This is a genomic window from Collinsella sp. Sow4_E3 (assembly GCF_052116285.1).
Taxonomy (GTDB): domain Bacteria; phylum Actinomycetota; class Coriobacteriia; order Coriobacteriales; family Coriobacteriaceae; genus Collinsella.
Genome location: NZ_JBQKLJ010000005.1, coordinates 1 through 56,424, shown reverse-complemented (window position 1 = coordinate 56,424; position 56,424 = coordinate 1). Strand labels below are relative to the sequence as shown.

Sequence of the window (56,424 nt, the reverse complement as noted above, 5' to 3'; positions counted from 1 at the left end):
CGAGCAGACGGTCATCTTTGTAATCCTCTTTTGCGAAGGCAACGTATAAGGAGAACGGGTCGACACATTGCAAACCTGTCGTGTCAAAACTAACATCGGACGGCTCGTCCACGGGATACGACCAGACCTCAATCTCGACAGCAGCCGGTTCGTACCACTGGGCCTCCAGCCATCTGTCACCCATGTGCTCTTTTAGGTCCTCTAGCTGATTCTTTTCGAGAGCAATGGTTGGAGCAGAGCCTTCATGAGCAAGGTCAGACATATAGCTAAGGGCAGACATACCGGAAAGCAGCGCGTCAACGGCACGTAGCTCTGTTCTCTCGATAACCTTCTTGAGCCGGATTCGCTCTAAAACTGGCGTGCGAAGATAGTCCTCAAACCCATCCAGCAGCGTCTCGGTCGACAACCCGGCATCGCACAATATACGCTTTTTGCCGTCCCGCATAATCAACCCAGGAGCAATAGCGGCGATTTCCGAAAGATAGCCGCTGACGCTTGCCGCGCTTTTGCCACACAGACGCGCTAGGTCGCCGGCGGAGCAGTCAACCCATCGTCCCGCGATGAGATTTAGGACGATTCGTTGAGATTGGGGCGAAAGCGGAGCAGCGGGAGAAGCACCCAGCACCTCACCGGAAATAACGGCTCCGATAAACGGCAAAAACGCATTTCGCTCATCTCGGATATATGCGATCCCCTCCGAAGAAAGCGCGTGCATAAAGCCTAAATCCATAGCATCCCAGCAAATTGCCACCGGGCGAGCATCTATCTTGCGCACTGCATTGACGAGATTTCGCGCCGAAATGACACTGGGCGGTTCTTTTGGTTCCGCAACAATAAAACGGCCCTGCTCAGACATGCCAAGCCGTGCCAAGCGAAGCGAATACCGCTCAAGATACATGCGAGGAATCTGCATCTCAACTGGCTCCGGGTCGATGGCGAGCTCTAAAGAGAAGAGCCTTTTTGGGAGACAATTTAGCAGCATGTCCACTCACCATTTTCATTTCAGTTACATTTTAGTATCTATCTAAAATTATACTGAATCGTATAAAACGCTCAATCCCCAAAGTCATAAGAAACAATCCGAAACGTAATAAGGGGCTCTCCCGACCATGTACGGAAGAGCCCCTACTCGTATCTATCTATCAGCCCACCCGGTTCTCCAGATCAAAAAACGAACGAGCAGAGCAACGTTCGCAAGCTACAAGCTAAAACGCCACAAGGAAGAGGGCGCGCCGGGGGCTTTGGTCGATCGCGAGTTCCGCACGAGCCGGAGAGCACTTAATGTGCTCTCCGTGCGAGCAGGACTGTCCGAGCAGGCGACCAAAGCCCCCGGCGCGCCCGGTCAACCTCGCAGTTAGGCATTTAGCTTGACGATTGGAGCAAAGCCCTTCATAAGCTTTTTGGTCTGGCCGGTCTTTTCGAATTGGACCTCGATCATGTCTCCAGCGACCGAGATCACGGTACCCGTGCCAAAGGTCTTATGACTCACGGTATCGCCCGCGGCAAAGTCCTGCGACGCGCTGGCGCGATCGACCTTGCGCTCCACTGTCGGGGACACCTTGGACGACGGCTTTTTGGCTCGCGGTGCGCCCGAGCCAAAGGTCGAGGCAACGCGACCGGCGTCGGGCGAGACCCCACGGTGGCGCTCGGTCCCATAGCTGCTGCCGCCAAAGAAATCGTCGAAGCTCGATCCGCCGCGCGAACCGGAACCGCCGGTCGAGCGCGTATGCGAACCGAACACCTTGCCGCCATACATATCCGAACCCATGCCCGAGCCAAAGGTGCCGCGACGGTCGCCGCGCTTCTCCCAGCCCGTGCCCTCAAAACCGGCAGAACCGATACCGCTAAACTCGATATCCTCAAACGGAATCTCGTTGAGAAAGCGCGAACGCGGGTTGGCGGAGGTCGAACCGTAGGTGCGACGCGTGGCCGCATAGGTCAAGAACAGGCGCTTGCGGGCACGCGTGATGGCGACGTAGGCCAGGCGACGCTCCTCCTCGAGCTTGCCCGGATCATCGCTGCCGCCAAAGTCGTGCACGTGCGGAAAGATACCCTCCTCCATGCCGGCCACGAACACCGCCGGAAACTCCAGGCCCTTGGCGGAGTGGATGGTCATCATGGTAATGGCATGCGTCTCGCCGGCCAGGGAATCCAAGTCGGAGCGCAAGGCCAGCCACTCCATGAGTGCCGGCAACGCCTTACAGGTGAGCGGACCGTAGGTACGCTCGATCTCGCCGGCATGCACGGCACCCGCCGACAGCTCCGTCGGCGCGGCATACGCGTTGCCTGCGATGGCGGCGGCCAGGGCATCCTGCGGAGACAGCGCCGGAGCGGCCAAGCCATCGAGCGGATTGGAGCCCGCGGCGTCACGGGCGCCGACGAGCGCCTCAAACGAGGATGCCGGGGCAGATGGCCCCGGTTCGGGCGCAGGCGCGCTCACCACGACGGGCTCGGGCTCGGCGCCGGCAGGCACGTCGGCAACACCGGCTGCGCGCAGCTCTTCTAGGCTCTCGAGCGTACCCTCGATATCCTCGTGCGTCTCCTCAAATTCGGCCGCAACGCCCAGAAATTCCTGGATGTTCTCGGCGCGGCTCTCAGATTCCATGGTGCCCTCGGCGCGAAACGCCTGCAGAAGGCCCGTCTTATCGACGATCATCTCGACAACGTCCTTGAGCTCGCCGTCCATACGGCGGCCCTCGCGCACCAGTGAGACAAAGCTCGACAGGCCGTTGCGTACCTTGGCGCTAAACATGCCGGTTTCGGCGCACGCGATCTCGCAAGCCTGGAAGAACGAGCAACGGTTGTCGCGTGCCAGCTGCTCGATCTTTTGGATTGAGGTGGAGCCAATGCCGCGGCGCGGTGTGTTGATGACGCGCTTGACGCTCATCTCGTCGGCCGGGTTCACGATCATCTTGAGGTAGGCCATGACGTCGCGAATCTCGGCACGGTCGAAGAATCGAGTGCCGCCCACGATCTTGTAGGGCACGCCCGCGCGCAGGAACATATCTTCGAGAATACGCGACTGGGCGTTGGTGCGATAAAACACGGCGATGTCGTCGTAACTCGTGCCTTTGGCATGCAGTTTCTCGATCTCACCGGCAATCCAGCGGCCCTCGTCGCGCTCGTCGCTCGCCTGGAAGGCCTGAATCTTCTCGCCATCGCCCTCGGCCGTAAACAGGCGCTTGTCCTTGCGCTGCGAGTTGTGGCGCACCACGGCGTTGGCGGCGTTTAGGATATGGCCCGTAGAGCGGTAGTTCTGCTCGAGCTTAACGGTCTTGCAGTTTTTAAAGTCCTGCTCAAAGTCCAAGATGTTGGTGATGTCGGCGCCACGCCAGCTGTAAATGGACTGGTCATCGTCGCCCACAACCATGAGGTTTTGGTACTTGGCGGCCAGAAGGTTGGCGATTTCGTACTGGACGTGGTTGGTGTCCTGATACTCGTCGACGCTAATGTAGCGGAAGCGTTCCTGGTACTTGTCGAGCACCTCGGGGCGGGTACGCAGCAGTTCGAGTGTGCGCACGAGCAAATCGTCGAAGTCCATCGCGTTGGCGGCGCGCAGGCGGCGCTCCAGCTCCAGGTAGACCTGCGCGGCCTTTTTGTCGTTGGGGCTATCGGCGGATTTGAGCATGTCCTCGGGGCCGATCATGGCGTTTTTGGCCGAACTGATCTTGCTGCGAATCATGTTGATGGGGAACTGCTTTTGCTCGATGCCGAGCGCCTGCATAATGTCACGCACCATGCGCTTTGAGTCATCGTCATCGTAGATGGTGAACTGACCGGTGTAACCCAGCAGGTCGGCGTCCTCGCGCAGCATGCGCACGCACATGGCGTGGAAGGTGCACACCCACATGCCGCGGGTACCGCTGGGAATGAGCGCCGTCAGACGCTCGCGCATCTCGGCCGCGGCTTTGTTGGTAAACGTGATGGCAAGAACCTGCCAAGGCTTAACACCCAGGTCGCCGAGCATATGCGCGATGCGGAAGGTCAGGACGCGAGTCTTGCCCGAGCCTGCGCCGGCGAGGACCAGCAACGGGCCCTCGGTGGTCAGGACGGCCTCGCGCTGGGCGGGATTAAGGCTGTCGATGTCGACGAGCGGCTTGACGGGCTTGGGTGCCGGCGCGGGAGCGTCGTAGATGTCGAGCGGAACGAGCTCGGGCTCCGGCGCAGCGGGGGCGGTGTATGCATCGAGCGGCACGGGTTCCGGCGCGGGCGGCACGGGTACCGCGGCGTTCTTTTCCCAGGGCAAGGGCTGGGTCATGGGCGACTCCTCATCTGACGGACGGCGCGCCTGCGGGCGACGCCATAGTTTGAGCCGTACCAGTATACCGAGCCGCGCGGACACCGATGCAAATCACACCACGACTCCGTGCGCAGCGCTCTGGCCGCCGCGCAGCGTCAACCAAGTTACAGGCCGAGCATAGGCTCCAGAACAAAGAAGTACGCGAGCACCACGATGCCCAGAATAATGCGGTAGACGCCAAAGCACTTAAAGTCGTGACGGCGAACGAAGCCCATGAGCCACTTGATGGCAATAAGCGAAACCACAAAGGCCACGACGCAGCCCACGCCCAGAATGGCAATCTCGTTGGTGCCAAACGTACCGCCCTTAACGAAGTACTTAACCAGCTTGAGCGCGCTCGCGCCAAACATAACGGGAATGGCCAGGAAAAACGTGAACTTGGACGCCACCGAGCGCGTGCAGCCCAGCAGCAGGCCGCCGATAATGGTAGAGCCGGAGCGTGATGTGCCCGGAATCAGCGAAAGCACCTGGAAGCAACCGATACCCAATGCGGTCTTCCAGCTCAGGTCCTCGAGCGTGGCGATGGATCCAAAGTCCAAATCCTCGTCATCGTCATTGTCTTCGGTAATATCCGCCGCAGGCGCCGCGAAGTGTGCACCGGCGGGACGCCCGCCCGCCACCACAGCACGCGAACCAAACGAATCGGCAAGAGCGGCGTTCTCGCGCTTACTCGCACGCCAGTTCTCAATCACGATAAACAACACGCCGTACACGATGAGCGCCAGCGCCACGACGGGAGCGTTATAGAAATGCTCCTCCATCCAGTCGTTGAGCGGCAGACCGATCGCCGCGGCGGGAATACAGCCAAGCACAATCTTGCCCCACAGCACCCAGGTGTCGCGACGACCCTCCTTGCCCTTGCTGGGCGAGAACGGATTTAAGTCGTAGAAGAACAGAACGCAGACGGCCAAAATGGCGCCAAGCTGAATCACGACCAGGAACATATTCCAGAATGTCTCGCTCACATTCATCTTGACGAACTCGTCCACCAAGATCATGTGGCCCGTCGACGAAACGGGCAGCCATTCGGTGATGCCCTCGACCAGGCCCATGAAGGCAGATTTTAGAAGCTCGATGATATCCAAAGGGACCCCCTCGTTTGTCACCCGCCGATAGTTGTTCTGCGGACGGTTGCGGGCGATGTCCCATTATCAACCGTTCGGCCGCGGCCGCGCCCACCCTTACCAAAAATCTCGCCCGTTCACAGAATTGCGAGCGGTCAAACCGAAATCCTTGGGTATAACTGCAACAAGCTAAAGTGTCCGGCGGCCAACACGTCGTCCGATGCACGAGCCCCGCGCCCGTGCGATAGACCAAGGAGGAAACCATGAACGAGGGCTATACCAAGGTATTTGTTTCACTCGACGGTACTGAGCAGCAGGATTTTGTGCTCACACGCGCTATCAAGGTCGCCGCAAACAATGGCGCCAAGCTGATCATCGGTCACGTCATCGATTCCACGGCGCTCGAGAGCGCCGGTTCCTATCCGGTCGATCTGGTCAACGGCCTGGAGGAGGCCTTTAAGAACTCCATCGCCAAGCAGCTCGAAGAGGCCAAGGCTAATCCCAACATTCCCGAGGTCGAAGTCATGATTCGCGCCGGCCGTATTCGCGAGACGCTCAAGGACGAGATGCTCGACGTGGTCAAGCCCGACCTGGTGCTCTGCGGCGCTCGTGGCCTTTCCTCGATCAAGTATGCGCTCCTGGGTTCGATTTCGACATTCCTGCTGCGCAACACCGACTGCGACATTCTGGTCGTGAAGTAGGTTCCTTCCCGCCGGCGCAAGGCCTGCGGGGTTATCACGCCGACGTCCTCGCCGCTTCGCGGCTGCGGGATGTCGGCTTAGATAACCCCTCCCGGCCTTGCGCCTTCGTCACCGTACTTCAGCGAGTTAGCTGAATAGAGAGATGGCGTGCCGCCCTGGTTGGGCGGCACATTTTTTTGGGTGATTTTTTTAGAGCCTCATAGCTATGTTCACGTTCGGGAACATAGCCATCCGCACCACAAGACGGCCCGACTACTCGAAGTATTGGAACTTGTTGGTCGAGAAAGCGAATGTTACGACAAAGCCTTCGCCGGAGTCGGATGCCGCGGTGACGTCGATGCCCATCTTGGAGCACAGGCGCGCCACCAGGTAGAGGCCGATGCCCGTTGCGCGCTTGGTGGTGCGGCCGTTATCGCCGGTAAAGCCCTTCTCGAACACGCGTGGCAGGTCAGCCGCGCTCACGCCGCAGCCGTTGTCCGCGACGGTAAGCTCGATGCGCTCGTTTGCCAGGCCCTCGTCCAGCAACGCACCCGAAAACACAATCTTCGCGCCGTCCTCACGCGCATATTTAATGCTGTTCTGAATGAGCTGGCCCAGAATAAACTCGAGCCATTTCTCGTCGGTGAACACCTCAAAGTCGAGGTTCTCGCACACCGGAGCCACGTGCGCCGCAATGAGCTCGCGCGCGTTGGCTTTAATCGCGCCCGTCACCAAGCTCTTGAGACCCCAGCGGCGAATTAGGTAGTCGCGCTCTACGACTTCCGAGCGCGCATAGTACAGCGCCTGATCGATATAGCGCTCCACGCGAGCCAGCTCGCGACCCAGGTCATCCACGCGCGACAGGTCGTCTTCGCTGCCGTCCAGGTTTTCTAAAATCAGATGAGCCGCCGCCAGGGGCAGCTTGGCCTCGTGGACCCAGCTCTCGATATAGTCGCGGTAGTCATCGGTCTGGCGCCGGCCTTCCGCCACCTCGTCGCAAGCGGCTTTGCCCACCCGGCGCAAGACCTCATATTCGAGCTCGCCCTCGGCATAGGTCGGGCATTGCACCATCTCCTGCACCCAAGCGGGGCTCCCCAGCTCCTCTGCCGCGCGCTCCAGCTGGCACAGAAAACGACGACGGCGCACGTACTCGATCACGATGCCCAGCATGCCAAAGATAAAGGACACACCGACCGCCACGACCACGATGGATGCCGGGGCGCCGGCGACCGTCAGTACAAAACAGCTCAGCAGCACGCCGCAGGTCCACACGGCAATGGGAAGCAGTGCATCTTTAAAGAACTTGGCAAACGACATAACCGGCTCCTAGACCGAATAGCCTTGGCCGCGATGCGTCGTCAAATACCCCTTGATGCCGATTTTTTCGAGCGTGGTGCGCAGGCGGTTGATATTGACGGTGAGCGTATTGTCGTCCACGAAGGCGTCGGAGTCCCACAGGTCCTGCATGATAGCCGAGCGCGAGACAATCTTGCCCGCGCGGCCCAAGAGCAGCGAGAGGATACGCAGCTCGTTTTTGGTGAGCTCGGTACTGTCGCCGGTTGCCGTATTGGTGACCATGGAGCGGGCGAGGTCGAGCTCCAGCCCCTTGTGGACGAGCGTGCTGCGATCGCCCGCCGCCGCGGTGCGGCGCAGCAACGCATTGATGTGCGCCACGAGCACACGGGCGCTGTAAGGCTTGGGAACAAAGTCGTCCGCGCCAAGCGTCATGGCCATGACCTCGTCGATCTCGGTCGTGCGCGACGTGAGGACGATGATAGGAACCTCGGATTCGTGGCGAACCTCGTGGCAGATATGTTGGCCGTCCTTGACGGGAAGCGTGAGGTCGAGCAACACCAGGTCGGGCGCGGCGGCAAGGATATCGCGCGAGACATGCTCAAACGATTCGCAGGCCTCGATTTCAAACCCGGCGCGGGCAAGGATGTCGACAAGCTCACGACGAATGCGCTCGTCGTCCTCAACGACATAGATCAGCGCCATGGATTCCGCTCCCCTCTTGGTTGTCTTGCCCCATTATGACCGCGGAGCCGCAGGTGCGTGCCTCGCGAGGCACCAAGGTGACAGAACTGTTCGCGAACGAAAGCGTTTGGCTCGCCCCTCGCTCGCAACGGGAGCGAGGATCAAATGATTATTAAATCCCCGTCCCAGGAAAATCATTTAGCGGCGGGCACGGAGCTTTTCGTAGCCTTCGGCAAAGAAGGCAACCGTAGCGGCGTCGGACTCGACGGCGTCCGTCTCGGCGGCAGGGACCACGCCGTGCTCGTCACTCACCAGGAACAGCGCGCCCTTGAGCTGCGCGGGAATGTCCACGCGCGTGACCGGGATGCCCTTGGTCTGGGCCAGCTGCTCGATAAGCGTTGCCGTGCCACACAGGCACTCGTCCGCCGGTGCCACAAAGACCAGCTCGCCGTTGTTGACGGCGGCGAGCAGCTCGGGCGCCACGCCGGTTTCGTCGGCCTCGGAGCGGGCCTCGGCGGAGCGGGCACGCAGCGCCTTGGCCGATGTATCGGCCAGCGGCTCGTACTCCCCCACCGTCATGGCGGCATTGCCGTTAACGTCGATCACCAGCATGAGCACGCCGTCGCGCGCGGTGTAATCGCCCTCGGCAAGCGACCACTCAACGTGCTGCTTGGCCCAGCTGAGCATGTTATGGGTAAGCGGCTCGCCCTGCACCAGGCGCTCGGACAGCGCACGAATGTGACGGTTGAGCATGGGCACCTTTTTGTTGGACATGCGCCAACGGCAGACAAGCGCGGGCTTGTCGAGCGTAAACTTCTCGACCGCCTCCTGATTGGCGCAAAAGTCCTCGTACGCACGCTGGTCCTCGGCATTGCCAAACAGCTCGGCATCATCCACAACGGCCATATCCAACCTTTCTCAAAAACATACACCGCACCGTTATACCCAAAAAAGCCGCCTGCACCAACCGGCACAGGCGGCAATAGATAGCTTTAGTTCGGGGCGAGCCAATACCGCTGGTGGAGCATAAGCCAGCGAGCCGGACCCAAGTGCCTCAGGTCGCCGCGAAAGAGGAGCGACGCGTACTTCTGTACGCGAGCGACGGTTTGAGCGGCGAGATGAGGTGCTTGGGGCCGGCACAGCGTCGAGCAGTTACGCGGTTTGGTAAAACCGCGTAACGATCATTAGTGGCGGAAGTGGCGGGCGCCCGTGAAGACCATTGCGATGCCATGCTCGTTGCAGGCCTGGATGCTCTCATCGTCGCGCTTGGAGCCGCCGGGCTGGATGATGCAGGTCACGCCGTGCTCAGCAAGCACGTCGACGTTGTCGCGGAACGGGAAGAACGCGTCGCTTGCGCAGGCAAAGCCGCCCTTCTCCACGCCCTCGCGCTCGCAGAAGTCCTCGGCGCGCTCGCAGGCAAGCAGTGCGGAGTCAACGCGGTTGGGCTGGCCCGGGCCCATGCCAATGCCGGCCTTACCCTTGGAGACCAGGATGGCGTTGGACTTGACGCCCTTGCAGACCTTCCAGGCAAACTCAAGCTCGGCCATCTCGGCATCGGTGGGCTTGCGGTCGGTGGGGAACGTAAAGGTCGCGGGATCCTCGATCACGTGGTCGACCTCCTGCACCAGCATGCCGCCGTCGATGGAGCGCAGCTCCACCTTGGCGCCGTGGTCCACGCCGCCGGTAGCCAGCACGCGCAGGTTGGGGCGCTTGGCCATGCGCTCGAGCGCCTCGGCGGTGTAGCTCGGGGCGATGATGACCTCGACGAACTGCTTGTTCTGATCGGCAAAGTGCTCAACCAGCTCAAAGGGAACCTCGCGGTTGCAGGCGATGATGCCGCCGAAAGCGCTCTTGGGATCGCAGGCAAAGGCGCGGTCGTAGGCAGCCGTGATGTCCTCGGCAACGGCGGAGCCGCAGGGGTTCTGATGCTTGAGGATCACGCAGGCAGGCTCGTCGAACTCGCGAACCAGGTTCCAAGCGGCATCGGCGTCCAAATAGTTGTTGTAGCTGAGCGGCTTGCCCTGAATCTGCTCGGAGCCCACGAGCGGGAACTGCGAGCTCGCGGAGTTCTCGCAGCCATCGGCAAAGCGGTAGACCGTAGCCTTCTGCTGAGGATTCTCGCCATAGCGCAGGTCGTCAACCTTCTCCAGCGAGACCTCGAGTTTGGCAGAGGTGTCCGCCACGTCGCTTGCCTGGGCAGCAAGCCAACGGGAGATAGCCGTGTCGTAGGCGGCGGTGGTCTGGTAGACCTTCACCTGCAGGCGACGACGGGTGGAAAGCGTGGTGCAGCCACCGGTCTCGCGCATCTCGGCCAGGACGGCATCATAGTCGGCCGGGTCGGAGATGACGGTAACGCTCGCGGCGTTCTTGGCGGCAGAGCGAAGCATGGAAGGGCCACCGATATCGATGTGCTCGATGGCATCCGCAAAGGTGACCTCGGGGTTGGCGACGGTCTTCTCGAACTCGTACAGGTTGACGACGACCAGGTCGATCAGCTTAATGCCGTGCTGAGCTGCCTCCTGCATGTGCTGCTCGGAATCGCGGCGAGCCAGCAGCGCGCCGTGAACCTTGGGGTGCAGCGTCTTGACGCGGCCGTCCATCATCTCGGGATAGCCCGTGAACTCCTCGATGGGGGTTACGGGAACGCCCGCGTCCTCGATGGCACGAGCCGTGCCGCCCGTAGAGATGATCTCGACGCCAAAGTCGTCAACCAGCGTCCGTGCGAAATCGACGACGCCCGTCTTATCGGTAACCGAGATCAACGCGCGTGCGATCTTCACATCAGATCCCATGCAGTCCTCCTGTCTGGTACGCCGCCGTGCTCTGTGAGTCGGTGATACGTCGATCTGCAGCGCTCGCGCAGCGGCATTGAAAATACTGATTCAATGTAGCGCATCGAGCGCATCGATGCACCCCGTAACGGGCGCATGTGCAGAAAAAGCTTGCGAGCGGGGGTTGCAGGAGCGCCACTGGGCACGGTGAGTTGATGGAACACAGGGGCACCATAATTAGATGCCAATGGCATGGTAGAACTGTGCTCGATATGCATCCGCAATAGAAAGAGGCACTATGGTCTCGCGGGTTCTCTACCGACCGTTTGATACCGAAGACTTCGACGCCATCGCGCTGATCTTGCAGCAGCTTTGGCATAACAATTCGGATAACGAAGAGTACAACCGCCTTGAGGCCGCGTGCGACCTCGCCTATTGCCTTTCTTCCTCGACGTTTTCGCAGGTCGCCGTAATCGACGGCCAGGCGCGCGGCATTGCACTCGCACGTGCGGGGCAAAGCAGCGGCGCCACCGTTAAGGAGTATTGGATGGATACCGAACGCGCATTGCTGTCGCAGATGCGTGAGCTGGAGCCCGATGCCTGTGCCGAGTATCTCTCGTTTGTGCGCGCCACCATTCGGACCAACAACCGCCTGCTCGAGAGCAGCCCGCTGCCGCATGACAACGAGGTCACGTTGCTTGCCGTGGATCGCGATGTCCACGGCCTGGGCGTTGGCTCGGTTCTGCTCGATGCCGCGGTCTCGCACCTGTCCTCGCGCGGAGCGTCGAGAGCGCACCTGTATACCGACTCCAACTGCTCGTGGAAGTTCTACGAGCTGCACGGCTTTAAGCGCACGGCCACGCACCGCGCCAACCGCGAAGAGCGCCGCCACGACATGCCGCGCGAAAGCTTCCTCTACGAACTCGACCTGACAGCCTAAAACCGGCAGTTAGGGACGTCCCCTTTGTGCCGGCGCCCCGGGACACTCCTTGGCAGCAACCACACCTAGTCGTTGGGGACGTTCTTAAATGACTAGTCGCCGGGGACAGTCTTGAACAAAAGAGTCACCGAAACCCTCGCTGGCATCACCCTATAGAGGATTCTGCAAATAGCGGTGGGCAAAAGTAAAAGATCGGCGCATTTTGGCCCATAAAAAGGGGATGGGCTTTCCCCGACGGCTGCCGAGAAAAGCCCATCCCATATTTTAGGACCGTTAGAACGTTCCGCCGCCGCCTCCGCCGACGCCGCCGCCCCCGCCGCCCGAGAAGCCACCACCGCCGCCGCCGCTCGAGCTATCGGAACTCGAAGCCAGCTCACGGATGCTCTCGTGATACACGCCATCGAACGAATCGAGCGGAGACTGGTTTCCGTAGTGATGGTAGTACCACCAGTAGCAGGGGTAATTGTCGTAGAAGCCGTCGGCCTCGCGCACCTCGGGCGGCACGGCCTCGGCAAGCTGACGCAGAACTTCCTTGGAAACGCCCAGCGCCGCACCCATCACCAGAAGTTTATTCCACAGCACCAGATCGCCGGGGACGGCTTCCTTTAGACGCGTGAAGTCCTCGAGCCAATGCTTGAGCGCCTTGCAGCGAGCCGCCACCTCGGCGCCCTCCGGCGTAAGGCGGCGGAACGTAAGGCCCACGCCAATACCCACCAGCACAATCGGCACCGAGATAACCGCGGCGACAATGTTCACCTGTGCGCCGTCGGTAAAGAAGATGGATCCCACGGGAACAAAGGCGATCAGAGTACCAAGAACCAGGCAAAACACCATTGCGACAATGCCGTCCGAGGCAACGTACTCGCTATCGGCCAGTTTGCCCTTAACGGTGCTCTGATAGTCCTTGAGCTTGTCGCCCACGGGCGTAGCGTGCTGCTTAACATAGTGTTGCAGCTCGTCAAACGTGCGCGAGCGATCGCCGTTCTCGTCGGGCTTAGCACCGGCAAAGAAAACCTTGAGCACCATGCGGTCAATGCCCTTGGCCGACCTCCAGCCCGCATCACTCACCGTCACACGATACGTCTGTTCCTCTTTTTCGCGATGGAGCAGGCCCTTCTTGCCCTTGGTCGCGATTGCCTCCTCTAACTTGATCACGCGATCGTCGGTGAGCTTCATGAGCGTGGCGATATATGCCTGATCGGGCACCTCGTTCCAGCTCATGAGGGCCGAAAGCACGGCGGGATGGTCGGCCGAGGGCACGTCGCGGAAGTATTCGTCCTGGAACAGCGGTTTGGGCTTGCGGCGGCGCAACTTGAGCACGACGATCGTGCCGGTAAAGGCCACCGCCGCGACAACGCTAACCACGGCAAGTGCATTGGCGATCATGCGGGCGTGAGCGCGGCGGGCGTTGGCCTCCTCGGCCCACGCCTTCTCCTCGCTCAGAATTGTCGACATGCGTTCCTTGCCCGAGGCGGCGAGCTGCGGCACCCAATCGCTGGGGAAGGCGATGCGCGCCTCGGCGAATTCACCCTGATGCACGCAGGGTATGGTATAGGTGACCATGGGCTCGTCCGCGTCGAGCGACACGTCGCCCGTGAGCGGACCGTGGCCCCATGCACGGAAGTTATCGCCCTTGACGGCCGCCGTTCCGGCAGCGGCATTTGCGAAGTAAACTTCCATCTCGACGTCATCGGAGTCCGCAGACCAGCCGTCGCCCACAAACTTCCAGTAAAGCTCGGCGGTATCGGACCAGTTCATAACCGCACCGGTCATGGTGTAGCTCACGTAATAGATCGCGCTGTCGCCGCTCTCGTGGGGGCTGAACACCTTGATCTTTACGCCGCCGTCGGACTGCTCAACCGTATAGACGCCGTTGTCGCCTTTGTTTGCATAGTCAACCCTGCTAAACGCGGCATCATCTTCCTCGACGCTCAGCACATCGACACCCGCCGTACCACCCTGCTGGTTGGTGCCCGTATTGATATCCCAATACACGCCGTTGATGTCGTCGTCGAAATCAAACTGGCGCCCCTCGACAACGGTCAGCGATCCATCGGCCTCAACCGTGGCACCGATATAGGTTTGGGTCATGGAATACCCGTCGGCACGTGCAACGGCGGGCAACGGCAACAACACGCACGCGACGAGTGCGCAAATGGAAGCAAATCGCGCAAGCAGGCAGCGCTGCCGACAAGCATTGGCAACGGGGGCGTTCATAGGCACATCCTTTGTCTGTAAAACCAACAGCGCCATTGTCCCACGTTTGCGGGTACACATGACGAACATCTAGGCGACCGGAGCGTCAAACGGGATGAAAGTCATGCCTGCCGCCAGCAGCTAATCATTGGGTAGTCATTGGGGACGTTCTTAAATGACTAGTCATGAGGGACACCCTTGGCATGGCCCGCGCCAGCAATAGATACCACTTCACAGCTCCGTCACAGGTGTAGCAGCTTTGTGTGGGCGTGGCACGCGCTGATTGAGCCGCCAGCCGAGGGGCATAAAGCAGTTGAGCGAAACCGGTTTGCCCCTTTGCCGTTCGCTCGAGGATCATGTCCCCCTTTTCCGCGGAAACCCCGGCAGTTGCGAAGAGCTGCCGGGGTTTCTGTTGTTTGAGGGGTTAAAGGGGCTGAGCTTGGGGCGGTAATCGAGGTGTTGAGTCGGTGCCCGCCGCGCACAACACGCAGCCTCGGCAACTCGCGAGCATCGACGACGCCCCCCACCTCACCCCGCGCTATACTCGTCCGCATGGATATCAACGCATGCAACATAGCAACACACGCCGTGGCCACGTCGACGGCGTCCAACAGCAAGCTCGCCCCCGCCCTCACGCCCGTCGTGGGCCGCTTTGCCCCATCGCCCTCGGGCCGCATGCACCTGGGCAACGTGTTCAGCTGCCTGTGCTCGTGGCTTTCGGCCCGAAGCCAAGGCGGCAGCATCGTGTTACGCATTGAGGATCTGGACGATCGCTGCAAGCGCCCGGAACTTGCCGCCCAATTGATTGACGACCTGGCCTGGCTGGGGCTTGAGTGGGACGAAGGCCCCTACTACCAGCACGATCGCCTGGACTTGTACGAGGACGCCTTGCGCCGGCTGAATGACGCCGACCTCACCTATCCCTGCTTTTGCACGCGTGCCGAGCTCCACGCCGCGAGCGCGCCGCATGCCAGCGACGGCACGCCCATCTACCGCGGCGCCTGCCGAGGCCTTTCTGCCGAGGAGGTTGCCCGCCGCAGTGCCCTGCGCGCTCCCGCCACGCGCCTGCGCGTGCCCGCCGTCGATGACCTCGCCGGCGACGTGATCGAATTCGTGGACCGCACGTACGGCGCCCAATGCGAGGCACTCGCCACCGAGTGCGGCGACTTTTTGGTGCGCCGCAGCGACGGCGTTTTTGCCTACCAGCTAGCCGTGGTGGTCGACGACGCTGCCATGGGCGTCACCGAGGTCGTGCGCGGATGCGATCTGCTGGGCTCTACGCCCCGCCAAATCTATCTGCAGCATCTGCTGGGACTTCCCACGCCGCACTACGCGCACATTCCGCTGCTCATGTCGCCGGACGGCCGCCGTCTATCCAAGCGCGACCGCGACCTGGACCTGGGCGAGCTACGCGCACGCTTTGGCACACCCGAGGCGCTGCTGGGCTGGCTCGCCGGGCAAACGGGCATCGCGCCGGACACCACGCCGCGCTCTGCCGAGCAGCTGGTCGAGCACTTTAGCTGGAATGTCATCCGCGCGCACCGCGAGAACATCGCTGTAACGGCCGAGTAGCCAAATACCTCGCCCCTACGCAACGTCCCAGGGCTGGAGTTCGTCGCCCAAGCGAACGATGCAGTCGTAGAGCACGGTATGGCGCTCGGCAGGGTTGGCATCCCGATGAAAATGCCCGTAGTACCAGCGCTTGTAGTCCAAGCGGTCTTCCAGCTCATCGAAAAATGCCGTAAGCCGATCAACGGCGGGGTAATTCCAGCCAGGCCCCGGATAGAGCGTGGGCGAAAGCATGCGCGTAGAGCAGGTATGGGTGACCACGTAGTCAACCTTCCAGCCCACGCTGTCGAGCTTTGTCCGCGCCTCCTCAAAGCTGCGCTCGTCCGGCAGCTCCTGTGGCCACCAGCTGGAATAGGGAATGCGGTATTCCTTATCCACGCTCGTGGCGCCGCCCATGGTAAAGATCGTTGAGCCGTCGAGCTCAAAAACCTCGCCGCGCGTCAGGCGCCGTATGGGAGAGGTATCCGACAGGCGTTGCGTCAGCCCGCCGTGCCACAGCTCCATGGGACGCTCCGCCCAGTGATCGAAACGCTCGTGATTGCCGTCGACGAACAGCACGGTATAGGGACGCGATTCCAGCCAGGCGATATCGATGCATTCCTCGGCAGAGAAATCCCACGGAAAGCCAAAGTCGCCCGCGACAATCAGATAGTCATCGCTCGTCAGACTATCCCCAAGATCCCAGTCGCGCAGCTTTTGCATGTCGAGGCCGCCGTGAATATCGCCCGTCACATAGACCGTCATCGGATTACCACTTCCCTGCAAGTCGCTAGCCCACATTCTGCACGATCACTAAGCCAATCGTTCCAGCCCTTCCATCCCTTAGGGCTTACCCCTCGTTCTTCCATCCAAACGGGTCAAGCACCCAAAAAACCAGATCGAGCACGCCGCCGGTCATCATAGCGCCGGCAAGGGCCATGCAAACGCGCAGAGAGATGGCGCTTCGGAGCACGTCGAATGGTCCCAGAACAGCCAACAGCGCGACCGCTGCGCCGACCACGCACAGCGCGAGGCACGGCCCCGCGTCCTTGACGCACTTCTTTGCGAGATGCTTGGTGTTGTCACTCATCAATATCGGACTCCTTAGAGGGCCGTTGTTTGGGCACATGCCGCCGCGGCAGAGCAGGGCGGCAGGGTAAGTGTCACATGCCGTGCGGACATCAATGGAGAAACCGCCTGCTCGACCAACCCTTGACGCCGTTTTGCACCGGCACCCCATCCCCCGCTATCGAGGTCTAATACTTTTCCGCGAAGTGAACGTCTGTTTTAGGACCCCTGAAGCATCCACATTTTTCGTCGGCAAAATCGCAGGATTTCAGCATCGAAACCGCAGGAAACGGCACCTCTAAAGTGTCGATGCTTCGGGGGTCCGTTTTAGCTCGTTCACTTCTCGGGAAAAGTATTAGGCCTTGATTCTTTGCTGCCCCGAGGGCGCGCCGCTTCCTTCTCTGGAACCCTCACTAGCACTGGCACCCCTAGCCGCTACGACCGCAGGCATGCCTATAATGAGACATGTTTCCTGATGAGAAAGGAATCCAGATATGGACGAAGCCAAGCTCGCCGATTTGAACGATATCAGGGATTTTTTCGACCGCGTCGGCACTATATGCAAAAACGCGTCTTCCACCGGAGAGTTCTATACCAATCCAATAGACGTCAAGGACTTTATTGAATGGTGCAACGATCCTTGCAATAACATTTCCGAAAACAGTCCTCATAGTGACCAAGCCTATCAGCTGGGCGACACCGTACGTGAGCTAAATAAACTTAAGGAAAATAAGCTTAAAGAAATGGAATCTGCCCTTAAAGAAGACAGATGGGATGAATGGTACGAAGACAACAGCATAAAGGCATCAGCAGACGATGCTGTTTTCTACCTTGCGCTTAAGTGCCACACCGACGATCAGCGACATTACCACTTTTGCTTTGACAAAGATGCGGTTGCTGAACTCGACGCCTTTGACCCCTTTACCGAAGACGAGAATGGTAAAACAGTTTTAGATCAGCAGTGGCACGTACTCATCTCCCTGCTCGCCTACCTCGATGTCGCCCACGCCTTAGGCAACGAACAGCACGAATATCATTGCCTTTATCGGTATATTAAAAAATTGGACAAGATAGATTTGAATGCAGCAGAGCTGCAGTTTTACTGCGTTATCTCTGTCAAACCCGAATACTGCGGCATCTCTATCAAACCCGAACTTCGCTTAAATACAAAGGAAGGAAAGCGGGTCAGAAAATATCCTTCTGGAAGAATGAATGAATGGCTTAATAGATCATTGCGTTAATAGAAAGGCAAATAATCGCCCTCCAACCTACTCCAGTCCTTGCCCGCTGTACTTCCCTGTCTCCGAGTCGTAGTCCAGCACGACGACCTCGCCGTGCTGGACTACGTTCCCGTCAATGTAGAAATGGCTGGCCCCGTCATGCCAGATGCCGCGATAGCCCGCAATGCCCGAAACAGCCTCGGTGTTGATATGCCCGGCGATAACATCCAGATAGAACTCACGCCCCACGTAATCGGGCGGCATCATGGTTAGCGACTCGACAGCCGTGCCAAGCTTCCAATCCTCCCCGGCTTCCTCGTCAACGCCGGCGTGCACAAAGACCTGGCCGAAGGGGCTCTCGTAAAAGTAAGGGAGTTTGCGAACCCACGCGATTATGTCCGCGTGCTCGGCCTTTATGCGCTCAACCGTAAAGGCGTAGGCCTCCTCGAACTCCCTGAGCCTCAAAAGGTGCTTAACGTGCTTGAATGCCTCGGCGTCTAAGAAGCTCTTGGCCGTTGCCAGATTGCTGTCGGCAAGTATCCATGCCTGCGTGAAATTGGGGTCCTTCACCTCGTCAATGTACTCGAGGAACATCTCCTCGTGGTTGCCGCGCAGCGCCACGACGCGATCGCCGTACCGCTTTTGCAGGTCCATGATGAGCTCGAAGACCCCGAGCGAATCGGGGCCTCGGTCGCAGTAATCGCCAAGCAAAACCAGCTTGGAATCCTCGGCATCGAGGTCGACGGTGGAAAGCGACGTTTTAAAGGCGTCCAAGCATCCGTGAATGTCACTCATAGCGTAGATATGCACGTATGGCCTCCTGTTTGCGTCAGGGTCCCGCTCGTTTGAGCCATGCGGCGCGGCGGCCCCTCTGATTTCGCGGGCGCCGGTCAACCTTGTCCTGTCACGCCCCTCAACATGGTTAAAAGTATATCTCGCCGTGCGGACACAAATTTACGCCTGGGCTCTAGCCGCTCAGTCTGCGCTTGCCTCAAAGCCTGCCTGCGCCCACAGCACCCAAAAACTCATCCAACATTAATCTTGGCTCAAGAATCGCTTAATCTATAACCTGCACTATAAAGTTCGACCAAGGGCGGGGCGGCGTCGCGCAACGCAGACCGCCGAACGCAACGCTCGCGCCCGGGCAGATCGCCTGGCGTCGCGCCCATCGAACGAAAGGACAGGTCATGGACGACCTCGAAAAAGTTGAAACCATCCGCACCAAGTGCAACGTGAGCTACACCGATGCCAAGGCCGCGCTCGACGCCGCCGACGGCAACGTTTTGGACGCCATCATTTGGCTCGAGTCGCAAGGCAAGACCCAGACCACATCGGCGCACGCCGCCACCGAATCCGAGCCGGTCGATGAACCCTCGGCCGAGATGGTCGCCGCGCAGGCAGCCTACGAGAAGTCGAGCGAAAAGACTGACTTTTCCAAGAAGATGGACAGCGTGTGGGAGTACCTCAAAAAGCTCTTCCGCCTGAGCCTGGACACCAAGTTTATCGCCACGCGCCGCGACGCCATCATCCTCAACATTCCCATTCTGATCCCCATCGTCGCCCTGTTTGCCTGGGGCGCCACGATATGGCTCATGCTGATTGGCCTATTCTTTGGCATGCGCTACCGCATCGATAGCGACGGCGACGTGCCCGGCAGCATCAACAACCTTATGAATCACGCCGCCGACGCCGCGGACGACATCAAGCAAAACCTGAACGACGACAAGTAATCGCAGACGGGGACACGCATGACACAGATCCTGATCGTAGAGGACGAGGAGAAAATCGCCCGCTTTGTGACGCTCGAGCTGGAGCACGAGGGCTACCAGGTGGAGCACGCCGCCGACGGCCGCACCGCCGTGGACTTGGCGCTGGAGCGCGACTACGATCTGATTCTGCTCGATGTGCTGTTACCGCAGCTCAACGGCATGGAGGTCTTGCGGCGTGTCCGCAAGCACAAGGATGTGCCGGTGATTATGGTCACCGCGCGCGATGCCGTGATGGACAAGGTGGCCGGCCTCGATGCCGGTGCCGACGACTACTTGACCAAGCCGTTTGCGATTGAGGAGCTGTTCGCACGGATTCGCGTGGCGCTGAAGCGCGCGGAGGCCGTGCGGGCGGCTTCGGGCGTTGGCGGCGCCGGCGCTGGGGCGGGCATGGAGGGCGGCGCGGGCGGCGATGCCGCTGCGGTGTCCCCGGTCAGTGAGTCGACCAAGGCTTCCGTCGCGCCCTCCCCCGCCGCGCTCACCGTGGGCTCGGTCGTGCTCGACCCCGACCGCCGCGAAGTCACGGTCGGCGGCTCGCCCATCGCGCTCACGGCCCGCGAGTTCGACGTTCTCGCCCTGCTTATGACACATGCCGAAACCGTGCTCACACGCGAGCGCATCGCGCACGAGGCGCTGGGCTACGAATACGTGGGCGACACCAACAACGTCGACGTGCACATCGCGCACCTGCGTGCCAAGATCGAGGACGCCGGCGGCGCCCGCATCATCCAGACCGTGCGCGGGGTGGGCTATGTCTGCCGTGCGTAACGCCGAGGCCAAGCGTGTCACCTCCATCGCCCGCGCCATCAACTGGAGCTATATATGGCGCCGCCTGATGAGCTACGTCTGGCTCGATCTGCTGCTGATGGTGATTGCAGCGGCGATCCTCGTCTATGGATACAACCAGACGCTGCCCGACAGCGCGTTTACCGCAGGATGGATCCCCGGCGCCACTGTTCAAGGCATGTCGCTGAAGCCCGCGCGCGACTGGGACCTGACAACGCTCACCTATACTGTCGAGCTTGCGCGTACCACCAAGACTTTCCCTCTCGCGCAGGACCTCGTCGCGCTATGGCCTCTCTACCTTGTCGTTGTGGGTTGGCAGGTCATCAGCGTGCTCAACATGCTCGGCGGCGCAAGGCACGTGCGTCGCACCATGGCACCGCTCAACGACTTGGCCCTGCGCGTGGACGAACTCGGCCGCATGCAACTCTCCGGCGGCAAGATGGAAACACTGGAGCAGGCCATCGAGCGCGCGAGTGTCGACTCGCCGAGCGTCACCACCGGCGACGCCGACCTGGCAAGCATCGAGGTCGCGCTCAACCGGCTGCTGCGCCAGATGCAAGAGGCCAAGCTGCAGCAGATGCGCTTTGTCAACGATGCAAGCCACGAGCTGCGCACGCCCATCGCGGTGATTCAGGGCTACGTAAACATGCTCGACCGCTGGGGCAAAGACGACCCGGACGTGCTGGCGGAATCCATCGCGTCCCTCAAGGCCGAAAGCGAGCATATGCAGGAACTCGTGGAGCAGCTGCTGTTTTTGGCACGCGGCGATGCCGGGCGCACGGTCCTGCGGCGTGCGCATACCAACCTGGCCGCACTGGTCGGCGAGGTGTGCGAGGAATCGCAGATGATCGACGCCGCGCACACGTATCGGCTGGCTTTTGACGCTGCATTTGCCAACGATCCGCGCTGCGACGCACCTGTCGACGTGGCGCTTGTGAAGCAGGCTCTGCGCGTGATCGTGCAGAACGCCGCCAAGTATTCGAACGCGGGAACGACCGTCACGTTTGCCATAACTCCCGATACGGGCACGGGCGCGATCGACATAAGTGTTGAGGACGAGGGTATCGGCATGAACCAGGAGTCCGCAGCTCACGCGTTTGAACGGTTCTACCGCGCCGACAACGCACGCGATGCCGGCGCGCAGGGTTCGGGCCTGGGGCTTGCCATTGCTAAGTGGATTGTCGATAGCCATGGCGGTGCCATTGGCGTGACCTCGGTCGAGGGCGTCGGCAGCCGCTTTACGATTCGCCTGCCACGGTAGGAAGCCCCCTCGTGAATCGAGGTCTAATACTTTTCCAGAGAAGTGAACGAGCGTATTTGGACCCCTGAAGCATCCACATTTTTCGACGGGAAAGTCGCAGGATTCCAGCATCAAAACCGCAGGAAACGGTACCCTCAAAGTGTCGATGCTTCGGGGGTCCAATTCTGCTCGTTCACTTCTCGGGAAAAGTATTAGACCCCGATTTCATGTCCCCTCAAAAGGTCGACCCCTCGGCATAAAAAAGGATAGGGCCATGCGGCCCTATCCCTTTTTTCGTTATAGCAGCTTGCGCGCTACTCGCGACACAGGTGCACGGCGAAGCCGGCGAACTCGCGCTTAAAGTACACAAGCTTGGTGCCGCCGTCGGGCAGCAGCACGCGCGACTCCTCGTTGACCTCGAGCCCGTGCTCGGCAAACCACTTCTCGGCAGCATCGATGTCGTTGACGGCAAAGCCTATGTGGCCCTTGGCGCCACGACCGTTCTGCTTCATGATCTCGACCAGCGAGTCGTTAAAGTACGAAATCGGGGTCTCGCTGACGGGCAGGCCCATCATCGTCGAGAACAGCTCCGCGATCTCCAGGGCGTTTGCCGGGTCGGTGGCGTTAATGCCCACATGGGCAACGCGCATGCCAAAGAGCTCGACCGGGTTGGCGTTCTGCTCGTTCATACAGGCAGCGTCTACTGAGCCATGACGTCGAGAACGGCCTTCTCGGCAGCGACGCGGTTCATGCCGGTCATAAAGGGCACGCCGCTCACGTACGGGCAGGTGAGGCCCTCGGGGGCAACGGTGGTGGCGATCAGCAGGTCGGCGCCCTCGTCGCAAGCGTCCTTGGCCTCGGAAATGGCGCACTGCACGATCTCATACTTGCCGGCGTAACCGTTGGCGTCGAGCATGGTGGCGACCTTCTGGGCAACGAGCGTGGAAGTAGCAGCGCCAGCACCGCAAGCCAAAACGATCTTCTTCATAGGTAATGTCTCCCTTCATGGTTTACTTTAGGTAAGTGTACCGCAGCGAGCGATGGCGCTCGGCCTCGATGCACTTTTGTGCCAGTTTGCTTGCACGCTGCGTATAATACATCTAGTACGTTTTGTCATACCGCTTGTTTTACGAGCGACCGAGGAGCTCAATATGCCCGATTCCCGCACACTCTGGACCGTCGTCGTTGTCATCTGTATCGTCGTGTCGCTGCTCTTTAGCATCAAAAAACGCACCACGTTTAAACGCCTGCAGCGGCTCATGGCCGCCAAACAGTGGGACGAGTTCGATCGTTTGCTCGACGGCAAACTCACCAGCATGCTGTACCCGCGCTACAACCGCGACTACCTGCGCCTGAACTCCTATCTGCTGCGCGAGGACCACGAGCGCGCCGACGAGATGTTTGACCTGCTGCTGGGGCTCAACCTGCCCAAGATGCAGCGCGTCGATCTGGTGATCAAGGCCTTTAACTACTACGTTGGCCAGGAGGACCGCAAAAAGTCCAAGGAGCTGCTGCACGAGATCAAGGGCTTTGAGGGTGGCCAAGCCGAGGCAGTCGCGCACGAATGCCAGCTGATGTACGACACGATGATCCTCAAGCGCCACAACGACATTCCCGAGCTGGAGCGCATGCTCGAGGATGTCGGCAACGACCCGGTCAAGCGCTGCCGACTGGAGTACCTGCTGGCCCTGCAGTACCAAAACAAGGGCGATGAGGCAAAGTTCCAAGAGTTCCTCGAGAAGTCGGGCCAACACTCGATGGCCGTCAACGCGTAACGGACGGCTTGTGCTAGACTTCTAATCTTACGGGGGCGTGGCGGAATTGGCATACGCAGGAGACTTAAAATCTCTCGCCGCAAGGATTGTGGGTTCGAGTCCCACCGCCCCTACCATATGAAGCTTTCGAGCCCGTATCCCCAAGGGATGCGGGCTCGTTTCTTTTGAACGCCGATGGGGCTCGAACCCGCGAGGGGGCGAGCGTCAAGCGGACGCGCAGCGTCCGCAGCGAGCCGGCGAGGGCGCCGGCTGCCCCGCACTTCTGAAAAGTAGCTCATTTGGGACGGGGCTTTTTTAGCTACTTTTGCCACTCCACCCACCCAATGAGTTTTCTGGGACGGGGATTAAAAAATCATTAGGTACACAATGATTTTTTAATCCCCGTCCCAGAAAACTCATTCGCAAAAAGGCTCGAGCGGGCGATACTCCCACATTTTTCGATGGGAAAACGTGGTTGTCTCGCACATTTTTCGATGGAAAAACGTAGTTGTTTCCCACATTTTCCAAGGGAAATGCGCATATGGCCTTATATCATCCTTCGCCTTGGCGAGCGCGCTCTGCGTTCGGCGCAGCCCCTCCATAAGCGGTCGTTCGTGTTCTGCGGGGTCTGTGGCGTCGGCGAAGTCGAAATGAAACGCAATGCTTTCCTGCGTCGATGCCGCTTTCGGATTGTCGTTCATGTTCGCCCCCCTCGCCATCAGCCGACTTGTCTGGTTAGGGGCGGTTTTGCACCATGCGACAGCCCCATACATCTGCCTTATCCGAGAGTCCAGCAGTCAGAAGGGGAGCCTTTTGCGGCGCGGGATCAACGCAGGTCATCGCAACGCCAAAGCCCGATGTCATTCTGAAAACTCGATGCGCTTGTCGCACACTTCAAGCGCTGCAGGACGATGGGTTACCGCGATAACGGTCTTGTCCGTCAAAGCGCTCAGGTTCTGCAGAACGCGCCGTTCCGTATCGGGGTCTAGCGAACAGGTCGCCTCGTCCAATAGGAGCACGGGCCTATTGCTGAAAACCGCACGGGCTATGGCCAGGCGCTGAACCTGCCCCTCCGATAAGCCGCCACCGCTTTCGCCCAACTGCGAATCAAGCCCCTCGGGCATCTCCCGCACAAAATCGGCGCATGCGATACGCAACGCATCCCACATGCGCAAATCGCAGGAGGCTCCTTCCGTATCGCCGAAGGCGACCGCTTCGCGCACCGTACCGCCCATAAGGTGGTTACCCTGGGGCACATAAGAGAAAAGGGAACGCCAGCGCGCCGTCAGAGGCTGGCGGGACCCGTCCGCAAGCAGCACGCAGCACTCACCCGTTTCGCAAGGGCAAAACGCCATCATCGCCTTCAGCGTGGTTGACTTTCCGCAGCCGCTCGGACCGGTGAACGCAACGAACTCGCCTCGCCCGATGTTCATGTCGGGGCAACGAATCGCCCGCGGGCCGCAGGCGTCGGCGACATTGGACGTCTCGGAGCCGTATCGGCATGACACCCCACGCAGCTCCAGGCCGGCAAAACCCGTCGCGTCCGCTGCGGGTCCCTCCTCCGAATCGGCAACGCCATCATAAGGCAGCGCTTCGGCATCCATCAGACGCTCGGCACTGGCCGTCATAGCGAAATACCGCGGAATGCAACCCGAGATGTTAGCCAACGGGCCCTGTACCTGACCGACAAGCTGCAACGCCGCCACGAACGTACCGTAGCTCACCGAGCCTCCGAGGATCCCGTATGCACAATAGGCGGCAGCCACCAGATACGCGCCGCTCATGGCCAATCCAAATCCGATGTTGCACAAATTGGAGAATCGAATACGCCGCATGCATGCAGCCCGATAGTCTTCCAACAGCGCAGCAGCGCCGCGCTCGGCGAAACCTTCCCTCTGGAAGCTTTTCACGACAAGCAGGCTGTTAAGGCACTCGATAAGATGGGAACGTGCGCATCCATCGGTTTCGCGGATGCACTTGTGAAGGCGTTTGAGCACGCGACGAAAGCCCAACGTGAACCCAGCGAGCACGATTCCCGCGGGAATGAGCATCCAAGCGATTTGAGGGACCATGACAACAAGCAGCGCAAGCGCTCCGACAAGCCGGGCAAGCATACCCGCCGCAGAAGGCACAACCGTAGTGGCGTTGGATGCCACGATACGCGCATCATCGGTCAGGCGGCTCATCAATTCGCCGGTGTGGACAGCCTGCACGCTGGAAAGCTCGGCATGCAACACTTTGTCGAGGAATCTTAGCCTAAGGATATTCTGGAACATCGTGCGCGCACGTTCCTGCAGAAAGCGATACAGAGCCTGCAGCGCGATCAACGCAGCCGAAACGGCCGCGAACACGACAACGCTGAGGCGAAGCGCATCAGAAGCGCCGCCAACCGCAGCATTGACCAGGTCGCGCATCACCCATGCGGTGTAGACGCCGCCACCGGCGATGACCACTTCAAGTCCGACAAGGGCGGCAACCATCCAGAGTCGGCTCCCTAAAACGCGAATCATCCAGGGAACGGCATGCAGCTTGGAACCGGAATCCACGAGACTGGCCTCCTTGCGGGAAACACGATGTGAAGGGAGCCCCGATCCCGCAGTCGAAGCGCCCTTCGCGATTAAGGACACAGGGTCGGGCGCCGCGCAGCAAGGGGCACTTTGCCGTTTGCCCCTCCGAATCGGCGCATCTCTACCGCCCGAGAGGCGTAGCCTACTCCGAGGCGATCCCCGCCTTCACAAGCGCCTGCAGGAAGGTGTCGACATCGGCGGCCGCGCGCGGCTCGTCCACATCGTACGATTCGACCACGCGCGCAACGATCTGGTCGCGTGACAAGCCCTCCTCGATACCGCGCCATACGATCGCGGCGGTGTCGTTAAGCTTCACGATGCCGCTGAACTCCGCAGCCGCCGCCCCCGTTGCGACGGCAACCCATTGACCGCCTACTTCCTGGATAACGAAGCCTTTCTTGATGTTCATGGCTAACTCCCTTCATGCCGTTTCCCTATTGCTTGCGAACAACCTTTGCATATGACTGCCCGGTCATGGCCTCGAACGAGGTTTTGACAGCGGTTTCCGATATATCGCACCCCATTGCCCACACAGGCACTTCGGCGAGCACCCGATCGATGCATCTCAAGACCGTCAATGCGCCAATAGGGCTTTTGCGCGGTATATAGCATTGCCTTACGATGGTTTCCGAGGCATCTGCTGGAGCCAAGCGCTCGATGGAGCAAGTTGGTGCCTGGCGAAGCACGCAGATGCCCGCAAGCGGGGCGTGCCCGTTATAGCCCCAACCCTCCTTGCCCGTCCACGGACATCCGTAGACCATGGGTTCCCCACACTCGGGGACGTATAGGAACGGCTTGTCCCCGCAGAGAATCTTCGCCCCCTGGTCGCCAAGGTATCGCATCCATAGCCGTGCGTGCGTTGACTTGCCGGTGCCGCTGCGTGCGGTGAAGGCGAATGCGCGTCCTTCGTACTCGACCACACAAGAATGGAACACCACGCGGCGCAACGGAGCAACCTTCTCGGCGATCAGCCGATGCACGGTGCAAAGCTCAACGTAGGGATCGGGGTGTTCTGGGGCCATCGCCCTATCGAATGCCAGATCGTCATCGCTAGCCCTTACGGTAAACAAGGGCTCATCGTCCGCGTGCTCCTCTAGATACGGCTCGCCAACCTGTTCGAGCAAGCCGAAACGAGAAGCCACCTGCACCGGAACGCCCGCGAGCCTAAACCTCAAAAGACGCTCGCTACCTTCGCTTTGCGTCATGACCTACCCCTTCCTCGCTTCCGCTGATTCCAACGTCTTGATAGTCTGGGAAACGCGCGCTTGAGCGTCCGTTTTGCCCGCATGGCCAGCCGACGCCTTGTGATACGGTAGCGTTCGCCCCGGCGCAGCTTGCTTACATAAGCAAGGTAATCGGGATCGTCGACCGAGCACATCTTGCCATCGCGCACGAACGAGACCAGGACGCCGAGCACGTCTTCGAACGGGACATCGCGTTCATAGGTGACGCAATTGTCGCCAAGGATAACGTAGCCCGCGGGGCCCACCCCCACGATGCGATGCAGCACGTACCTATCAGCCGCCTGGTAATACAGCACCACATCGTTCTCGTGGAAACGCTCGCCGGGCTTCGCCGCCCTGATGGTCACAAGGTCGCGACCCTGCCGCAGCATAGGCTCCATGGACACGCCGCGCGTGCGGTACACGAGCACGCCGTCGCGGGCGAGCACTTCCTTGAATGTGCTTTTGGTTACGGGAACCGCTTCGTTATCAGCGATCATACAGCCCCATCTGCGAACCGAGGTTGCGGCGGCGGGCGGTTTCCTCCATATCGAAACGCACGCTACCCGCGATGTCCTTGCGCGTCAAAATCACGCGAACGCACCGCCCTGCTTGGTACACCCAGGCGAAAGGACGCAGCAGCGCATGCTTGCGCGCGGCTTTCCAGTTGCATACGCCGCCTCTTTGGAGATACCTGAAAAAGCCGACGGGGCCTCGGATTCCCGATAGCGCTGTAGCACCGGTCTTGCCCTTGATCTTCTTACCGAAATTACCCAGCAGCATCACATGCTCGAGCAGGTCGGCACAAACAGCGGGCTCCACCTCGGCGCACCATTCGAAGCCCTCCTCGGGAAGGCCCAGGTATATCTGGCAGAAACGCGTGAGGCACTTTGCCGTGCGCTTAACACGTTCATCGCCCAAAAGCTCGGAAAACTCCGTCCAGCCATCATGGGCGAGATATGCCTTCGCAAACAGCATCCAGTCAATCACCTGGCGGAAGCCCAAACCCCCAAGCGCCAGGTGCTTGCGCGCATGAAGCAGCAAAACGACGCCGTTGACCATGGGGGGGGACACAGGGAAGCTGTGCCCCTGCACGCAGGCTGCTTCCGTGTGTCCGAGCGCCTCCTGGAACAGGGCCTTCAAACCAGGTGTGCCCTGGGGAATGCCGTTTGGCTCCCAATGAAGCTCCAAGTGCACGCCATCCTTGTCCAACCCTACGTGGTGATCGCAAACGCCGTCGTATTCCTTGTCCTCAAAACCTGCGGCCACCAACGCAGCGCGGGCGCGCTTAAAATCGGCAGGAGACACCATGAAGTCGATGTCGCCATAGGAGCGCAAACCCGGATCAGGATACAGCATACCCGCCGCCGCGCCTTTTAGGATGACGGTCGGGATACCCTTTGCCTCCAAAACGGAAAGCATCTCATCCTGCACGTTAAGCAAATGCCCAAACAAGGCACGACGACCTAGATCGTGGTTGAGCCAGGCGGCGGCAAGCGCGTTGTCGGCACAGGCGTCAAGCAGCCCGCCCGGCAACAACGCAAACCCGGGGATGGCCTGGGCCTGCAACTCGGCATACACAACCGAAGGCTCAAGGCCTTCCGGCAACTTCAGCGACCCGTCTTCGGAGAACGCCGAACGAATGATTTGGCAAACGGTACTTTCAAGCAATGTCGTCGTCTTTCCGATCTGTTCAGATAGCCCGCAATGGCAGCGGGGATTCCCATGGTAACCGCCCCGTCAGCATATCGGAACAACCCATAGCCGGCATATTACTCCCATCTGGTGGGGATGGTACTGGCAAGCGCAACGGAATATGCCACATGGCCCCAGGCGGAAAGTTATCGTTCACGAATCCGATAAATGCTATCATAGCATAGCATATTTAGAGATTTCCGCATGTCAGACCCCTTGTTGACTGCCAGTCATCATAGAATTAGACTGAAAATCGCATTGCAAAATTACAGGAGGAAAGGAGGCCTGCAAATGTCTGAGAATCAGTACGATGCGCCTGCTATGGAGGTCGTGGAATTCGGTAAGGACGATGCCATCTGCACTAGCGGCTTTGGCTGGGAGGAGGAGGAGGGACCTTTTGGATAAAATTGTCTGTGTAAGTCTCGCGACCCGGGATTCCGATCCCGAGGAACGGAGGCACGCATGGTGAACTGCATCCCAAAACTTGGACGGCTTAAATAAAGACTACGCCGCGAAGGACTGGCTCCGGAACTCCTCCGGGGTCAGTCCTTTCAGTTTAACCCGCCTTCGCCTCGTGTCCCAATGGTCGACGTACGCGGCCTGGCGGGCGGCGTGATCAGCCGAAGGGGAAGCGGGGCGCCGGGCGTCCGGATGCGTCATGCCGAAATGGCGCGAAGCACGCGGTTGACAAAACTATAGAGACACGTCCCAGAAAACTCATTCGCGGAAAGTCTCGAGTGGGCGATGCAGCTAAAAAGCCCCATCCCAAAAAGCCTACTCTTGGAAGGCGCTGAGGCTGGGGGTCCAGGCGATGGTGGGGGTCGCGCCGTCGAGAACCTCGTTGATGGTGGCGGCCATTCCGGCGAGCAGGCTGTTCTCGCTTACAGTGAGCGCGTCGTAGCCGCCGGCTCGCATGAGCTCGCGAATCACCACAGCACCAGCCAAGATCACGCCCGCACGCTTGGGTTGCACGCCTGGCAACGCGGCGATGCCCGCGACATCCAGCGAGGACATGCGCTCGATAGCGGCCGAAACCTGGTCCAACGAAAGCTCGCGCAGGTGCACAAAACTCGAATCATACGGCTCCAGCTCGTGAACGAGCGCAACGAGCGTGGTGACGGTGCCACCCACCGCGACCAGGCACTCGGCTCGCTCAAAGTCGACAGGCAAGCTCTTAAAGTAGCCTGCAAACTGCTCGTTTGCCCACGCGCCAGCGGCGGCAAGCTCGCTGCCCGTTGGCGGCAGCGCCGAGAAAAACCGCTCCGTCACGCGGCGACAGCCGATGTCCAGCGAGCGCGTTCCCTCCAGCGCAAAGACCCCACGCTCCGGCGCATAGACGCCCGTCGCGAGCTCCGTGGATCCGCCACCCGAATCGGCAACAATGATGCGCTCGCCGGCAAAGTCGTGCGCCACGCCAAAAAACGTCAGGCGCGCCTCGACCTCGCCCGGAATCACCTGCGGCTCGAGCCCCAGCTCGCGCAGGCCGTCCAGCAGCAGCGCGGCATTGGACGCATCGCGCGCGGCGCTCGTGCACGTGGTGCAGATGCACGCGGCCCCAAAGGCACGGGCCTCGTCCACAAACATTCGGCACGCAGCGAGCACGCGCCCAACGGCCGCCTCACAAAAGCGCCCCGTTGCGTCCACGCCCTCGCCCAAGTCGGTAATCTCGGTATGCTTGGACGATTCCACGATCGCCCCGTCCTCGACCTGGGCCAGCACCAGTCGCGACGACACCGTTCCCAGGTCAATCGCCGCCACCTTATATCGTTTGCAATTCGTCATTGCGGCCCCCCTCCGGGCGCTACTCGCCATTGGACACGACCGTCTGGCCCTCGACGCCGTTAAATCCAAACAGCATGTCGAGCGTCTGGATGTACCACGGCGCGTCCTTGCCAACCTCTTCGATTTCCTTGGCAACTTCGCTGGCCTTCTTGGCGTTCGACGACTTCTGGCTCGACGAGGCATCGGAATCGTCTTCCAGGCCCTGCACTTCAATCCTCTTCTCGCCGGGCATCACCAGACCCAGGTCCTCGGTCGCCGCGTCCTTAATGCCCTCCTCCGAGAGCAGCTTGTCGACGCTTTTTTGCAGGTCGTCATTATATTGCTCGCGAATCTCGACCTGCTTGGCCAAGATGTCGCTCGAGCGTTTTGCCACATACAGGTCGCGCACCGGGAAGTACAGGCTCACGAGCGCCAGGGCGACGACAATGCCAACAAACAGCCCTCGCTGGGGACCGTGGGTAAAATCATAGATTGCCTTGACCACCGCGTTATCGTTGGCGTAGTGCATAAAGTCCGAACCCGAAAGACGGCTTGAGGGACGGCGCGGCTTGTCGGACGCCTGGGTCGAAGGGCGCGACGCATGCCTGGAACGCGATGGGCGCACCGGACTGTCCGAGGAACTATTTGGCTGAGCATTGGGATGCGAAGTCGCCGGCGAGCTATACCTGGAGCGATCAGCGCCAGCATAACCAGACCCGCCAAGCTGCACCGAATGCGCACGGCGAGGTGACGGTTCGCGCGAACCGGCGGAATAGTGCCTGTTGTCGTAAATCTGATCCATGTGCGCCTTGTGCGGTTGAGGTTTGTTTGCGCTAAGTCCTTTAGTTATAGCACGCGGGCGGACCAGCCGGACGAGCCGTAGGACAAATCCATTACTCGAGCGTGCGTGGTCGCCAACGGGCAAGTCGACGGGGCGCCGCCCTTACGCCCCGCCGACCAACACCGTGTCCTACTCCCCTGCCTTTGCGGCATCCCACAGGTCGTTGAGCCCGTGGGTCGAAAGCTCGGCAAGATCAACATGGGCATCGGCCGCCATCTGCTCCATCGCGGCCCAACGGCGGCGGAACTTGGCCGTGCTGGCACGAAGGGCGCTCTCGGCGTCGATGCCCTCCTTACGCGCAACGTTGACCAGGGCAAAGAGCAGGTCGCCAAACTCCATCTCGCGCTCGGGCGAGCCGGGTTCCTCGGCCTCAAACTCGGCACGTTCCTCGGCGACCTCGTCCCACACGTCCTGGACCGTATCCCACTCAAAGCCCACGGCAGCCGCCTTGCGCGACACCTTCTGAGCCTGCATCAGCGCCGGCAGATGCGTGGGAACGCCGTCGAGCAGGCCCTCGGGCGCAGCCTCGCCCGCCGCCACGGCCTGGTCCTTGGCGGCCTTCTCGGCAAGTTTGACCTCGTCCCAAATCTTGAGCACCTCGTCGGAGTTGTCGGCATCCACATCGCCAAACACGTGCGGATGGCGGCGAATGAGCTTGGCGTCGATATCGCGCGCCACGTCGGCCAGCGTAAACTCGCCGGCGTCCGCCGCAATCTGTGCATGCAGCACGACTTGCATGAGCACATCGCCCAGCTCCTCGCGAAGATGGGCCGCGTCATCCGCCTCGATGCAGTCGAGCGCCTCGTAGGCCTCCTCGATCATGTTCTTGCCAATGCTCTGGTGCGTCTGCTCGCGGTCCCACGGGCAGCCGTCGGGCTGACGCAGGCGCCAGATAGTCTGTACCAGATGTTGTAACTCAGCCGATGCATCGACCAGCGTGGAAAGGTCGCGCGAACCTTCGGCATTTTGCTGAGCCATGTGCTCGGCCATGGTTAGTCCTCCTCCATGATCACATGGCGGAACGCGCCGCCCTCGTAGATACCATAGCTGTGCGTGCCGTCCTTGGGGATGCTCACGCTGCCGGGATTGAAGAGCCACAGACCCGGGTGCGCGGTGCTTTCCTCGTTGACCTTGACGTGCGTGTGACCGTAGACGAGCGCGGAGCCCTCGGGCAGCGCGGGCGCGTGGTCGACGCTGTTGTGCATGCCGGCGCCAAAGACGTGGCCGTGCGTCAGGAACAGCTCGCGGCCGACCTCGTCGAACAGTGTGGCGTAGTCGGCCATGACGGGAAAGTCGAGAACCATCTGGTCGACCTCGGCGTCGCAGTTGCCGCGCACCGCGATAATGCGGTCGGCCAGGGCGTTGAGCAACGGAATCACGCGCTTGGGAGCGTAGTCGCGCGGCAGGTCGTTGCGCGGACCGTGATAAAGCAGGTCGCCCAGCAGGACGATGCGGTCGGGCTGCTCGGCTTCGATGGCGGCGCAGAGGCGCTCGGTCCAATATGCCGAGCCGTGGATGTCAGAAGCGATGAGGTATTTCATGGAGGTCCTTTCGGGGTGGGGTTGACGTGGCCGGGCGCGGAATGTCGCCACCAGCCGCGTTATTCAAATCGCAGTGCCGCGCTCTGGGCCGCCTGCATCACGCGTTGGAGCGGCACATTGTGCTCACGGGCAAGGCGGGCGCAGTCTTCGTACTCGGGCGCCGCACGCTCACTGCCGTCGGGCAGGGTGGCCACCTTGACGGACACCTCGCCCCACGGCGTCGTTACGCGCTCAAAGTGGCGTGCCAGGCAAACGCGCTCCATAACCTGGCGGCGGATGCCATTGGTCGTGGTTTCCAAAAAGATGATCGTCTGCAGGCGCTCGATATCCTCGTGGGTGCAGATTACCTGCAACTGCCAGCCAGGGCGGCCTTTCTTGCAATAGAGGGGCAGCCAGTGCACCTCGCGCGCGCCGGCCTCGCGCAGGCGGTCGGCGGCGTAGGCGAGCACCTCGGGCGACGCGTCGTCGATGTCGCACTCCAGCTTGACGATGGTTTCGGGCGCATCGGTCTCGCGGGACAGCGGAGATGTACTTCCACGTTGCATACGGTCCGGCTCCTTTCCGCACGGGCTCGTTTTATTCACCCAAACGCTAGCACATCGCGAGCGGCGCAAGTGTGGCGGCGCGCGATGAGCGCGATTTTCCTTGTCTGCAAGAACCGACACTCCACCGCCTCGGCCAAACATGTACATCAGCCTCCAAACATGTCATTTTTTGTCAGTTTTGGAAGCTGAGGTACATGATTCGAAGCAAGGCCGATGTCGCGAGCCCGCCCTTATGCGCTGCCCGTCCTTTCCAGTCGATTTCGGCCCACGGCGCGCACATCGCACTGGGGGCCGCGCCGTTACAATGAAGCAGATTCGCTTGACGTAAAGGAGCCGCCATGCCTGCTTGCCCGCTGGTCGATTGCCATACTCACACCTCGTTTTCGGACGGACACGCCTCGTTTGAAGACAACGTCCGCGCCGCTGCTGCGGCCGGTTGCCGCACCATGGTCTCGACCGATCACCTTACCCTGCCTGCCAGCATGGATGCCACCTGCGAGGTGCAGGTTGTCGAGGGCGACCTGCCGGCGCATCGTCTGGCTTTTGAGGATGCCCGCAAGCTTGCCGCGCAGATTGCGCCGGAGCTCGAGCTTGTCTATGGCTTTGAGTGCGATTGGTACGAAGGCTGCGAGCCTTTGGTTGAGCGCTGGTCCCGGGGCGCCGTCGTACGCCTGGGCAGCGTGCATTGGATTGGTAACCCGGGCAATATCATGGCAGGCGCCGCGGGCACGACGGGGACAGAGGGCGTCGCACGCCCCGATACGCCCGACTCACGCTGCGGCTGGATCGACGACGACACCAACCTGCACGTTTGGGAAAACTTAGGCGTGCGCGGCGTGTGGGAGCGCTATGTCGATGACTGGTGCCGCGCCTGCGAAAGCTCGCTCAACTTTGATGTGATGGCTCACCCCGACCTGGTCATGCGCTTTTCGAAGGAAGGCTTTGCGCCCGATTTTGACCCCGCACCGTTTTGGCAGCAGATGGCCGAGTGTGCGCACGATACGGGCCGCCGCGTTGAGGTCTCGACCGCCGCACCGCGCAAGGGGCTCGACGACTACTATCCCGCGACCGGCCTTTTGCGCTGCTTTGCCCATGCTGAGGCGCCCATTACCTTTGGCTCGGATGCGCACCGCGCCTGTGATATTTGCTGGAATATCCGCGAGGCCCAAGCCCATGCCTACGACTGCGGCTACCGAACCTTCGACATCCCCCACCCCACCGGCGAATGGGAGTCCACACCCCTCGCCTAGCCATCCCTTCATAAGTTGCGGTGAAATAGTTCCTGTTTATAGCCCTAAGACCGTCAAACAAGAACTATTCCACCGCAACTTCTATGGTCATCGGGGACGTTCTTTAACGACTAGTGGCGGCGGGCGTTGAGCTCGCCGGCCAGCTCGTCGAGGGTAATGCCGTAGCGCTCAAGCGTCACGAGCAGGTGGTAGACCAGGTCGCCGGCCTCGTAGCGAATGTGATCATGGTCGTTATCCTTGCAGGCCATGATCACCTCGCTCGCCTCCTCGGCAAGCTTCTTGAGCAGCTCATCCTCCACATCGGTCAGCAGTCGAGCGGTATAGCTTTCCTGCGGCGACGCATCGCGACGACCGTGAATCACCTCGGCCAGCCCCGTTAGCGTCTCGCCGATATTTCCATCCTGAACATTTGCGGTACGCACACCCATGGTTCAATCCTTTCTGGTCGGCCAAGCGCCTGGTCGAGCGCCCGCCCTACGCGAGTTTCTTAAAGAAGCAGGTACGGTTTCCGGTATGGCAGGCCGGACCCGGCGAGTCGACCTTGACCAGCAGCGTATCGCTATCGCAGTCGGCCCAGAGTTCGCGAACCTCCTGCATGTTGCCGCTCGTCGCGCCCTTGTTCCAGAGCTCCTGGCGACTGCGGCTCCAAAACCACGTGGTGCCGGTCTTGAGCGTCAGCCCCACCGACTCCTCGTTCATCCAGGCAACCATGAGCACCTCGCCGGTGTCATACTGCTGAACCACACAAGGAATCAGCCCGCGGGCGTCGTACGCAAGCTTTGAAGGATCGGTTATCTCTTCCATTTCTCTCCCCAAATTCAAACTTCGCAGGTCGGCGAGGGTTGTCCAGGTGCCCGAGATTCCGAGCGACAAGCCCGACGACGCGTACTTAAGTACGCGAGGAGGGTTGGAGCCGGAAGGTCGGGTGCCTGGGCAAGCCGCAGCGCTAGAAGTCCAACCTGACAGGGATGCCTTGAGAGGCCATATACTCCTTCACCTGGCGAATGCTGAAGGTTCCAAAGTGAAAGACGCTCGCCGCCAGCACGGCGTCGGCCTCGCCCTCGATCACGCCCTCGGCAAAATGCTCGAGCGTGCCCACGCCGCCGCTCGCGATGACGGGGATTGGCACCGCGCGGGCTACGGCGCGGGTGAGCGCCAAATCAAAACCGGCCTTGGTGCCGTCGCGGTCCATGCTGGTGAGCAAGATCTCGCCGGCGCCGCGACGAGCCGCCTCCTCGGCCCACGCCACCGCGTCGATGCCCGTGGCGTTGCGACCGCCCGCCGTGAAGACTTCCCACTTGTCGGCACTGGGTGCGCCGGGCAGGCCGACGCGCTTGGCATCGATCGCCACGACCACGGCCTGGCTGCCAAACGCCGCGGCAGCTTGGCTAATCAGCGACGGATCGCGCACGGCCGCCGAGTTGAGCGACACCTTGTCGGCACCGGCGGCAACCATGGTGCGCATGCCCGCCAGGTCGCGAAAGCCGCCGCCCACGGTATAGGGAATGGCGAGCTCCTCGGCCGCATGCGCCGCCATCTCGATGGTCGTCGCACGGTTGTCGCTCGTGGCGGTAATGTCCAAAAAGACGACCTCGTCCGCACCCTCGCGGTCGTAGGCGCGGGCCAGTTCTACCGGATCGCCCGCATCGCGCAAGCTCACAAAGTTAACTCCCTTGACCACGCGGCCGTCCTTGACGTCCAGACAGGGAATTACGCGCTTGGTAAGCATGGGCTACTCCTCCCCTCGGGCGGCGGCCAACGCCTGGGCCAGCGTAAAGTTGCCCTCGTAGAGCGCACGGCCGGTAATGGCGCCTTCAATCGCGCCCTCACCCACCGCGGCCAGTGCGCGGATGTCGTCGAGCGTCGAGATGCCGCCCGAAGCCACGACGGGAAAGCCCGCGACCTCGGCCACATGGCGATACGCCGCCACATCGATACCCGTCTGCATGCCATCGCGCGCGATGTCGGTATACACCAGATGCTTAAAGCCCAGCTCGGAAAGCTGCGCCACGGCATCGTCGAGCGCCACACCTGCGCCGTCGCGCCAGCCGTTCACCTTGACCTGACCGTCGCGCGCGGCGATGTCTGCCACCAGTAACTCGCCAAAGCCTTGGGCTGCCACTTCGGCAAAACCCGGCTCGGTCACCAGCACGGTGCCCAGCGCGATACGGCATGCGCCGTAGCCTGCCAACTCGTCGATGCGCGCAAGCGAGCGGACGCCGCCGCCCACGTCCACGGACAGACCGTCGACGCCGCAGATGGCCTTAATCGCCGCCGAGTTGGCAGCGCGTGCGCCCTCGTCCTCGCCAAAGGCAGCGGACAGGTCGACGACGTGCACCCAGCTCGCGCCCTGTTCGGCAAACGTGCGGGCAACGGCCACGGGATCGTCGGAATATACCTTGCAGCGGCTGCGGTCACCGCGCTCCAGGCGCACGACCTTGCCGCCGATCAGATCGATTGCGGGAAACAGGATCATCGGCCAACCTCCTCGACGATGCTCACAAAGTTCTTAAGGATGCGCTGACCCAGCGCGGAGGATTTCTCGGGATGGAACTGGCAGCCCCACACGTTGCCATGGCGCACGATGCACGGGAAGCTCCGCGTATAGTGTGTGCACGCCAGCACATCGGCGGCATCGGCGTCGTCAGCCACCGCGTAGCTGTGGGTGAAGTACATGTTGGCACCCTCGGCAAAACCGGCAAGCAGCGGATCGGCCGCACCGGCGGGCGTCATGTGCACCTGGTCCCAGCCCACGTGCGGCACCTTCAGGCGGCTCGACTCCAAGCGCGTGCACGAACCGCGCATAATGCCCAGGCCATCGACCCAGGGACCGCCAGCCTGCTCGGGGGCGCTGCCGTCGGCGACCGCGCCCTCGTCCGCAGGCACGCCCTCGTTGCCGCGCTCAAAAAACAGCTGAAGGCCCAGGCAGATGCCGAGCAGCGGAGTTCCGGCGGCAACGGCGTCGAGCACCGCGTCCGCCTCGCCGCTCTGGCGCATAAAGGCGATCGCGTCATAGAACGCACCCACGCCCGGGATGACCAGGCCGTCGGCGCGGCGGATCTGCTCCGGATCGTCCGACGTGCAGGCGGCGGCACCGGCGCGCACAAGCCCGCGCACGACGCTCGACAAGTTGCCCTTGTGGTAGTCGACCACCACGATCTTCGGTTCGCCCACGCGACCCTCCTTTTTCCCATTCAAAACCTGCCAAAAAGGGACAGGTTTATTTTGGTCGGTTAAACGTTCACCCACCGTATGAGACAGCATTTCCGCAGATAAAACCTGCCAAAATAAACCTGTCCCTATTTGGTAGGTTACAGCGAGCCCTTGGTGCTGGGGATGCCCTGCACGCGGGGATCGAGCTCGCAGGCGTGGCGCATCGTGCGGCCCACGGCCTTAAAGGCGGCCTCGATAATGTGATGCGAGTTGCCGCCTGCGAGCTCGCGCACGTGCAGCGTGAGCTTGGCATCGCGCGCAAAGGCATAGAAGAACTCGACGGCCAGCTCGGTATCGAAGCTGCCCACACGTTCGGTCGGCACGGGCAGCTCGCAGTAGGCCTGGCCGCGACCCGAAATGTCCACGGCGGCCATCACGAGCGTCTCGTCCATGGCAATCGCCGCGTCTGCAAAGCGCGCAATACCCGCCTTGTCGCCCAGCGCTTGGCAAAACGCCTCACCCAGCACAATGCCCGTGTCCTCGACGGTATGGTGCGCGTCGACCTCCACGTCGCCTACTGCATGCACCGTCAAATCAAACAGGCCATGGCGGCCAAAGGCGTTGAGCATGTGATCGAAAAACGGTACGCCGGTCGAGATGTCGCACACGCCGCATCCGTCCAGGTCGAGTTTGACAACAATGTCGGTCTCCCCCGTCTTGCGGGTCACCTCGGCATAACGGCTCATCTACATCTCCTCCTTCACCAGCGCGGCAAACGCAGCCAGCACCTCATCGTTTTCCTGCGGGGTGCCCACGGTAATGCGCAGACAGTCCGCAAGCCCCGGCGCGTAGCTAAAGTCGCGCACCAAAATCGAATACTCGTCGCGCAGGCGCTCACGCACGCGCGTAGCATGCGGCGTGCGCACGAGCACAAAGTTCGCCGCACTCGGCCATGCCTCCACGGGCAGACCCCCGGCAGCCATTGCGCGCAGGGCACACAGTTCGCGCTCGCGCTCGGATGCGACCTGCGCCACCACGGGAGCATACGCATCGCGGGCACGCACGCAGGCAAGCGCCGCCGCCTGGCTCAGCACGTTGACCGAATAGATCTGGCGAATCGCCGCAAACACGTCGATGACCTCGGGCGCCGCAATCACATAGCCCAGACGCGTGCCGGCGGCGCCAAACGCCTTGGACAGCGTATGCAGGATCACCAGGTTGGGATGCTCGGCGATAAGTCCCTGCGCTGTGGTGGCCGCGCCAAACGAATCATCGGCAAACTCCACGTAGGCCTCGTCGACCATCACCACGCCGGGGCACGCATCGCACAGGGCCGCGACAAAGTCGAGCGGTGCCACGTCACCCGTGGGGTTATTGGGCGAGGTCACTATGGCCAGGTTGCACTCGGGCGCCGCCGCGAGCACGGCAGCCTGGTCGAGCTCAAAGGTCGCGGGGTCTCGCCACACGTCGCGCACCTCGGTCTGACAGAGCGACGCAAAGAACGCATACTCGCTAAAACACGGCGGGCAGTTGAGCAGGGCCCGCCCCGTGCCGCCAAACGCCAGCAGGTAGTTATAGAGCAGCTCGTCGCCGCCGTTGCCCACGCAGACATTCTCGCGCGCCACGCCATGCCAAGCGGCAAGCTCGTCGCGCAGGTCACAGGACATGGGATCGGGGTAGCGGTTGAGCGGCGTGGCAGCCAGGGCGGCGTCGACCGCCTCGCGCACGCCATCCGGCACGGGATAGGTGTTCTCGTTGGCCGAAAGGTTGATGCGCGTGGGCGTAAAGTTGGGATCGTAGGGCTCAATGCCAGCCAAGTAGGGCTGGACGAGCTCCTTCATGCGAGACGTCAGCTCGGCCATATTAGGCCTCCTCGCCGGTCGCTCCAGCGCCATCCGCGCTTGCAGCCGCTAGGTCCACACCCTCGGCGACCGTCGCCACGGCGTCGCCCGGCCAGGCGACCTTGGTCAGGTCGGCCGCGGCCAGAGACTCAGCACTCACGGCACCCTCGCCCTGCTCCAGCACACGGCGACGCAGTGCGGCCGAAAGCGCGTGTGCCCACAGGCCCTCGGCCTCGGCCAGGCGCTGCGTCGCGGGAGCGTCCGAGAGCAGGCCCTCGGGCGTATAGCAAATGACACTCGAGCGCTTGACGAATTCTTCGACCGAAAGCGGGTTGGAGAACATGGCCGTGCCGCCGGTCGGCAGCGTGTGGTTGGGGCCGGCAACATAATCGCCAAGCGGCTCGGAGCTCCAAGCGCCCACAAAGATGGCGCCGGCGTTGCGAATGCCGCCGAGCAGGCCCATCGCATCCTTGCAGTGCAGCTCCAGGTGCTCGGGCGCCACGGTGTTCACCGCCTCGACGGCAGCAGCCATATCGGCGGCCACCACGATGGTGCCCTCGTTGTCGAGCGAGGCGCGCGTGATCTCGGCACGCGGGGACTGTGCCACCAAAATGTCGATACCCGCCTCGACCTCGCGCGCAAACTGCTCGTCGCAGGTCACCAGATAGCAGGCTGCTAGCGGATCGTGCTCGGCCTGGGCCATCAGGTCGGCCGCGACCACCATGGGTTTGGCCGTGGCATCTGCCAGCACGCAGACCTCGGAGGGACCGGCGACCATGTCGATGCCCACGTCGCCCGAGACAATCTGCTTGGCCGCGGCAACAAAGGCGTTGCCCGGACCGGTGATTTTGTCGACGCGCGGAATGGTCTCGGTACCGTATGCCAGCGCGGCCACGGCCTGAGCGCCGCCCACCATATAGATCTCGTCCACGCCGCCGAGCTTTGCCGCCGCGAGCGTGTAGGGACTGATCAGGCCGTCCTTTTGCGGCGGGGTCACCATGACCACGCGCTCGACGCCGGCCACCTTGGCGGGAATGGCATTCATGAGCACCGTGGAGGGATACTGCGCGCGACCGCCCGGCACGTAGATGCCGGCCGCCGCAAGCGGGGTCACCTTAACGCCGAGCATGGTGCCATCTGCACGCGTGGTAAACCAGCTCTGCTCGACCTCGCGCTGGTGGAACTCGCGAATCTGGCGCGCAGCCTTCTCGAGCGCCGCGACAAAGGCCGGGTCGAGGCCCTCGAGCGCGGCATCGATCTGCTCTTGCGGCAGACGGAAGCTCTGCAGCTCAACACCGTCAAAACGCTGACAGTAGTCGCGCACCGCGGCATCGCCGTTGGCGCGCACGTTGGCCACGATATCGCGGGCGGCGTCGACGATGTCTTGCGGCAGCACGCCCTTGCGGTTGAGCTGGTTGGTAACGAGACGCTCACCGGGAGCAAGCTTGATAGTCTTCATATCGGTATCCCCTATCGGTCGAGGTTGTGTTCGAAAAACGAGAGGCCGGGCGGCGGCGCCCATCGGCCCGCAGCCCAGACGTTGGGGCGCCCGTGCGTGCTCGCGCTATTGTGCCGAGCCCGCAACGGGCTCAAAATGCTTGTCCTTAACGGCCGCCGCCAAGCGATCTGCCAGATTGCGTACGCGCGGATCCAAGCGAGCGGCACCCGGGTTGACAAAAAAGCGCGCCGTGCAGTCCATAATGCGGCCGGTGATGACCAAATCGTTGTCGCGCAGCGTGGCACCCGTGGCGGTAATATCCACGATACGGTCGGTCATGCCGACGATGGGGCCCAGCTCGATGTTACCGTGCAGCGAGACGATATCGGCGTTCACACCGCGCTCGGCATACCAGGCACTCGCGATGCGCGGATACTTGGTTGCCACGCGAAGCGACCCGCGGCGGGCATAGTTGCGCTCGGCCTGACCGGCGCGCCACGCGGGCTCTGCCTCGATAAAGGTGCACAGGCCATAGCCCAAGTCGACCAGCTGCAGCAGGTTGAGGTCGGCCTCGATGAGCGAATCCCAGCCGCAGATGCCGCAATCGGCGCCACCGCAGCCCACAAAGGCGGGCGCATCGCTGGGACGCACGATAACAAACTCGATATCGCCGACCGTGCCCTCACCGGCACGCGTGTCGCGACCGCGCACAATCAGGTGACGGCCGGGGTCACGCAACTCAGAGACGTCCAGGCCCGCGGCCTCGAGCACGTCGAGCGTGTCTGCCTTAAGCGAGCCCTTGGGCACGGCAATGCGCAGCGGACCCTCGGCGCCGCGACCCACGGCATGGTCACCATCGGAAGCAGCGTCCTCGGCCGAGGTACGCGCGGCCTCCAAACGCTCGAGCGAAAAGGCGAAGCCCGCCGCCGGCACCTCGATGCCGTCGCCAAATGCACCGGTAAAGATGGAGTCGTAGCGTCCGCCCGAACCGACCGGATCGGGCAAGCCGCCGGCATAGGCCTTAAAGACCAGGCCCGTGTAGTAATCGAAAGAGTTCATGATGGAGAAATCGAACGACAGCACCTGGGCGTCCTCGGGAGCCAAACCCTCGACCAGGGCACGCAGCTCGCGCGTCGGCGGCGCGGCGATACCGGCGGCCTCCAGCAGCGCGTCCACACGGTCGAGCACCTCGGCACCACCGTGCAGGCGCGGCAGCTCGCTAATGGCGGCCTTGACGGCATCAGACTCGGTGCTGGCAGCCACGCGGGCATCGAGGCCCACAAAGTCGTTGGCATGCACGCAGCGCAGGGCCTCGGCTGCCAGCTCGCGATCCTCGCACGCCGCGAGCAGCTCCTTAAAAGGACGCACGCTACCTGCGATAATACGAGCATCGGGAAGCGCCAGCTTACGCACGGCCTCGGCCACCAGCGAAACAATCTCTACATCGCCCGCGGTATCGCCCGCACCGATAAGCTCAAAGCCCAGTTGCGTAAACTGACGCGAGCCACCGGCATTGCGCTGGCACTCGCGAACCACCGGCGCCTCGTAGCGAAGGCGCAGGGGTAGATCGGCCGCACGCATGCGGGTCGAAACCAGGCGCACGATCGGCAGCGTGTTGTCGGGACGGACCACCAGCAGGCGGCCGTCGTCATCAAAGAGCTTAAACGGCGTGTCCGCAATGCGGCCGCCCTCCTCGAGCGAACCCTTGTCCTCGAGCAGCGGCGTCTCGACCGGAAGGTAATGATGCTCCCTTAAGCAGCCCTTCACCGTATACGCGATCTCCTCGCGTGCCTGAGCCTCCTCGGGCAATATGTCCCGGAATCCCCACGGTGTGGCCGTCATCTGGTGAGCCTCCTCATACTGCGTTTCATATAGAACGAAAGACCGGCATAGCTCCGCCGATCTTCTGGGTACTTTAGCATACTAGAGTGCTTGCGGGGAGAACCGTCGCCCTCGGCTCACAGCGTATTCATTTGGAAACATAGGGGTGGATTGCCCGCGGTCCCGCTCGCCCAGCGGAAAAGTTCACGGACGAGGACGAGGGCGGGGCCGGGGTGCTTGGTTTTGGAAGTGGGCTCCGCGAACTTCTCAAAACAAAGCATGCCTCCCCGGCCCCGGCAATGTAATTTTGGCTAACCATAGTTAGATGCACGGCTTCTAAGGCAGCATAAGCAAGGTCCCCATTACATAAAAAAGAATCAGCCCCCGCATATCGAAACGGTCGAGAGGGCCGCCTCCGGGCGGGTGCCTTCCTCTGAGAAGTTCGCGAAGCCCACTTCCCGGAGCAAGGCACCCGCCCGGAGGCGGCCCCAGCGCGAGACCGTCCCGGATGCTATTCGTTGTCGCCGGCAGTTAGCTGCGTTGCGGAGAGTACGCCGTCGGCAGCGGTTGCGGCTGCGGCGTCGGGCCAGACCCAATCGGTAAAGGCCGGGTGATCGAAGCCCTCGTCGCACGCGAACTCAAAGGCCTCGGTGCGGAAGGCCTCCCACTCATCAATCTGCTCGGCAAACTTATCGGCGTCAACCATGCGCAGCACGTCGGCGGCCAGGGCCCAGCGGTCCATGTTGTTCAGGCGCAGCATGTCAAACGGCGTGGTCGTGGAGCCCTTCTCCTCGTAGCCGTGGACGCGGAAGGCATCGTGGCCGGGGCGGTTCCAGATCAGGCGGCGAATCGTGCCGGCATAAGCGTGGAATGCGAAGAGCACGGGCTTCTCGCCGCGGCCAAACAGCTCAGCCCAGCGCTCATCGCTGATGGCTTGGTCGTTCTCGCAGACATTCTGGATCTTGAGCAGATCGACTACGTTGACAAACCAGACCTTGATGCCCAGCCCGCGCAGCATATCGGTTGCGGCCAGTGCCTCGAGCGTCGGCACATCACCGCAAGTAGCGACCACGACGTCGGCCTCGGCGAGCGAGTCGGCAGTCGATGCCCACTCCCAGGTCGCTACGCCCTCGGCGAGCTCAGACTTGGCCTCGTCGACCGTCTGGAAGGTGGGGGCGGGCTGCTTGCCACAGAAGATGGCATTGACGCAGTCGGTGGACTGGTAGACGCGCTCGGCCACAGCAAGGGCCATATTGGCATCGGCCGGATAATAAGCATTCACGACATGCGTGTCGTTGGCCTTGTTGAGCAGCAGGTCGATAAAGCCGGGGTCCTGGTGCGAAAAGCCGTTGTGGTCCTGGCGCCAGACATGGCTCGACAGCAAAATGTTGAGGCCGCTGATAGGAGCGCGCCACGGAATCTCGCGCTTGGTTGCTTCGAGCCATTTGCAGTGCTGGTTGACCATGGAATCGACCACGTGGACAAAGCTCTCGTAGGAGCTCCACACACCGGAGCGGCCGGTGAGCACGTAGGCCTCGAGGAAGCCCTCGCACTGGTGCTCGGACAGCTGCTCGACAACCTTACCGGAACCGGCCAGCAGCTCGTCGTTGGCGTCGTCCTCGTAGAAACCGGCATCCCACTGCTTCTTGGTCACCTTATAGGCAGCCTGCAGGCGGTTGGACGCGGTCTCGTCGGGACCGAAGATGCGGAAATCATCCATGTTCTTGGCCAAAACATCGGCAGTGTACTCACCAAAGACGCGGGCGGCCTCGGTGGAGCCCCAGCCGTGGCCCTTACTTGCGACGGGGATCTCGTGAGCGTGAATATCGGGAAGCTCGAGCTCGCGACGTACCTTGCCGCCGTTCGCGTTGGGATTGGCGCCGATACGCAGCTCGCCGGTCGGCATAAAGGCCGTCACCTCGGGGCGCACCTGGCCCTCGGGCGTAAAGAGCTCCTCGGGCTTGTAGGAGCGCAGCCACTCGCGCAGCACGCGGAAATGCTCGTGGGTGTCCTTGGCACTCGCCAGCGGCACCTGATGGGCGCGCCAGGAGTCCTCGGTCTTCTTGCCATCAATCTGCTTGGGGCAGGTCCAACCCTTGGGCGTACGGAACACGATCATGGGATAGGCCGGACGGACCACGGTCTCGCCCGCAGTGGCCTGAGCCATAGCGGTGGCCTTGATGTCGCAGATCTCATCGAAGACCTGCTCGAACAGGGCGGCGAAACGCGCATGAATGCTCGCATGGCTCTCGTCGTCAAAGCCGGCGACAAAGAAATGCGGCTTATAGCCCATGCCCTCAAAGAACTTGGTGAGCTCCTCGTCGGACACGCGGGCAAGAATGGTGGGGTTTGCGATCTTGTAGCCGTTGAGGTGCAGGATCGGCAGGACGATACCATCGGTTGCCGGGTTCACGAGCTTGTTAGACTGCCAAGAGGTCGCGAGCGGACCGGTCTCGGACTCGCCGTCGCCCACCACAGCCACGGCCAGCAGGCTCGGGTTATCCATGACGGCACCGTAGGCGTGGCTGAGCGTGTAGCCGAGCTCGCCGCCCTCGTGGATGGAGCCAGGCGTCTCAGGCGCAAAATGGCTCGGAATACCGCCGGGGTAGGAAAACTGGCGGAAGAACTTCTGCAGGCCGGCCTCGTCATTGGTAATGTCGGGGCGAATCTCGCGGTAGGTACCATCGAGCAACGACTGGGCGGTGCCAGCGGGACCACCGTGACCCGGGCCCATCAAGAAGATCGCGTTCTGGTTGTGATCGGCGATGAGGCGGTTGACATGACCGAACAGGAAGTTGATGCCGGGCGTGGTGCCCCAGTGACCGACCAGGCGGTGCTTAACGTCCGGGCGACCAAAGTCGCGCACCTCGCCGGTTTTCTCATCGACAAAGTCGGGGCGCATGAGCGGGTTAGAGCGAAGGTAGATCTGACCGACGGACAGATAATTCGATGCACGCCAATACAGGTCGACGCCCTCGAGCTCGGAAGCCGGCACCTCGTGGCCCAGCTTTTTCCACGGCGTCCCCAGTGTTTTATCCATTGTTTATGTCCCTCCGCTGTGCGGTCGCCCTCCAATACGGCAACCATTCGTTGGGACTAGTATATTTGCTAAAACGTTTTATCATGGTGGAAAAACGTTTTATCACCCTTATCAATCACATCGATCAACAAAACGCGACATTCACCTGCGGCATTGTCTGCCACAGGTGCTCCACATTCGGTCTCTGCAAATTGATAAACGTGTTTAGTTATGTTTAGTAAGCTCGAGCACGCTGCCCTTAACGATAAGCGCCGGCTCCAGGACGACCTCTTCGGCACGCCTACCGCCCCTACCGGCAAGACGCTTGGACATGCAGCCAAAAGCATGTTCCGCGAGGACACCAGGATCCTGCTCAATGGCGGTCAGCGCCGGCTCAAAGAGAACGTCGGCCGCCGAGTTGTCATAGCTCACCACCGAAATATCGCCCGGGATGCTCCTCCCCATCTCGTGCAAACGCTTGAGCAAACCGAGGGCAATGTTGTCCGAGCTTGCGAATACGGCAGTGGCGTCGGTTGCGAGCACCGCCTCCGAGGCCTCGTAGGCGCTCGGAATGTAGTACTCGCTCTCAAACTCCAAACGCGCGTCGATAGGCAGGCCAACCTCGCGCAGCGCGCGCTCATAGCCGGCAAGTCGCTTGCGACCCGTATTGGAACGACGCGCATTAACCAAGCAGGCAATGCGACGGTGGCCCTGCTCGATCAGATAGCGGGTAGCCATATAGCCACCCATCTCGTGGTCGAACATCACCTTGTCGCACTCGAGCCCCTCAATGGCGCGGTCGACCATCACGGCAGGGATGGGTAGATGGCTGACCTCTTCGCGCAGGGCACGGTCGTCCGAGAACTCGTCGCCTACCACCAGGAAGACACCATCGACGCCGCGCGTCACCAGCTGGCGCAGCAGTTCCAGGTCGTCGTCGGCGCTTCCGCCCGAGCTGGTAATAAAGAGCGCATAGCCGTCCTCGCGGCAGCGCTTTTCCAAGCTACCGGCAAGTGAGGCAAAAAATCGGCTCTCGATGTTGGGGACGATAAGGCCCAGGGTGCGTGACTCGCGCATGACCAGGCTGCGCGCAATCTGGTTGGGAACATAGTGGTTGCGCGCCGCGACCTCCTTGATGAGCTTGCGGTTTTCTTCCGAGATGCGACAAGGCCGATTGTTGAGAACAAGCGAGACCGACGAGGGGGAAAGCCCCACCTCCTGGGCGATCTGCTTGAGGGTGACTTTGTTGGCCATCTCGCTCCTTCCGGGTTTACGCGCAATCTCTTGAAAGTATAGCGACTGCCCCTCTACCTCGATGATAAACACTTTACCAATCCGGTAGACGGCTGTTTTATCGCCGCCAGCGCACCAAATACGTCCAGGTGGGGTATATTGCAGTCGATTGATGACAACGACCACAAAAAGGCGGATATTCGGATGCACGAGAACGACTTTTTTAACGAGGACCTGCTGTGCGCGCTCGCTGGCGTTGCCGGCGAGGACAACGTGTTGATGAGCGAGCCCATGCGCGAGCACACCACGTTTAAGATTGGCGGCCCGGCCGACGTCTTTGTCACGCCCGACACCGAGCAGAGCCTCGTCGCCACGCTTGATACCTGCTATCGCTGCGATCTGCCACTCACCATCGTGGGCAACGGCTCCGACCTACTCGTCGGCGACAAGGGCATACGCGGCGTCGTCGTAGCGCTAGGCGAGGGCCTCTCCGACATTACCGTCGACGGCACGCACGTTACGGCAGCAGCCGGTGCGCTGCTTTCGGATGTTGCGGCCGCGGCAGCCGAGGCCGGTCTCACCGGCATGGAGCCCATCTCGGGCATCCCCGGATCGGTCGGCGGCGCCTGCTACATGAACGCCGGCGCCTACGGTGCCTGCATGGCCGACGTGCTGGAGTCTGTACGCGTCTACAAGCCCGCCCGCATGCTCGACGACGGCACCCGCGGTAGCGGCAGCATCATCGAGTTCGATGTCGACGAGCTCAATCTGGGCTATCGCAAGAGCCGCATCGCCGACGACGGCTTCATCGTGCTTTCGGCCACCTTCAATCTCGCCCCGGGCAACGCCGCGATGATCAAGGCCGACATGGACGACTACCGCCAACGCCGCGAGGACAAGCAGCCGCTCGACATGCCGAGCGCCGGCTCCACTTTCAAGCGCCCCGAGGGCCACTTTGCCGGTAAGCTCATCATGGACGCCGGCCTGCGCGGCCATGCCGTCGGCGGCGCCCAGGTGAGCGAAAAACACTGCGGCTTCATCGTCAACGCCGACCACGCCACCGCCGCCGACGTCGACGAACTCATCCGCCACATCCAAGCAACCGTCAAAGACCAATTCGGCGTAGACCTAGAACCCGAAGTCCACCGAGTAGGCGAATTTTTATAAAAAGAAGGCCCCAAAAGGGGCCTTCACCATATTTATTCAGATAACCCAGTCCGGTGTGTCGTGCTCAGGACCCGTGAGGGCCGGGACAGTCCGAGAGGCATAAGGTTGATCGCGAGTTCCGCACGAGCCGGAGAGCACTTAATGTGCTCTCCGCGCGAGCAGGACTGCCCGAGCAGGCAACCTTATGCCTCGCCCGCAGTCCCGGACCAAGCCGCAGCTACGACAGCGCGATACCGCCGAGCCAGCCCCAGCGCACACCAGAGCCAGTGCCGTAAAAGCTAATGAACGAGTCAAGCGACCTCGACGTGATGGCGCCCTCGTTACTCATAACGATGCCGCCGCCAACATAGATGCCCACGTGTCCGTACAGCAGACCCGGCATACCGGTGCCACTGTGCGACGAGTCGGCCACGATCATGCCCACCTGCAGCGCCGAACGATCGGAGCTGTAGCACCAGGCGTTAAACATGTCGCACGCGTTGCCGCCAAAGTAGCCCACGCCGGCGTTGCGGAAGACGTTGGTGACCCAGGCGGCGCACCAGTTTAGGCCAGGCGAAGGCGTGGAGTAGCATGCGTTGACGACAGCCTGCTGCTTGCCCGAGCCGGCATTCTGTTGCGGATTTCCGGGCGCATACGATCCGCCACCCGAGTTTGAACCACCCGAGTAGGAATTGTTCTTGTTTGCGGCAGCCGCAGCGGCGGCAGCCTTCTTGGCAGCCTCCTCAGCCTGGGCGGCAGCGAGAATCTCGGAATCGCGCTGGGCCATGAGCTCCTTGACATCGTCGGAGAGGCCGTTCAGAACCGTCTGGACCTCTTGCTGCTTGGCCTGCATGTCCTGCATCTGGGCAGTCTGCTGGTCCTTGAGCCTCTCCAAGTCGGCTTTTTGCGACTCGAGCTCGGACTTCTGCGTATCGAGCTCTTTCTGGATGGTCTGGATATCCTCGATGGCGTCGCGGTCGCTCTTGTTGATCTTCTCAACATAGTGCGCATTGGCGACGAGCTCCTCAAACGAGCCCGAGGCGAGCAGCAGCGACAGGATGTTGGTGCCGCCCGACTTATAGCTGGCGGAAACGCGATCGGAAAGATCGCCGCGCTTCTTTTTGAGCTCGGCCTTCTTTTCGTCAATCTGCGCCTGCGTGCTGTCAATCTGGCCCTGTACGCTCTCGATATCGTTGAGGGTCTGGGCGTTCTTGTTGGCCAGCGCCGCGTATTCATTTGCGATGCTGTCGAGCTGGGCCTGAACCTCGTCAAGCTGAGCCTGGGCCGCATTGAGCTTGTCGGTGGTTTCCTTGGTGGCCTCCGCAGCATGGGCGCGAGCGGGCAGACCAAAAAGAACGGCTGCAGAAGCGGCGCCGAACAAGGCCCTGAGGGCAGTGCGACGCGAAAGCTCCTGGGAAAGGATGGAATCGCTGTTTGGTGACATATCTACTCCGTTACATGTTTATTTATATGTCGCTCAACTCATACATATTAGCGTACATCCGACGCGTCCCAACGATTTCCACGAACGGCAGGAAACCCCATGGTCGGCGGCTCGTATACAAACGTCAAAGTCAAGGTTATGCCCACGCCAAACATTTCCATGAGTACGTTAGCATGTTCGTCTGCTTTTCCTGCCCTGCACGTTTTGGGTGCCCCTGCCTGCGCTATACTCCCTCAGGAAGTGTTCCTGATTCGATAGGAGACTACATGTCCAAAGCACTCGACCCCAAAGACACCTGCGTCCTCGTAACCGGTGGCGCCGGCTTTATCGGCTCGCACACCGTCGTTCAGCTGCTCGAGGGTGGCTACCAGGTCGTCATCGTCGACGACCTCTCCAACTCCAGCGCCGTCGCCGTCGACCGTGTCAAGACCATCGTGGGCGACAAGGCCGCCAAGAACCTCACCTTCTACGAGGCCAACGTGCTCGACCGCGATGCCATGAACAAGATCTTCGATACCCATCAGATCGACCGCGTCATCCACTTCGCCGGCTTTAAGGCCGTCGGCGAGTCGGTGAGCAAGCCCGTCGAATACTATCACAACAACATCGAGAACACCCTGGTGCTCGTCGACGTTATGCGCAACCATGGCTGCAAGTCCATCATCTTCTCGAGCTCCTCGACCGTCTATGGCGATCCGGATAACCCGCCCGTCACCGAGGAAGACCCCAAGAAGCCTGCGACCAACCCCTATGGCTGGACCAAGTGGATGATTGAGCAGATCCTTATGGACGTTCACACCGCCGACCCCGAGTGGAACGTTGTGCTGCTCCGCTACTTCAACCCCATCGGCGCACATCCGTCGGGCCTGATCGGCGAGGACCCCAAGGGCATCCCCAACAACCTGGTGCCTTATGTCGCGCAGGTTGCCGTGGGCAAGCTCGAGGCCGTTCAGGTCTTTGGCAACGACTACCCCACCCCCGACGGCACCGGTGTGCGCGACTACATCCACGTGTGTGACCTGGCATCGGGCCATGTGGCCGCCCTCAACTGGATGAACGGCAAGACCGGCGTCGAGATCTTCAACCTGGGCACCGGCACTGGCACCTCGGTGCTCGAGGTCGTCGCCGCCTTCTCCAAGGCCTGCGGCAAAGAGCTGCCCTACGTGATTCGCGAGCGCCGCGCCGGCGACATCGCCGCCAACTGGTGCGACGCTTCCAAGGCCGAGCGCATGATGGGTTGGAAGGCACAGTACGACATCGCGGACATGTGCCGCGACAGCTGGAACTGGCAGAGCCACAACCCCAACGGCTTCGCCGACGCCGAGTAGCAAAAACCTACATACCGTTCTTGCCCCGATCTCACGATGTGAGACCGGGGCTTTTTCATGGCATGTAACCATTCGCCGAAAATCGACCAACTTATTTATATTTCCTATACATGTTTAAACAACATGTATACAATAGGTGTATCGAATCAGAACATCGGAGGCGGACTGCCCACCCATCGGCAGGCCGACCCCACAACGAGAAGGATAGAAGACGGCCTTGCCAGTTGCGAACTCGTTGGTGGCGTCGTCGCCGGTCTTGGAGGCAAGCTGCGAAGGATCGCAGGTGGAGTCGGTGATGTACAGGTCGAAGATCTGCTTAAAGTTGTCGAGATACTCGCCCTTAATCTCGTCATCCTCCTGGTTGTGCTCCTTCTCGAACTCGTAGTAGAGCGGGAGGTTGGCGAGGTGGGTGGTGTAGCGCCAGCTGGAGGAGTCATCCATGCCGGCGGAAGTGAAGGCACCGTCAACGCCAAGCTCGTCCTTGCGGGCCTGAATGTCATCGGCGCAAGCCTTCAGCTTGTCGAAGGAGTTGATGTCCTCGGCCTTGTAGCCAGCCTTCTCGAGGAGCTGCTTGTTGTAGATGATGCCGTAGCTCTCCTGGACCCAGTCGATACCTAGATCCTTGCCGTCGGACTGCAGAGCCAGGGAGTCGTCGACGAGCTCACCGCGGACCTTGGTATCGGACAGGTCGGCGCAGTAGTCCTTTCAGTTCTTAAGACCGGTGGGCCCGTTGACCTGGAACAGGGTCGGAGCGGAGCTCTTGGACATCTCGGACTTGAGCTTCTCCTCGTAGGTGTTGGAGGCGGCGGTCACGATCTTGACCTCGACGCCCTTCTCCTCCTTGTACGCCTTGGCGATCTCCTTCCACTCCTTGTCGACCTCGGGCTTGAATTGGAGGAAGTAGACCTCGGCAGCGTCACCAGAAGCAGAGGAGCCGGAGCCGGCGGAGCCACCGCAGCCCACGAGACCCAGGCCAAAGACCGTGGCGGCGCCCTTTGCCGCCGCCTTCGGAGATTGGTTCGGGGACTTTGCCCCTTTTTCTGATTTGTGCAATACGCTGTTTGCCTAGTTGTCTGAACAAGTATTAATAGAGCGGTAGAAAAACTTCGGTGAACGGTTCTCGATACATTCGTACTTGACAAATATTGTCTAAACAATTAAAGCGCCCCGTGCGGCCGATATCCCATCGACAGCACGGGGCGCTTCATATCGAAACGCAAGCTTATGCGTCTGTTACCTATCGCTTGGAATTGACGCGGTAATGGAAGATCTCGGGGTGTGTGCGAGCATGCGTCACCTCGAACAAGATGCCATCCGATGTGTACGACTGACTCTCCATGACGGCAACGCAGTTGTATTTGCCGAGGTCAAGATAGCTGCAGTCTTCATCGTTGGCGAGCTCGACACTCACCGTACGGCGACTCGCCATCACTTTGATGCCGCGCTTGTGCTCCAGATAGTCGTAGATAGATTCTGCCGCGATCTCGGGAGTCAGACCCTTGGCGATCGACTCCAAAAAGTAGCCATGGTCCACTTGGCGCGCGCTGCCGTTGAGGCTTCGGACACGCACTACGCGAATCAGCTCCTCGCCCACCTTAAAGCCCAGGCGACGAGAGAGCTGCTCGGTGCAGACCAGATGTTCAAAGGACTTAACGTCCGTCGATGCAACGGCATTGCTGCGCTTTGCAAATTCGCCAAACGACTCGACTTCCTCGAGTGCGCCCAGCATGTCGGTTTCGCCCTTGAGCCAAATAACGCGCACGCCCTTGCCGTGTATGGGCTGCACAAACATCTCGTCGGCCAGCATGCTCAAGGCGCGGCGGACGGTATTGCGCGTGCAGTCGAACTCTGCGGTCAGCTCGGCTTCGGTTGGCAGCATCTCCTGGAACGCATAGGTCCCGTTAATGATGCGCGAACGGATCTCGCGGTAGATTCCTTCGTAAATCGCTTTTGGCATGGCTTCACCTCTAATGAATATGTATGGCTAGGCACGATAGCATTTCTTGGGGTTGTTTAAACCGTCTATCGGCAAAGCACGGATTATTTACCGTCGACGGTTCCCCCGGCACCCAAATCGGACCGAATCAAAACCGTCAATGCGGCAAGCAGCCAGTCCTCTACAATGAGTTCATTGTTTAAACGTTCTTGCTCGCACAGCATGTTGCATCCGGAAGGCATATTATGCTGCAGAAAATCCAACGCTTTGGCGGGGCAATGTTCGCGCCCGCCATGCTGTTTTCCATATCGGGCCTTATGGTCGGCGTCTCCGCCCTCGCAACGTCTGCGGACATCGTCGGCGACCTCGCCGTATACGGAACCCCTTGGTATGTTTTTGGGCTATCATCCAGCGCGGCTCGTGGACGGTCTTTAAACGCCTCCCACTGCTTTTTGCAAATCTCGCCTCGCGAGTGCACCAAACGGGCCGGAATCAAGGCCGTGCTTGACGCCCTGGGGCCAGATCACGGCACTGTGTACGGCATCGGCGACGCAAGCAACGACATCGCCCTCATGGAGGCGGTCGATGTTGGCGTCGCCATGGGCAACGCGCCGGACTTCCTCAAGGAAAAGGCCGACTACGTCACCGACAGTTTCGACCACGACGGCGTCGTCACCGCGCTCGAACACTTTGGACTTATCTAGCCGCGCCTCTTGCCGCATTTGCGACAACATGGCTCAATCGTCTTCAACCGCCGCGCTCAATGCCCTAATGTGGCAATATGTTGTCTGCATAACGCAACGATGCAACCTAAGAAAGAATGCGAGAACCCGTGTCCAGTCCGTTTACCAGCTTTTTAGCCCAGCATTTTGACCAGATTAACGACTATCTGGCCACGTTCTTTGACGGACAGGCGACCTCTGCCGATATCGAGCGCTACCTGTATTGCCCGCTCTCGGCATTTACGGCCAATGCCGGCAAGCGCCACCGCCCGCTCATCTGCATGCTCGCCGCCACCGCGGTAGGCGGCAGCTTTGAGAGCGCCCGAAGCGCGGCGGCGGCCATCGAGCACTTTCAGTCGGGAGCGCTTATCCATGACGACATCGCCGACAACGGCCAGCTGCGCCGCGGCAAGCCCTGTATGCACCTTACCGAGGGTACGGGACTTGCCATCAACTGCGGCGACCTAGCGCTCACCATGGTTACCAAGACGGTTCTCGACGACCCCACGCTCGAGGCAGACGTGAAGCTCCGCGTGCTCCACGAGCTCACCGAGATGATCGTTCGCACCATCGAGGGTCAGGCGCTCGACCTGGGCTGGGTCCGCGATGGGCGCTTTGACATCTCGGTCGACGATTATCTGGACATGGCGACGCACAAGACCGCGTACTACAGCGGAGCCACGCCACTTGCTGCCGGAGCCATTATCGGTGGCGGCAGCGAAGACCAGATTGAGGCGCTGCGTGCCTTTGGCCTGCACACGGGCCTTGCCTTTCAGATCCAAGATGATCTGCTCAACCTTATTGGCACCAAGGAGGCCGCCAACAAGGACTTCCGCACCGATATCACAGAGGGCAAGCGCACGCTCGTCGCCGTGCATGCCCTGTCAGACGAGCGTTATCACGACGAAGTCGAGGCGATCCTTTCCTCGGGCACCGAGGACCCCGTGCAACTCGCACGCGCCGTGGAGATCTTCCAGCAGACCGGCTCTGTCGATTTCGCCCACACTTACGCACTCAACCTGACTGCCAAGGCCAAGGCCGCTATCGAAGGTGTCGAGCTCGACCCGCATGCACGCGAGCTGTTCGACTCCATGGCAGATTTCTTTGTGGAGCGCCTTAACTAGCGGGGGTTATAAAACCTGTCAGCAGCGCATTTGGGTACAACTTGCTACACTGTTGAGTGCATGTTTATGCAACCCTTTGCGTTGTCTATCCGACACACGCTCAAATAGTACGAATGGTACGCCGAAAGGGGTTCGTTCATGGAACCTATCACAACGGGCATGCAGGGAGCAGCCGTCGAGGACGTCCAGTCCCGCCTTCTGCAGCTCGGCTATACAATCGATGACGCCGAGGTCGCCGACAAGCGCTTTGGCACCACCACCGAGCAGGCTGTTGGCACCTTTAGGCTCGACAGCGGCCTTGCCGCTGGCTACGCCGTCGATATCCCCTGTTGGAGCGCCCTGGTAGACGCCTCGTATAAGCTGGGCGACCGCACGCTTTATCTGCGCATGCCCAATTTCCATGGTGCCGACGTTCGGGCCCTGCAGAGGGCACTCAACGTTTTGGGTTTTGCCTGCGGTGAGGACGACGGCTACTTTGGCCCGCACACCGAGGCGGCCTTGCAGCAGTTCCAAGAAAATGTCGGCCTGTTTGCCGACGGCATGGCATTCCAGGATACCTACGCCTATATCAACCGTCTGCATCACGTGTGGGAGGGCAAACCCTCGGTTACCGAGGCCGAGTCGCGCATCGGCTTTGCCCGCGCCGCCAACGTGCTCGAGCGCTTCCAGATTGCCGTCATCGGTGAGGACCCCATCGCACGCAGCGTTGCATCGCGCATGTGGAACATCGCCACGGCGACGACCGACAACAGCGGCATGATGCTTTGCGATTCCGAGGTTCCGACCGACGTGGACCTGGTACTCGAGATCGCAAGCGATGAGCTGCCCGCAGATGCAGCGCCGCGCGCCACGATCGCCCTTGCCGAATGTCACAACCTGGCGCAGCGCATCCGCACTGCCAATATCGCCGCGCAACAAAAGCCTGCACGTATCCGCATTGAGCTCACGGGCATGACGCGCTACAACGGAACCTTCACCGCAAGCGACGCCCAGACACTCGCCGTACGCCTGCTCGATGGCGTTTGCGATGCCCTCGCAGATTAGGTAAACTAGACGAGCTGCTTTTGGGCAGCACCACACATTGGGACGTAGTTCAACGGTAGAACTCCGGTTTTTGGTGCCGGCTGTTGGGGGTTCGAATCCCTCCGTCCCAGCCAAGGTAACTGAGCGCCCCGGGCTTTCATCAGCCCGGGGCGCTTTCTTGTGGGCATGCGGAGGGATTCGAACCCGCAAGGGTGCGGAGCTGAGGAAACGCGAAGCGTTTTCCAGCGCAGCACGCAAGGAGCGGAGCGACGCAGCGGGGCGCGGCCGCCGGCAGGAGGACGCGGAATCCCTCCGTCCCAGCCAAGGTAACTGAGCGCCCCGGGCTTTCATTAGCCCGGGGCGCTTTCTTGTGGGCATGCGGAGGGATTCGAACCCGCAAGGGTGCGGAGCTGAGGAAACGCGAAGCGTTTTCCAGCGCAGCACGCAAGGAGCGGAGCGACGC

The 56,424-nt window shown here is 61.1% G+C and carries 52 protein-coding genes, 2 tRNA genes and 1 pseudogene (1 of these 55 only partly in view); 16 read left to right on the top strand and 39 right to left on the bottom strand.

Translation table 11 applies throughout. The features are described from left to right. The 3 genes from ACTQ48_RS04870 to ACTQ48_RS04860 form a co-directional block, all read right to left on the bottom strand. Positions 1–982, bottom strand: partial view of a hypothetical protein gene (locus tag ACTQ48_RS04870; RefSeq protein WP_441083293.1) — the 5' portion only. Its footprint begins 41 nt before the window's first position; only the first 982 of its 1,023 coding nucleotides appear in the window; its start codon is at positions 980–982; its stop codon lies off the left edge, out of view. Between the two features lie 372 nt (positions 983–1,354). Continuing rightward, the gene (locus ACTQ48_RS04865; protein ID WP_441570280.1) at positions 1,355–4,258 is read right to left on the bottom strand and encodes an ATP-dependent helicase; all 2,904 of its coding nucleotides are present in this window, start codon (positions 4,256–4,258) and stop codon (positions 1,355–1,357) included. Positions 4,259–4,404: 146 nt separating this feature from the next. Then, positions 4,405–5,385, bottom strand: coding sequence for an undecaprenyl-diphosphate phosphatase (locus tag ACTQ48_RS04860; RefSeq protein WP_441031338.1), 981 nt, complete (start codon positions 5,383–5,385; stop codon positions 4,405–4,407). 242 nt (positions 5,386–5,627) lie between these two features. Here ACTQ48_RS04860 and ACTQ48_RS04855 point away from each other — a divergent pair, with 242 nt between their 5' ends. Further along, positions 5,628–6,065 (top strand): universal stress protein, encoded by a 438-nt coding sequence (locus ACTQ48_RS04855; RefSeq protein ID WP_154515052.1) that lies wholly within the window; start codon positions 5,628–5,630, stop codon positions 6,063–6,065. 252 nt (positions 6,066–6,317) lie between these two features. Here the strand turns inward: ACTQ48_RS04855 and ACTQ48_RS04850 are convergent, their stop codons facing one another. The 4 genes from ACTQ48_RS04850 to purH form a co-directional block, all read right to left on the bottom strand. Then, positions 6,318–7,361 carry a sensor histidine kinase gene (locus tag ACTQ48_RS04850; RefSeq protein ID WP_441016067.1) on the bottom strand — a complete coding sequence of 348 codons (1,044 nt, stop codon included), beginning with the start codon at positions 7,359–7,361 and terminating at the stop codon, positions 6,318–6,320. Between the two features lie 9 nt (positions 7,362–7,370). Then, positions 7,371–8,042 carry a response regulator transcription factor gene (locus ACTQ48_RS04845; RefSeq protein WP_154515056.1) on the bottom strand — a complete coding sequence of 224 codons (672 nt, stop codon included), beginning with the start codon at positions 8,040–8,042 and terminating at the stop codon, positions 7,371–7,373. A gap of 177 nt (positions 8,043–8,219) precedes the next feature. Next, positions 8,220–8,927 (bottom strand): hypothetical protein, encoded by a 708-nt coding sequence (locus ACTQ48_RS04840; RefSeq protein WP_427718908.1) that lies wholly within the window; start codon positions 8,925–8,927, stop codon positions 8,220–8,222. Positions 8,928–9,205: 278 nt separating this feature from the next. Then, on the bottom strand, positions 9,206–10,813 hold the full coding sequence (gene purH, locus ACTQ48_RS04835) for a bifunctional phosphoribosylaminoimidazolecarboxamide formyltransferase/IMP cyclohydrolase (RefSeq protein ID WP_427794233.1): 1,608 nt from the start codon (positions 10,811–10,813) through the stop codon (positions 9,206–9,208). 277 nt (positions 10,814–11,090) lie between these two features. Between purH and ACTQ48_RS04830 the strand changes: the two genes are divergently transcribed. Continuing rightward, positions 11,091–11,732, top strand: a complete 642-nt coding sequence (locus ACTQ48_RS04830) for a GNAT family N-acetyltransferase (RefSeq protein ID WP_441570279.1) — start codon at positions 11,091–11,093, stop codon at positions 11,730–11,732. A gap of 273 nt (positions 11,733–12,005) precedes the next feature. Here the strand turns inward: ACTQ48_RS04830 and ACTQ48_RS04825 are convergent, their stop codons facing one another. Further along, the gene (locus ACTQ48_RS04825) at positions 12,006–13,949 is read right to left on the bottom strand and encodes a DUF2207 family protein (RefSeq protein WP_441570278.1); all 1,944 of its coding nucleotides are present in this window, start codon (positions 13,947–13,949) and stop codon (positions 12,006–12,008) included. A gap of 531 nt (positions 13,950–14,480) precedes the next feature. Between ACTQ48_RS04825 and gluQRS the strand changes: the two genes are divergently transcribed. Next, positions 14,481–15,500: a tRNA glutamyl-Q(34) synthetase GluQRS gene (gene gluQRS, locus ACTQ48_RS04820; protein WP_441570277.1), complete on the top strand. Its 1,020-nt coding sequence runs from the start codon at positions 14,481–14,483 to the stop codon at positions 15,498–15,500. A 15-nt stretch (positions 15,501–15,515) separates the two neighbouring features. Here the strand turns inward: gluQRS and ACTQ48_RS04815 are convergent, their stop codons facing one another. Beyond that, positions 15,516–16,241 carry a metallophosphoesterase gene (locus ACTQ48_RS04815; protein ID WP_441570276.1) on the bottom strand — a complete coding sequence of 242 codons (726 nt, stop codon included), beginning with the start codon at positions 16,239–16,241 and terminating at the stop codon, positions 15,516–15,518. An 85-nt stretch (positions 16,242–16,326) separates the two neighbouring features. Beyond that, on the bottom strand, positions 16,327–16,566 hold the full coding sequence (locus ACTQ48_RS04810) for a hypothetical protein (RefSeq protein WP_441570275.1): 240 nt from the start codon (positions 16,564–16,566) through the stop codon (positions 16,327–16,329). A 472-nt stretch (positions 16,567–17,038) separates the two neighbouring features. On the opposite strand from ACTQ48_RS04810, the gene ACTQ48_RS04805 reads away from it, so the two are divergent. Beyond that, complete coding sequence (locus tag ACTQ48_RS04805) at positions 17,039–17,785, top strand: hypothetical protein (protein WP_441570274.1); 747 nt, start codon at positions 17,039–17,041, stop codon at positions 17,783–17,785. 27 nt (positions 17,786–17,812) lie between these two features. Here the strand turns inward: ACTQ48_RS04805 and ACTQ48_RS04800 are convergent, their stop codons facing one another. Continuing rightward, the gene (locus tag ACTQ48_RS04800; protein ID WP_441570273.1) at positions 17,813–18,574 is read right to left on the bottom strand and encodes a metallophosphoesterase; all 762 of its coding nucleotides are present in this window, start codon (positions 18,572–18,574) and stop codon (positions 17,813–17,815) included. Positions 18,575–18,951: 377 nt separating this feature from the next. Between ACTQ48_RS04800 and ACTQ48_RS04795 the strand changes: the two genes are divergently transcribed. Genes ACTQ48_RS04795 through ACTQ48_RS04785 form a run of 3 tightly spaced genes read left to right on the top strand, consistent with a single transcriptional unit; the run spans position 18,952 to position 21,577 of the window. Beyond that, positions 18,952–19,494: a hypothetical protein gene (locus ACTQ48_RS04795; RefSeq protein WP_055252376.1), complete on the top strand. Its 543-nt coding sequence runs from the start codon at positions 18,952–18,954 to the stop codon at positions 19,492–19,494. An 18-nt stretch (positions 19,495–19,512) separates the two neighbouring features. Continuing rightward, entirely contained in the window at positions 19,513–20,298 is a 786-nt protein-coding gene (locus tag ACTQ48_RS04790) for a response regulator transcription factor (protein ID WP_441570272.1), read from the top strand. Further along, positions 20,282–21,577: a sensor histidine kinase gene (locus ACTQ48_RS04785; protein WP_441570271.1), complete on the top strand. Its 1,296-nt coding sequence runs from the start codon at positions 20,282–20,284 to the stop codon at positions 21,575–21,577. Before ACTQ48_RS04790 ends, ACTQ48_RS04785 begins: the two co-directional genes overlap by 17 nt. A gap of 293 nt (positions 21,578–21,870) precedes the next feature. Here the strand turns inward: ACTQ48_RS04785 and ACTQ48_RS04780 are convergent, their stop codons facing one another. Both ACTQ48_RS04780 and ACTQ48_RS04775 read right to left on the bottom strand, forming a co-directional pair. Next, positions 21,871–22,245 carry a VOC family protein gene (locus ACTQ48_RS04780; RefSeq protein WP_441570270.1) on the bottom strand — a complete coding sequence of 125 codons (375 nt, stop codon included), beginning with the start codon at positions 22,243–22,245 and terminating at the stop codon, positions 21,871–21,873. A gap of 11 nt (positions 22,246–22,256) precedes the next feature. Continuing rightward, complete coding sequence (locus tag ACTQ48_RS04775; protein WP_055252380.1) at positions 22,257–22,544, bottom strand: PTS sugar transporter subunit IIB; 288 nt, start codon at positions 22,542–22,544, stop codon at positions 22,257–22,259. A 163-nt stretch (positions 22,545–22,707) separates the two neighbouring features. Here ACTQ48_RS04775 and ACTQ48_RS04770 point away from each other — a divergent pair, with 163 nt between their 5' ends. Beyond that, positions 22,708–23,331: a hypothetical protein gene (locus ACTQ48_RS04770; RefSeq protein ID WP_154515083.1), complete on the top strand. Its 624-nt coding sequence runs from the start codon at positions 22,708–22,710 to the stop codon at positions 23,329–23,331. A gap of 31 nt (positions 23,332–23,362) precedes the next feature. Further along, positions 23,363–23,447: transfer RNA gene (locus tag ACTQ48_RS04765), tRNA-Leu, on the top strand. 279 nt (positions 23,448–23,726) lie between these two features. Here ACTQ48_RS04765 and ACTQ48_RS04760 read toward each other — a convergent pair. The 12 genes from ACTQ48_RS04760 to larC all read right to left on the bottom strand — a co-directional run bounded on the left by ACTQ48_RS04760 (position 23,727) and on the right by larC (position 33,483). Further along, positions 23,727–24,011, bottom strand: a complete 285-nt coding sequence (locus tag ACTQ48_RS04760; RefSeq protein ID WP_441015998.1) for a hypothetical protein — start codon at positions 24,009–24,011, stop codon at positions 23,727–23,729. Positions 24,012–24,170: 159 nt separating this feature from the next. Beyond that, positions 24,171–25,856, bottom strand: a complete 1,686-nt coding sequence (locus ACTQ48_RS04755; RefSeq protein WP_441570269.1) for an ABC transporter ATP-binding protein — start codon at positions 25,854–25,856, stop codon at positions 24,171–24,173. Between the two features lie 163 nt (positions 25,857–26,019). After that, positions 26,020–26,286 (bottom strand): PqqD family protein, encoded by a 267-nt coding sequence (locus ACTQ48_RS04750; RefSeq protein WP_349117025.1) that lies wholly within the window; start codon positions 26,284–26,286, stop codon positions 26,020–26,022. Positions 26,287–26,311: 25 nt separating this feature from the next. Beyond that, complete coding sequence (locus ACTQ48_RS04745) at positions 26,312–27,082, bottom strand: hypothetical protein (protein WP_441570268.1); 771 nt, start codon at positions 27,080–27,082, stop codon at positions 26,312–26,314. Further along, positions 27,079–27,600 carry a S24/S26 family peptidase gene (locus ACTQ48_RS04740; protein WP_441570267.1) on the bottom strand — a complete coding sequence of 174 codons (522 nt, stop codon included), beginning with the start codon at positions 27,598–27,600 and terminating at the stop codon, positions 27,079–27,081. Before ACTQ48_RS04740 ends, ACTQ48_RS04745 begins: the two co-directional genes overlap by 4 nt. Next, positions 27,590–28,771 (bottom strand): nucleotidyltransferase family protein, encoded by a 1,182-nt coding sequence (locus ACTQ48_RS04735; RefSeq protein ID WP_441570266.1) that lies wholly within the window; start codon positions 28,769–28,771, stop codon positions 27,590–27,592. The genes ACTQ48_RS04740 and ACTQ48_RS04735 overlap by 11 nt, the downstream gene beginning before the upstream one ends. A 528-nt stretch (positions 28,772–29,299) precedes the next feature. Next, positions 29,300–29,455, bottom strand: a complete 156-nt coding sequence (locus ACTQ48_RS04730; RefSeq protein WP_441015977.1) for an IS3 family transposase — start codon at positions 29,453–29,455, stop codon at positions 29,300–29,302. Positions 29,456–29,569: 114 nt separating this feature from the next. Next, on the bottom strand, positions 29,570–30,577 hold the full coding sequence (locus tag ACTQ48_RS04725) for a Ppx/GppA phosphatase family protein (RefSeq protein ID WP_441570265.1): 1,008 nt from the start codon (positions 30,575–30,577) through the stop codon (positions 29,570–29,572). 19 nt (positions 30,578–30,596) lie between these two features. Then, entirely contained in the window at positions 30,597–31,358 is a 762-nt protein-coding gene (locus tag ACTQ48_RS04720) for a hypothetical protein (protein ID WP_441570264.1), read from the bottom strand. Positions 31,359–31,526: 168 nt separating this feature from the next. Then, the gene (gene mazG, locus ACTQ48_RS04715; RefSeq protein ID WP_441015968.1) at positions 31,527–32,387 is read right to left on the bottom strand and encodes a nucleoside triphosphate pyrophosphohydrolase; all 861 of its coding nucleotides are present in this window, start codon (positions 32,385–32,387) and stop codon (positions 31,527–31,529) included. A 2-nt stretch (positions 32,388–32,389) separates the two neighbouring features. Then, complete coding sequence (gene yfcE, locus ACTQ48_RS04710; protein WP_427748071.1) at positions 32,390–32,938, bottom strand: phosphodiesterase; 549 nt, start codon at positions 32,936–32,938, stop codon at positions 32,390–32,392. Positions 32,939–32,997: 59 nt separating this feature from the next. Next, positions 32,998–33,483, bottom strand: a complete 486-nt coding sequence (larC, locus tag ACTQ48_RS04705; protein WP_441570263.1) for a nickel insertion protein — start codon at positions 33,481–33,483, stop codon at positions 32,998–33,000. 338 nt (positions 33,484–33,821) lie between these two features. Between larC and ACTQ48_RS04700 the strand changes: the two genes are divergently transcribed. Beyond that, positions 33,822–34,733, top strand: coding sequence for a PHP domain-containing protein (locus tag ACTQ48_RS04700; RefSeq protein WP_441570262.1), 912 nt, complete (start codon positions 33,822–33,824; stop codon positions 34,731–34,733). A 110-nt stretch (positions 34,734–34,843) separates the two neighbouring features. Here ACTQ48_RS04700 and hisE read toward each other — a convergent pair whose 3' ends face one another. The 11 genes from hisE to ACTQ48_RS04645 form a co-directional block, all read right to left on the bottom strand. After that, positions 34,844–35,161, bottom strand: a complete 318-nt coding sequence (gene hisE / locus ACTQ48_RS04695; RefSeq protein WP_006235893.1) for a phosphoribosyl-ATP diphosphatase — start codon at positions 35,159–35,161, stop codon at positions 34,844–34,846. Between the two features lie 46 nt (positions 35,162–35,207). Beyond that, positions 35,208–35,537 (bottom strand): phosphoribosyl-AMP cyclohydrolase, encoded by a 330-nt coding sequence (gene hisI / locus ACTQ48_RS04690; RefSeq protein WP_154515095.1) that lies wholly within the window; start codon positions 35,535–35,537, stop codon positions 35,208–35,210. Between the two features lie 142 nt (positions 35,538–35,679). Then, on the bottom strand, positions 35,680–36,462 hold the full coding sequence (gene hisF, locus ACTQ48_RS04685; RefSeq protein WP_441564713.1) for an imidazole glycerol phosphate synthase subunit HisF: 783 nt from the start codon (positions 36,460–36,462) through the stop codon (positions 35,680–35,682). 3 nt (positions 36,463–36,465) lie between these two features. Beyond that, a complete protein-coding gene (locus ACTQ48_RS04680; RefSeq protein ID WP_427718862.1) occupies positions 36,466–37,209 on the bottom strand; it encodes a HisA/HisF-related TIM barrel protein in 744 nt (247 codons plus the stop codon). Continuing rightward, entirely contained in the window at positions 37,206–37,907 is a 702-nt protein-coding gene (locus tag ACTQ48_RS04675) for an imidazole glycerol phosphate synthase subunit HisH (RefSeq protein WP_427728478.1), read from the bottom strand. The genes ACTQ48_RS04680 and ACTQ48_RS04675 overlap by 4 nt, the downstream gene beginning before the upstream one ends. Positions 37,908–38,044: 137 nt before the next feature. Continuing rightward, positions 38,045–38,632 carry an imidazoleglycerol-phosphate dehydratase HisB gene (gene hisB, locus ACTQ48_RS04670; RefSeq protein ID WP_441570261.1) on the bottom strand — a complete coding sequence of 196 codons (588 nt, stop codon included), beginning with the start codon at positions 38,630–38,632 and terminating at the stop codon, positions 38,045–38,047. Beyond that, positions 38,633–39,748 (bottom strand): histidinol-phosphate transaminase, encoded by a 1,116-nt coding sequence (hisC, locus tag ACTQ48_RS04665; RefSeq protein ID WP_441570260.1) that lies wholly within the window; start codon positions 39,746–39,748, stop codon positions 38,633–38,635. It abuts the gene before it with no gap. 1 nt (position 39,749) lies between these two features. Further along, entirely contained in the window at positions 39,750–41,186 is a 1,437-nt protein-coding gene (gene hisD / locus ACTQ48_RS04660) for a histidinol dehydrogenase (RefSeq protein ID WP_441040916.1), read from the bottom strand. 105 nt (positions 41,187–41,291) lie between these two features. Next, positions 41,292–43,007, bottom strand: coding sequence for an ATP phosphoribosyltransferase (gene hisG, locus ACTQ48_RS04655; protein ID WP_441570259.1), 1,716 nt, complete (start codon positions 43,005–43,007; stop codon positions 41,292–41,294). Between the two features lie 490 nt (positions 43,008–43,497). Next, complete coding sequence (locus tag ACTQ48_RS04650; protein ID WP_441570258.1) at positions 43,498–46,026, bottom strand: phosphoketolase family protein; 2,529 nt, start codon at positions 46,024–46,026, stop codon at positions 43,498–43,500. 204 nt (positions 46,027–46,230) lie between these two features. After that, a complete protein-coding gene (locus ACTQ48_RS04645; RefSeq protein WP_441570257.1) occupies positions 46,231–47,259 on the bottom strand; it encodes a LacI family DNA-binding transcriptional regulator in 1,029 nt (342 codons plus the stop codon). Positions 47,260–47,442: 183 nt separating this feature from the next. Here ACTQ48_RS04645 and murB point away from each other — a divergent pair, with 183 nt between their 5' ends. Further along, complete coding sequence (murB, locus tag ACTQ48_RS04640; protein ID WP_441069075.1) at positions 47,443–48,405, top strand: UDP-N-acetylmuramate dehydrogenase; 963 nt, start codon at positions 47,443–47,445, stop codon at positions 48,403–48,405. A 217-nt stretch (positions 48,406–48,622) separates the two neighbouring features. Here murB and ACTQ48_RS04635 read toward each other — a convergent pair whose 3' ends face one another. Beyond that, entirely contained in the window at positions 48,623–49,828 is a 1,206-nt protein-coding gene (locus tag ACTQ48_RS04635; protein WP_441570256.1) for a PcsB-like coiled-coil domain-containing protein, read from the bottom strand. A gap of 266 nt (positions 49,829–50,094) precedes the next feature. Between ACTQ48_RS04635 and galE the strand changes: the two genes are divergently transcribed. Beyond that, a complete protein-coding gene (gene galE / locus ACTQ48_RS04630) occupies positions 50,095–51,156 on the top strand; it encodes a UDP-glucose 4-epimerase GalE (protein WP_154515134.1) in 1,062 nt (353 codons plus the stop codon). Positions 51,157–51,270: 114 nt separating this feature from the next. Here the strand turns inward: galE and ACTQ48_RS04625 are convergent. Further along, positions 51,271–52,119: pseudogene (locus tag ACTQ48_RS04625) on the bottom strand (ABC transporter substrate-binding protein). 274 nt (positions 52,120–52,393) lie between these two features. Continuing rightward, entirely contained in the window at positions 52,394–53,113 is a 720-nt protein-coding gene (locus tag ACTQ48_RS04620; protein WP_441055353.1) for a GntR family transcriptional regulator, read from the bottom strand. Positions 53,114–53,337: 224 nt separating this feature from the next. On the opposite strand from ACTQ48_RS04620, the gene ACTQ48_RS04615 reads away from it, so the two are divergent. The 4 genes from ACTQ48_RS04615 (at position 53,338) to ACTQ48_RS04600 (ending at position 56,095) form a co-directional block, all read left to right on the top strand. Next, a complete protein-coding gene (locus ACTQ48_RS04615) occupies positions 53,338–53,796 on the top strand; it encodes an HAD family hydrolase (protein WP_441015915.1) in 459 nt (152 codons plus the stop codon). Positions 53,797–53,924: 128 nt separating this feature from the next. Then, positions 53,925–54,938, top strand: coding sequence for a polyprenyl synthetase family protein (locus ACTQ48_RS04610; RefSeq protein ID WP_441570255.1), 1,014 nt, complete (start codon positions 53,925–53,927; stop codon positions 54,936–54,938). A gap of 138 nt (positions 54,939–55,076) precedes the next feature. Beyond that, positions 55,077–55,982, top strand: a complete 906-nt coding sequence (locus ACTQ48_RS04605; RefSeq protein WP_195838517.1) for a peptidoglycan-binding domain-containing protein — start codon at positions 55,077–55,079, stop codon at positions 55,980–55,982. 38 nt (positions 55,983–56,020) lie between these two features. Next, positions 56,021–56,095: transfer RNA gene (locus tag ACTQ48_RS04600), tRNA-Gln, on the top strand. The last annotated feature ends 329 nt before the right edge of the window (positions 56,096–56,424 follow it).

Excerpts from the sequence above, each read along its gene's own strand:
- ACTQ48_RS04865 (WP_441570280.1), bottom strand. The coding sequence starts at position 4,258 with ATGACCCAGCCCTTGCCCTGGGAAAAGAACGCCGCGGTACCCGTGCCG.
- ACTQ48_RS04855 (WP_154515052.1), top strand. The coding sequence starts at position 5,628 with ATGAACGAGGGCTATACCAAGGTATTTGTTTCACTCGACGGTACTGAG.
- ACTQ48_RS04850 (WP_441016067.1), bottom strand. The coding sequence starts at position 7,361 with ATGTCGTTTGCCAAGTTCTTTAAAGATGCACTGCTTCCCATTGCCGTG.
- ACTQ48_RS04845 (WP_154515056.1), bottom strand. The coding sequence starts at position 8,042 with ATGGCGCTGATCTATGTCGTTGAGGACGACGAGCGCATTCGTCGTGAG.
- ACTQ48_RS04840 (WP_427718908.1), bottom strand. The coding sequence starts at position 8,927 with ATGGCCGTTGTGGATGATGCCGAGCTGTTTGGCAATGCCGAGGACCAG.
- purH (WP_427794233.1), bottom strand. The coding sequence starts at position 10,813 with ATGGGATCTGATGTGAAGATCGCACGCGCGTTGATCTCGGTTACCGAT.
- ACTQ48_RS04830 (WP_441570279.1), top strand. The coding sequence starts at position 11,091 with ATGGTCTCGCGGGTTCTCTACCGACCGTTTGATACCGAAGACTTCGAC.
- ACTQ48_RS04825 (WP_441570278.1), bottom strand. The coding sequence starts at position 13,949 with ATGAACGCCCCCGTTGCCAATGCTTGTCGGCAGCGCTGCCTGCTTGCG.
- gluQRS (WP_441570277.1), top strand. The coding sequence starts at position 14,481 with ATGGATATCAACGCATGCAACATAGCAACACACGCCGTGGCCACGTCG.
- ACTQ48_RS04815 (WP_441570276.1), bottom strand. The coding sequence starts at position 16,241 with ATGACGGTCTATGTGACGGGCGATATTCACGGCGGCCTCGACATGCAA.
- ACTQ48_RS04810 (WP_441570275.1), bottom strand. The coding sequence starts at position 16,566 with ATGAGTGACAACACCAAGCATCTCGCAAAGAAGTGCGTCAAGGACGCG.
- ACTQ48_RS04805 (WP_441570274.1), top strand. The coding sequence starts at position 17,039 with ATGGACGAAGCCAAGCTCGCCGATTTGAACGATATCAGGGATTTTTTC.
- ACTQ48_RS04795 (WP_055252376.1), top strand. The coding sequence starts at position 18,952 with ATGGACGACCTCGAAAAAGTTGAAACCATCCGCACCAAGTGCAACGTG.
- ACTQ48_RS04790 (WP_441570272.1), top strand. The coding sequence starts at position 19,513 with ATGACACAGATCCTGATCGTAGAGGACGAGGAGAAAATCGCCCGCTTT.
- ACTQ48_RS04785 (WP_441570271.1), top strand. The coding sequence starts at position 20,282 with ATGTCTGCCGTGCGTAACGCCGAGGCCAAGCGTGTCACCTCCATCGCC.
- ACTQ48_RS04780 (WP_441570270.1), bottom strand. The coding sequence starts at position 22,245 with ATGAACGAGCAGAACGCCAACCCGGTCGAGCTCTTTGGCATGCGCGTT.
- ACTQ48_RS04775 (WP_055252380.1), bottom strand. The coding sequence starts at position 22,544 with ATGAAGAAGATCGTTTTGGCTTGCGGTGCTGGCGCTGCTACTTCCACG.
- ACTQ48_RS04770 (WP_154515083.1), top strand. The coding sequence starts at position 22,708 with ATGCCCGATTCCCGCACACTCTGGACCGTCGTCGTTGTCATCTGTATC.
- ACTQ48_RS04760 (WP_441015998.1), bottom strand. The coding sequence starts at position 24,011 with ATGAACGACAATCCGAAAGCGGCATCGACGCAGGAAAGCATTGCGTTT.
- ACTQ48_RS04750 (WP_349117025.1), bottom strand. The coding sequence starts at position 26,286 with ATGAACATCAAGAAAGGCTTCGTTATCCAGGAAGTAGGCGGTCAATGG.
- ACTQ48_RS04745 (WP_441570268.1), bottom strand. The coding sequence starts at position 27,082 with ATGACGCAAAGCGAAGGTAGCGAGCGTCTTTTGAGGTTTAGGCTCGCG.
- ACTQ48_RS04740 (WP_441570267.1), bottom strand. The coding sequence starts at position 27,600 with ATGATCGCTGATAACGAAGCGGTTCCCGTAACCAAAAGCACATTCAAG.
- ACTQ48_RS04730 (WP_441015977.1), bottom strand. The coding sequence starts at position 29,455 with ATGACGCATCCGGACGCCCGGCGCCCCGCTTCCCCTTCGGCTGATCAC.
- ACTQ48_RS04725 (WP_441570265.1), bottom strand. The coding sequence starts at position 30,577 with ATGACGAATTGCAAACGATATAAGGTGGCGGCGATTGACCTGGGAACG.
- ACTQ48_RS04720 (WP_441570264.1), bottom strand. The coding sequence starts at position 31,358 with ATGGATCAGATTTACGACAACAGGCACTATTCCGCCGGTTCGCGCGAA.
- mazG (WP_441015968.1), bottom strand. The coding sequence starts at position 32,387 with ATGGCCGAGCACATGGCTCAGCAAAATGCCGAAGGTTCGCGCGACCTT.
- yfcE (WP_427748071.1), bottom strand. The coding sequence starts at position 32,938 with ATGAAATACCTCATCGCTTCTGACATCCACGGCTCGGCATATTGGACC.
- larC (WP_441570263.1), bottom strand. The coding sequence starts at position 33,483 with ATGCAACGTGGAAGTACATCTCCGCTGTCCCGCGAGACCGATGCGCCC.
- ACTQ48_RS04700 (WP_441570262.1), top strand. The coding sequence starts at position 33,822 with ATGCCTGCTTGCCCGCTGGTCGATTGCCATACTCACACCTCGTTTTCG.
- hisE (WP_006235893.1), bottom strand. The coding sequence starts at position 35,161 with ATGGGTGTGCGTACCGCAAATGTTCAGGATGGAAATATCGGCGAGACG.
- hisI (WP_154515095.1), bottom strand. The coding sequence starts at position 35,537 with ATGGAAGAGATAACCGATCCTTCAAAGCTTGCGTACGACGCCCGCGGG.
- hisF (WP_441564713.1), bottom strand. The coding sequence starts at position 36,462 with ATGCTTACCAAGCGCGTAATTCCCTGTCTGGACGTCAAGGACGGCCGC.
- ACTQ48_RS04680 (WP_427718862.1), bottom strand. The coding sequence starts at position 37,209 with ATGATCCTGTTTCCCGCAATCGATCTGATCGGCGGCAAGGTCGTGCGC.
- hisB (WP_441570261.1), bottom strand. The coding sequence starts at position 38,632 with ATGAGCCGTTATGCCGAGGTGACCCGCAAGACGGGGGAGACCGACATT.
- hisC (WP_441570260.1), bottom strand. The coding sequence starts at position 39,748 with ATGGCCGAGCTGACGTCTCGCATGAAGGAGCTCGTCCAGCCCTACTTG.
- hisD (WP_441040916.1), bottom strand. The coding sequence starts at position 41,186 with ATGAAGACTATCAAGCTTGCTCCCGGTGAGCGTCTCGTTACCAACCAG.
- hisG (WP_441570259.1), bottom strand. The coding sequence starts at position 43,007 with ATGACGGCCACACCGTGGGGATTCCGGGACATATTGCCCGAGGAGGCT.
- ACTQ48_RS04650 (WP_441570258.1), bottom strand. The coding sequence starts at position 46,026 with ATGGATAAAACACTGGGGACGCCGTGGAAAAAGCTGGGCCACGAGGTG.
- ACTQ48_RS04645 (WP_441570257.1), bottom strand. The coding sequence starts at position 47,259 with ATGGCCAACAAAGTCACCCTCAAGCAGATCGCCCAGGAGGTGGGGCTT.
- murB (WP_441069075.1), top strand. The coding sequence starts at position 47,443 with ATGCACGAGAACGACTTTTTTAACGAGGACCTGCTGTGCGCGCTCGCT.
- ACTQ48_RS04635 (WP_441570256.1), bottom strand. The coding sequence starts at position 49,828 with ATGTCACCAAACAGCGATTCCATCCTTTCCCAGGAGCTTTCGCGTCGC.
- galE (WP_154515134.1), top strand. The coding sequence starts at position 50,095 with ATGTCCAAAGCACTCGACCCCAAAGACACCTGCGTCCTCGTAACCGGT.
- ACTQ48_RS04620 (WP_441055353.1), bottom strand. The coding sequence starts at position 53,113 with ATGCCAAAAGCGATTTACGAAGGAATCTACCGCGAGATCCGTTCGCGC.
- ACTQ48_RS04615 (WP_441015915.1), top strand. The coding sequence starts at position 53,338 with ATGCTGCAGAAAATCCAACGCTTTGGCGGGGCAATGTTCGCGCCCGCC.
- ACTQ48_RS04605 (WP_195838517.1), top strand. The coding sequence starts at position 55,077 with ATGGAACCTATCACAACGGGCATGCAGGGAGCAGCCGTCGAGGACGTC.